The organism is Pantoea folii (genome assembly GCF_056678875.1).
Map to the genome: position 1 here is coordinate 1 of NZ_JBWXON010000020.1, position 57,671 is coordinate 57,671.

Annotated in this window: 53 protein-coding genes and 1 riboswitch (1 of these 54 running past the window's edge); of the genes, 23 read left to right on the plus strand and 30 right to left on the minus strand. The window is 52.9% G+C overall.

The annotated features are described in order from the left end of the window. Positions 1-364 precede the first annotated feature (364 nt). Positions 365-1,216 carry a glutamate racemase gene (murI, locus tag AC1MDE_RS20440; protein WP_480345054.1) on the minus strand — a complete coding sequence of 284 codons (852 nt, stop codon included), beginning with the start codon at positions 1,214-1,216 and terminating at the stop codon, positions 365-367. Beyond that, positions 1,161-3,032 (minus strand): TonB-dependent vitamin B12 receptor BtuB, encoded by a 1,872-nt coding sequence (gene btuB, locus AC1MDE_RS20445; protein WP_479401358.1) that lies wholly within the window; start codon positions 3,030-3,032, stop codon positions 1,161-1,163. The genes murI and btuB overlap by 56 nt, the downstream gene beginning before the upstream one ends. A gap of 70 nt (positions 3,033-3,102) precedes the next feature. After that, positions 3,103-3,283: riboswitch (cobalamin riboswitch) on the minus strand. A gap of 112 nt (positions 3,284-3,395) precedes the next feature. Here btuB and trmA point away from each other — a divergent pair. After that, positions 3,396-4,499, plus strand: a complete 1,104-nt coding sequence (trmA, locus tag AC1MDE_RS20450) for a tRNA (uridine(54)-C5)-methyltransferase TrmA (RefSeq protein WP_058960103.1) — start codon at positions 3,396-3,398, stop codon at positions 4,497-4,499. Between the two features lie 36 nt (positions 4,500-4,535). Here the strand turns inward: trmA and AC1MDE_RS20455 are convergent, their stop codons facing one another. Together AC1MDE_RS20455 and fabR are read right to left on the minus strand one after the other, a co-directional pair. Further along, positions 4,536-4,892 carry a YijD family membrane protein gene (locus tag AC1MDE_RS20455; RefSeq protein WP_034823705.1) on the minus strand — a complete coding sequence of 119 codons (357 nt, stop codon included), beginning with the start codon at positions 4,890-4,892 and terminating at the stop codon, positions 4,536-4,538. 18 nt (positions 4,893-4,910) lie between these two features. After that, the gene (gene fabR / locus AC1MDE_RS20460) at positions 4,911-5,555 is read right to left on the minus strand and encodes an HTH-type transcriptional repressor FabR (RefSeq protein ID WP_034823706.1); all 645 of its coding nucleotides are present in this window, start codon (positions 5,553-5,555) and stop codon (positions 4,911-4,913) included. Between the two features lie 194 nt (positions 5,556-5,749). Between fabR and sthA the strand changes: the two genes are divergently transcribed. Continuing rightward, positions 5,750-7,150, plus strand: coding sequence for a Si-specific NAD(P)(+) transhydrogenase (sthA, locus tag AC1MDE_RS20465; RefSeq protein ID WP_021506825.1), 1,401 nt, complete (start codon positions 5,750-5,752; stop codon positions 7,148-7,150). Here the strand turns inward: sthA and oxyR are convergent. The 5 genes from oxyR to argC all read right to left on the minus strand — a co-directional run bounded on the left by oxyR (position 7,133) and on the right by argC (position 12,790). Next, positions 7,133-8,050 carry a DNA-binding transcriptional regulator OxyR gene (gene oxyR, locus AC1MDE_RS20470; RefSeq protein ID WP_034823715.1) on the minus strand — a complete coding sequence of 306 codons (918 nt, stop codon included), beginning with the start codon at positions 8,048-8,050 and terminating at the stop codon, positions 7,133-7,135. The genes sthA and oxyR overlap by 18 nt on opposite strands. 263 nt (positions 8,051-8,313) lie before the next feature. Further along, positions 8,314-9,687, minus strand: coding sequence for an argininosuccinate lyase (gene argH, locus AC1MDE_RS20475; protein WP_058960104.1), 1,374 nt, complete (start codon positions 9,685-9,687; stop codon positions 8,314-8,316). A gap of 76 nt (positions 9,688-9,763) precedes the next feature. Beyond that, on the minus strand, positions 9,764-10,981 hold the full coding sequence (locus tag AC1MDE_RS20480) for an argininosuccinate synthase (protein ID WP_038644110.1): 1,218 nt from the start codon (positions 10,979-10,981) through the stop codon (positions 9,764-9,766). Positions 10,982-10,996: 15 nt separating this feature from the next. Continuing rightward, the gene (argB, locus tag AC1MDE_RS20485) at positions 10,997-11,770 is read right to left on the minus strand and encodes an acetylglutamate kinase (protein ID WP_058960105.1); all 774 of its coding nucleotides are present in this window, start codon (positions 11,768-11,770) and stop codon (positions 10,997-10,999) included. A gap of 15 nt (positions 11,771-11,785) precedes the next feature. Further along, positions 11,786-12,790 carry an N-acetyl-gamma-glutamyl-phosphate reductase gene (argC, locus tag AC1MDE_RS20490; RefSeq protein ID WP_034823925.1) on the minus strand — a complete coding sequence of 335 codons (1,005 nt, stop codon included), beginning with the start codon at positions 12,788-12,790 and terminating at the stop codon, positions 11,786-11,788. A 169-nt stretch (positions 12,791-12,959) separates the two neighbouring features. Here argC and argE point away from each other — a divergent pair, with 169 nt between their 5' ends. Together argE and ppc are read left to right on the plus strand one after the other, a co-directional pair. After that, the gene (gene argE, locus AC1MDE_RS20495; RefSeq protein ID WP_045815696.1) at positions 12,960-14,108 is read left to right on the plus strand and encodes an acetylornithine deacetylase; all 1,149 of its coding nucleotides are present in this window, start codon (positions 12,960-12,962) and stop codon (positions 14,106-14,108) included. A gap of 246 nt (positions 14,109-14,354) precedes the next feature. Further along, complete coding sequence (gene ppc / locus AC1MDE_RS20500) at positions 14,355-17,006, plus strand: phosphoenolpyruvate carboxylase (RefSeq protein ID WP_045833619.1); 2,652 nt, start codon at positions 14,355-14,357, stop codon at positions 17,004-17,006. A gap of 231 nt (positions 17,007-17,237) precedes the next feature. On the opposite strand, the gene metF is transcribed toward ppc, so the two are convergent. From metF to metB, 3 genes are all read right to left on the minus strand, one after another. Beyond that, positions 17,238-18,134, minus strand: coding sequence for a methylenetetrahydrofolate reductase (gene metF, locus AC1MDE_RS20505; RefSeq protein ID WP_479401355.1), 897 nt, complete (start codon positions 18,132-18,134; stop codon positions 17,238-17,240). A gap of 216 nt (positions 18,135-18,350) precedes the next feature. Further along, positions 18,351-20,783, minus strand: a complete 2,433-nt coding sequence (locus AC1MDE_RS20510; RefSeq protein ID WP_058960107.1) for a bifunctional aspartate kinase/homoserine dehydrogenase II — start codon at positions 20,781-20,783, stop codon at positions 18,351-18,353. 2 nt (positions 20,784-20,785) lie between these two features. Then, positions 20,786-21,946 carry a cystathionine gamma-synthase gene (gene metB, locus AC1MDE_RS20515; protein WP_058960108.1) on the minus strand — a complete coding sequence of 387 codons (1,161 nt, stop codon included), beginning with the start codon at positions 21,944-21,946 and terminating at the stop codon, positions 20,786-20,788. A gap of 277 nt (positions 21,947-22,223) precedes the next feature. Between metB and metJ the strand changes: the two genes are divergently transcribed. Next, complete coding sequence (gene metJ / locus AC1MDE_RS20520; RefSeq protein WP_034823729.1) at positions 22,224-22,541, plus strand: met regulon transcriptional regulator MetJ; 318 nt, start codon at positions 22,224-22,226, stop codon at positions 22,539-22,541. A gap of 76 nt (positions 22,542-22,617) precedes the next feature. On the opposite strand, the gene rpmE is transcribed toward metJ, so the two are convergent. Further along, positions 22,618-22,833, minus strand: coding sequence for a 50S ribosomal protein L31 (gene rpmE / locus AC1MDE_RS20525; protein ID WP_021506837.1), 216 nt, complete (start codon positions 22,831-22,833; stop codon positions 22,618-22,620). A 355-nt stretch (positions 22,834-23,188) separates the two neighbouring features. Here rpmE and priA point away from each other — a divergent pair, with 355 nt between their 5' ends. From priA to rraA, 6 genes are all read left to right on the plus strand, one after another. Beyond that, positions 23,189-25,387: a primosomal protein N' gene (gene priA / locus AC1MDE_RS20530; protein WP_480345055.1), complete on the plus strand. Its 2,199-nt coding sequence runs from the start codon at positions 23,189-23,191 to the stop codon at positions 25,385-25,387. Positions 25,388-25,553: 166 nt separating this feature from the next. After that, complete coding sequence (cytR, locus tag AC1MDE_RS20535; RefSeq protein WP_058960110.1) at positions 25,554-26,597, plus strand: DNA-binding transcriptional regulator CytR; 1,044 nt, start codon at positions 25,554-25,556, stop codon at positions 26,595-26,597. Between the two features lie 166 nt (positions 26,598-26,763). Beyond that, positions 26,764-27,651, plus strand: a complete 888-nt coding sequence (gene ftsN / locus AC1MDE_RS20540) for a cell division protein FtsN (protein WP_479402955.1) — start codon at positions 26,764-26,766, stop codon at positions 27,649-27,651. A 205-nt stretch (positions 27,652-27,856) separates the two neighbouring features. Beyond that, the gene (gene hslV / locus AC1MDE_RS20545) at positions 27,857-28,393 is read left to right on the plus strand and encodes an ATP-dependent protease subunit HslV (protein ID WP_071845580.1); all 537 of its coding nucleotides are present in this window, start codon (positions 27,857-27,859) and stop codon (positions 28,391-28,393) included. Positions 28,394-28,398: 5 nt separating this feature from the next. Then, a complete protein-coding gene (hslU, locus tag AC1MDE_RS20550) occupies positions 28,399-29,736 on the plus strand; it encodes an HslU--HslV peptidase ATPase subunit (protein WP_038644089.1) in 1,338 nt (445 codons plus the stop codon). Positions 29,737-29,889: 153 nt separating this feature from the next. Then, entirely contained in the window at positions 29,890-30,375 is a 486-nt protein-coding gene (gene rraA, locus AC1MDE_RS20555; RefSeq protein WP_034823742.1) for a ribonuclease E activity regulator RraA, read from the plus strand. Between the two features lie 53 nt (positions 30,376-30,428). On the opposite strand, the gene zapB is transcribed toward rraA, so the two are convergent. Beyond that, positions 30,429-30,668, minus strand: a complete 240-nt coding sequence (gene zapB, locus AC1MDE_RS20560) for a cell division protein ZapB (protein ID WP_034823745.1) — start codon at positions 30,666-30,668, stop codon at positions 30,429-30,431. Between the two features lie 421 nt (positions 30,669-31,089). On the opposite strand from zapB, the gene AC1MDE_RS20565 reads away from it, so the two are divergent. The 3 genes from AC1MDE_RS20565 to glpX all read left to right on the plus strand — a co-directional run bounded on the left by AC1MDE_RS20565 (position 31,090) and on the right by glpX (position 34,586). Further along, positions 31,090-31,938 (plus strand): MIP/aquaporin family protein, encoded by an 849-nt coding sequence (locus tag AC1MDE_RS20565; RefSeq protein ID WP_034823747.1) that lies wholly within the window; start codon positions 31,090-31,092, stop codon positions 31,936-31,938. Between the two features lie 29 nt (positions 31,939-31,967). Further along, positions 31,968-33,479: a glycerol kinase GlpK gene (gene glpK / locus AC1MDE_RS20570; protein ID WP_058960112.1), complete on the plus strand. Its 1,512-nt coding sequence runs from the start codon at positions 31,968-31,970 to the stop codon at positions 33,477-33,479. Between the two features lie 96 nt (positions 33,480-33,575). Continuing rightward, on the plus strand, positions 33,576-34,586 hold the full coding sequence (gene glpX, locus AC1MDE_RS20575; protein WP_479414894.1) for a class II fructose-bisphosphatase: 1,011 nt from the start codon (positions 33,576-33,578) through the stop codon (positions 34,584-34,586). Here the strand turns inward: glpX and emrD are convergent. Next, complete coding sequence (emrD, locus tag AC1MDE_RS20580; protein ID WP_058960114.1) at positions 34,576-35,772, minus strand: multidrug efflux MFS transporter EmrD; 1,197 nt, start codon at positions 35,770-35,772, stop codon at positions 34,576-34,578. The two genes, glpX and emrD, sit on opposite strands and share 11 nt — an antisense overlap. A gap of 290 nt (positions 35,773-36,062) precedes the next feature. Between emrD and fpr the strand changes: the two genes are divergently transcribed. The 3 genes from fpr to tpiA all read left to right on the plus strand — a co-directional run bounded on the left by fpr (position 36,063) and on the right by tpiA (position 38,394). After that, on the plus strand, positions 36,063-36,809 hold the full coding sequence (fpr, locus tag AC1MDE_RS20585) for a ferredoxin--NADP(+) reductase (protein ID WP_480345056.1): 747 nt from the start codon (positions 36,063-36,065) through the stop codon (positions 36,807-36,809). A gap of 106 nt (positions 36,810-36,915) precedes the next feature. Continuing rightward, the gene (locus AC1MDE_RS20590; RefSeq protein WP_034823757.1) at positions 36,916-37,506 is read left to right on the plus strand and encodes a YiiQ family protein; all 591 of its coding nucleotides are present in this window, start codon (positions 36,916-36,918) and stop codon (positions 37,504-37,506) included. Between the two features lie 120 nt (positions 37,507-37,626). Next, a complete protein-coding gene (tpiA, locus tag AC1MDE_RS20595) occupies positions 37,627-38,394 on the plus strand; it encodes a triose-phosphate isomerase (RefSeq protein WP_034823759.1) in 768 nt (255 codons plus the stop codon). A 163-nt stretch (positions 38,395-38,557) separates the two neighbouring features. Here the strand turns inward: tpiA and AC1MDE_RS20600 are convergent, their stop codons facing one another. The 5 genes from AC1MDE_RS20600 to cpxP form a co-directional block, all read right to left on the minus strand. Next, positions 38,558-39,316 (minus strand): CDP-diacylglycerol diphosphatase, encoded by a 759-nt coding sequence (locus tag AC1MDE_RS20600; protein ID WP_058960116.1) that lies wholly within the window; start codon positions 39,314-39,316, stop codon positions 38,558-38,560. Positions 39,317-39,446: 130 nt separating this feature from the next. Beyond that, the gene (locus AC1MDE_RS20605; RefSeq protein WP_058960117.1) at positions 39,447-40,436 is read right to left on the minus strand and encodes a sulfate ABC transporter substrate-binding protein; all 990 of its coding nucleotides are present in this window, start codon (positions 40,434-40,436) and stop codon (positions 39,447-39,449) included. Between the two features lie 147 nt (positions 40,437-40,583). Then, entirely contained in the window at positions 40,584-41,546 is a 963-nt protein-coding gene (gene pfkA / locus AC1MDE_RS20610; RefSeq protein ID WP_034823768.1) for a 6-phosphofructokinase, read from the minus strand. Positions 41,547-41,753: 207 nt separating this feature from the next. After that, positions 41,754-42,656: a CDF family cation-efflux transporter FieF gene (gene fieF / locus AC1MDE_RS20615; protein ID WP_480345057.1), complete on the minus strand. Its 903-nt coding sequence runs from the start codon at positions 42,654-42,656 to the stop codon at positions 41,754-41,756. Positions 42,657-42,856: 200 nt separating this feature from the next. Next, entirely contained in the window at positions 42,857-43,369 is a 513-nt protein-coding gene (gene cpxP, locus AC1MDE_RS20620) for a cell-envelope stress modulator CpxP (RefSeq protein WP_034823772.1), read from the minus strand. Positions 43,370-43,519: 150 nt separating this feature from the next. Between cpxP and cpxR the strand changes: the two genes are divergently transcribed. The 3 genes from cpxR to trmL are packed head-to-tail and all read left to right on the plus strand — an operon-like array spanning position 43,520 to position 46,100. Then, on the plus strand, positions 43,520-44,218 hold the full coding sequence (cpxR, locus tag AC1MDE_RS20625; protein WP_034823774.1) for an envelope stress response regulator transcription factor CpxR: 699 nt from the start codon (positions 43,520-43,522) through the stop codon (positions 44,216-44,218). Beyond that, positions 44,215-45,591, plus strand: coding sequence for an envelope stress sensor histidine kinase CpxA (gene cpxA / locus AC1MDE_RS20630; RefSeq protein ID WP_034823776.1), 1,377 nt, complete (start codon positions 44,215-44,217; stop codon positions 45,589-45,591). The genes cpxR and cpxA overlap by 4 nt, the downstream gene beginning before the upstream one ends. Before the next feature lie 35 nt (positions 45,592-45,626). Next, a complete protein-coding gene (trmL, locus tag AC1MDE_RS20635) occupies positions 45,627-46,100 on the plus strand; it encodes a tRNA (uridine(34)/cytosine(34)/5-carboxymethylaminomethyluridine(34)-2'-O)-methyltransferase TrmL (protein WP_058960119.1) in 474 nt (157 codons plus the stop codon). Here the strand turns inward: trmL and cysE are convergent. The 5 genes from cysE to AC1MDE_RS20660 form a co-directional block, all read right to left on the minus strand. Then, on the minus strand, positions 46,097-46,912 hold the full coding sequence (cysE, locus tag AC1MDE_RS20640) for a serine O-acetyltransferase (RefSeq protein WP_034823780.1): 816 nt from the start codon (positions 46,910-46,912) through the stop codon (positions 46,097-46,099). The two genes, trmL and cysE, sit on opposite strands and share 4 nt — an antisense overlap. A 67-nt stretch (positions 46,913-46,979) precedes the next feature. After that, positions 46,980-47,999, minus strand: a complete 1,020-nt coding sequence (gene gpsA, locus AC1MDE_RS20645) for an NAD(P)H-dependent glycerol-3-phosphate dehydrogenase (RefSeq protein WP_034823782.1) — start codon at positions 47,997-47,999, stop codon at positions 46,980-46,982. Next, positions 47,999-48,463: a protein-export chaperone SecB gene (secB, locus tag AC1MDE_RS20650; RefSeq protein ID WP_034823785.1), complete on the minus strand. Its 465-nt coding sequence runs from the start codon at positions 48,461-48,463 to the stop codon at positions 47,999-48,001. Before secB ends, gpsA begins: the two co-directional genes overlap by 1 nt. A gap of 39 nt (positions 48,464-48,502) precedes the next feature. Next, on the minus strand, positions 48,503-48,757 hold the full coding sequence (grxC, locus tag AC1MDE_RS20655; protein WP_007885328.1) for a glutaredoxin 3: 255 nt from the start codon (positions 48,755-48,757) through the stop codon (positions 48,503-48,505). 17 nt (positions 48,758-48,774) lie between these two features. Next, entirely contained in the window at positions 48,775-49,206 is a 432-nt protein-coding gene (locus AC1MDE_RS20660; protein ID WP_045833631.1) for a rhodanese-like domain-containing protein, read from the minus strand. 249 nt (positions 49,207-49,455) lie between these two features. Here AC1MDE_RS20660 and envC point away from each other — a divergent pair, with 249 nt between their 5' ends. The 3 genes from envC (at position 49,456) to AC1MDE_RS20675 (ending at position 52,869) form a co-directional block, all read left to right on the plus strand. Then, positions 49,456-50,757: a murein hydrolase activator EnvC gene (gene envC / locus AC1MDE_RS20665; protein ID WP_045815707.1), complete on the plus strand. Its 1,302-nt coding sequence runs from the start codon at positions 49,456-49,458 to the stop codon at positions 50,755-50,757. A 3-nt stretch (positions 50,758-50,760) separates the two neighbouring features. Then, positions 50,761-51,660, plus strand: coding sequence for a divergent polysaccharide deacetylase family protein (locus AC1MDE_RS20670; RefSeq protein ID WP_058960153.1), 900 nt, complete (start codon positions 50,761-50,763; stop codon positions 51,658-51,660). A gap of 129 nt (positions 51,661-51,789) precedes the next feature. Beyond that, positions 51,790-52,869 (plus strand): glycosyltransferase family 9 protein, encoded by a 1,080-nt coding sequence (locus AC1MDE_RS20675; protein WP_058960120.1) that lies wholly within the window; start codon positions 51,790-51,792, stop codon positions 52,867-52,869. Positions 52,870-52,912: 43 nt separating this feature from the next. Here the strand turns inward: AC1MDE_RS20675 and AC1MDE_RS20680 are convergent, their stop codons facing one another. The 5 genes in view from AC1MDE_RS20680 to rfaD are tightly spaced (at most 17 nt apart) and all read right to left on the minus strand, a layout consistent with a single transcriptional unit that may run on beyond the window. Beyond that, positions 52,913-54,070, minus strand: a complete 1,158-nt coding sequence (locus AC1MDE_RS20680) for an O-antigen ligase family protein (RefSeq protein WP_211729391.1) — start codon at positions 54,068-54,070, stop codon at positions 52,913-52,915. Further along, the gene (locus AC1MDE_RS20685) at positions 54,048-54,956 is read right to left on the minus strand and encodes a sugar glycosyltransferase (RefSeq protein ID WP_097119667.1); all 909 of its coding nucleotides are present in this window, start codon (positions 54,954-54,956) and stop codon (positions 54,048-54,050) included. The genes AC1MDE_RS20680 and AC1MDE_RS20685 overlap by 23 nt, the downstream gene beginning before the upstream one ends. After that, positions 54,957-55,919, minus strand: a complete 963-nt coding sequence (rfaC, locus tag AC1MDE_RS20690) for a lipopolysaccharide heptosyltransferase RfaC (RefSeq protein ID WP_283216540.1) — start codon at positions 55,917-55,919, stop codon at positions 54,957-54,959. It abuts the gene before it with no gap. A 2-nt stretch (positions 55,920-55,921) separates the two neighbouring features. Then, complete coding sequence (rfaF, locus tag AC1MDE_RS20695; protein ID WP_479397866.1) at positions 55,922-56,965, minus strand: ADP-heptose--LPS heptosyltransferase RfaF; 1,044 nt, start codon at positions 56,963-56,965, stop codon at positions 55,922-55,924. A 17-nt stretch (positions 56,966-56,982) separates the two neighbouring features. After that, positions 56,983-57,671, minus strand: partial view of an ADP-glyceromanno-heptose 6-epimerase gene (rfaD, locus tag AC1MDE_RS20700; protein WP_045815712.1) — the 3' portion only. Its footprint extends 244 nt past the window's final position; only the last 689 of its 933 coding nucleotides appear in the window; its start codon lies beyond the right edge, outside the window; its stop codon occupies positions 56,983-56,985.

Below are 57,671 nucleotides of genomic sequence, written 5' to 3' on the forward strand. Positions count from 1 at the left end.
GCTCATCTGTAAAACGTCATAATGAATTTCATTATGTGTTCACTCGTGAGACTTGATATTTTTTACGTCCGGAGACGTTGATATCAATCCTGCGAGTGCCCACACAGATTGTCTGATAAATTGTTAAAGAGCAGCGCCGCGATTTCTCAAGCGGCGCGGGATGCGTATATTACGCTTTCCGCATTCTCAGTCAAGCATTTATTTTTGCTTTTCTGAAGGTTGCCTTGAAGACCACCTCCTGAACACTTCGCTTCGTAAGCCGTTGTTCCGTGTCAGTGGAGGCGCAGTATAGGGATTTCTTTTTGGCTGACAAGCGCTAAATGCAAATTAAATTCTGAGTGCTGTTTTTTTCGTCGAAACCCCACTAAATCGCCAGTTTTTCCAGCAATGGAAAGCCATAACGCCGTAAAACCGGTGATAATTGCACCGCCTCCTCATCCATAAGCGTGCAGAACGCCATATTTTGACCAGAAGAAACGGCGTGCGGCGCTTCATGTTCTAATAACCATACTGTGCGGCGTGCAATGGCTGCACCGGAATCCACTAACCGCGTGCCTTCAGGCAGTACCATTTGCAGCTCGTCACGCAATAGAGGAAAGTGCGTACATCCCAGGACGACAGTGTCAGGTGGCTCTTTCATGCTAAGCCAGGGTTGCACAGCATGGCGCACATCAGAGAGTTCCACCCCTTCACCATGCAGTTTCGCTTCCGCCAGCTCTACCAGTTCAGCAGAACCCAGCATTTCGATTTTGCACTCGCGCGCAAACTGCGCCACCAGCTCATGAGTATAAGGACGTTTTACCGTGCCGCGCGTTGCCAGTAACCCCACGACACCATTACGCGTGAGACGCGCAGCAGGTTTAATCGCCGGCACAACACCGACAACAGGAAACTCGAATCGCTCACGCAGTGCAGGTAAAGAAACGGTGCTAGCCGAGTTACAGGCAATGATGACTAATGCCAGCGGGAAGCGTTTTGTAATCGCCTCAACCACAGCAACCACACGCTCGACAATAAAGTCTTCGGTTTTTTCACCGTAAGGGAAACCTTCATTATCGAAGGCATATAAATAGTGAAGATCCGGCAATAACTGCCGGACCTCATCATAGACGGAGAGCCCACCGACGCCGGAGTCAAACACCAGCACGGTGGGACGCAGATCAGAAGCTGTAGCTGGCGCTGAGGTAATACTCCGTTCCTGGAGTTGGATAGCCATACACTGTCTCGTAGTCTTTATCGAACAGGTTGGCAATTCTACCACGAACGGTGAGCTGTGATGTGACCGGATACGACACTGCGAGATCCCATAAGCTCACACCGCCCAATTTCACGCGCTGCGGCGTGTAAGAGTGGTTGTAATCGTTATCGTAACGATCGCCAAGATAGTGATAGGTCACAGACCAGTCAAAATCGTAGATTGTCCAGTCGAGTTGGTATTTCACCTGCTGCTTAGCACGGCGTACTAGCTGCTGATTAGTCTCTGCATCACGCGCATCAACATAATCGTATGAGATTTGATGGCTGAGCGGGCCAGTATCGAAGGATGCTGTTGCTTCCACCCCTTTGATGCGTGCTTTATCGATGTTGTAATAAACGTACGTGCTTGGGTCGCTATCAATCAGATTGTCGATATCATTGCGGTAGCCGGATACACGCCAGTTTACCGGGCCCGTCAGCCCCTCAAAGCCCCCTTCCCACTGCTTGCTCTTTTCAGGCTTCAGATCCGGGTTACCATACGTCTGGCTGTAAAGCTGTCCTAAATTCGGCGATTTGAATGCCGTACCGTAAGAAGCGAAAACACGGTAGCCGTCAACAAACTCCCACGCAGCACTGCTCTGCCAGGTGTTATGCCAGCCAAACGCATCATTGTCGTCGCCACGTACTGCCCCTTCCAGCGTTACGCTACCGAATTGCTGCTGCGCAGTAGCATAAATCCCAGTATTACGTTGTTCCTGACCTTCAATAGTGGAGTTAGTACCCGGTTCTGAAGTCTGTTTCTGCCAGTCCACGCCACCACTAATGGCACCGTGCCCGACCTGAACAGTATTGCCCCACTGTAGGTTGTACTGCTGCACATCATTTAATGAGGCGGTCGCATCGTATTTACCGAGTTGCGGGCTGTAGTTGTAATCTTTGGTATGGCTGTAGCTGGCGATTAACTGGGATGAGTAGATATCCTGATTGAAGCGCAGACCGGTATCCCAGGTTTGGCTGTAAAGCTGGCGAGTATCGACAAAGGTGTTCGGCTCTACATAAGTAGGGTAACCATCGTAAGCCGTTCGGTTGTCGAAACCATAGCCACGCACGAAACCGCTGAATTCATCGTTAAATTGATGCTCCAACGATCCATACAAGGTTTTGCTCATAAAGCCGTCACGGTCTTTCTGCGCGGGATCTCCGTAAACGTCAGGCAAGTTGGCCACCACGTCGTAACCCTTGGTATAGGTATAATTACCCGCCATGGTGAGTTTGGTGGCATCCCCCAGCATTTGCTGCGTGGAACCATCATAACTTTGGTAGCCATTGGAACCGACACCCGCCGTCAACGTGGTACCTGCTTTATCGCGGCCGGTAATAATGTTCACCACCCCACCAATCGCATCCGAACCATAAACCGCTGAACGCGCGCCACGGATATATTCGATGCGCTGCACCAGTGACAACGGAATTTGGCTTAAATCAGACGAACCAGAAATACCCGCCTGATTGAGGCGAACGCCGTCAATTAATATCAGCACATGGCTGGAGTTAGTACCACGGATAAACATCGAGCTGGATTGACCAAGGCCACCATTCTGCGCGATATCCACGCCAGGTAAACGGCGCATCACATCCGTCAGGCTTTTCGCTTGCCAGCGATCGATCTCTTCACGGGTGACTACCGTTGTTGGTGCCAGCACCGATGAAACCGGTTGAGCGAAGCGGTTGGCGGTAACGATTTGCGTATCATCATCCTGAGCGTAGCCATATGCAGCCCAGAGTGAAAGCGCCGTTGCACTAAAGGCACACAGCGTAATGTTGCTTTTATTCATTGTTGTAAGCATCCAAAAGACGAAGCAGGATGCCGCAGGCCTGCAACCGATAGCACGCGATGGTTGCAGTGATTGCGACGACACACCGGCAGGTCTTCGGGCTGAGAATCATAAATGGTGAAAAACTTCCCATCCCGCAGGACAGTGTTGATAGGTGCACTCACCACGACATTCTTTTACCGCTGCGCGTCAGCTCCAGATTCACACTGGATTCCCTTTTAACTCAAGGAGGCCGGCAGTCGCAGTCTACGGTTAAGAAGGTCGGGAATCCAGACTGCCAGCCATCATCTTCTCACAGAACTGGACATCAGCAGGTGAATGCCTACAATCGCCCGGCAAGCTAGCTTATTACCAGGATTAAAGATGACACCCGAACAGCTCCCGATTGAACAATACGACGCGCAACTGGCGGAAAAAGCCAGCCGTTTACAGGCGATGATGTCTCCCTTTGCGGCGCCTGACGTGGAGGTGTTCCGTTCACCGGTCAGCCACTATCGCATGCGCGCCGAATTCCGCATCTGGCATGATGGCGACGATCTGTACCACATCATCTTTGATCAAGAGACCAAGCAGCGTATCCGGGTGGATCAATTCCCTGCGGCGAGCGAATTGATCAATCAGTTGATGCCAAAACTGATCGACGCGATCCGTGATAACCAGGTGCTGCGTTTCAAGCTGTTCCAGATCGACTACCTGTCGACCATGAGCAATCAGATTGTGATTTCGCTGTTGTATCACCGTAAGCTGGAAGCGGACTGGACGGAAGCCGCCACCGCACTGCGCGACACCCTGCGCGCTGAAGGCATTGATGTGCAGTTGATTGGCCGTGCGACCAAAACCAAAATCTGTCTTGACCGCGATTACGTCGATGAATGCCTGCCGGTAGCTGGCAAAGAGATGATTTATCGCCAGGTGGAGAACAGCTTCACCCAGCCGAATGCGGCGATGAACATTCAGATGCTGGAATGGGCGCTGGATGTCACTCAGGGCTCACGTGGTGATCTACTGGAACTTTACTGTGGCAACGGCAACTTCTCACTGGCGCTGGCGCGTAACTTCCATCGCGTACTGGCGACGGAAATTGCGAAACCTTCGGTAGCATCAGCGCAGTACAATATTGCCGCCAACCATATCGATAATGTGCAGATCATTCGCATGGCGGCGGAAGAGTTTACCCAAGCGATGAATGGCGTGCGCAGCTTCAACCGCTTAGAAGGTATCGACCTGAAGAGCTATCAATGCGAGACGATCTTTGTCGATCCACCACGCAGTGGCCTGGATGAGGAAACCGTGAAGATGGTGCAGGCGTATCAACGCATCCTGTATATCTCCTGCAACCCGCAAACCCTGTGCGACAATCTTGCCACGCTGGGTGAAACCCATGACGTGTCGCGGCTGGCGCTGTTCGACCAGTTCCCGTACACCCATCATATGGAATGCGGCGTCTGGCTCACGCGTAAAGCGTAAAACAAAACGGGAACCCTGCGGTTCCCGTTGTTGTATTTAGCTTTTGTTCCTGGCGCGGCGGAAGCGAGTGGCAATCCAGAACACCAGCGCCACCATCAAAATGGTCGGGATAAAGTTGGAACCGATATCCGGATATTCAGCCCGCACCAGCGCGCTATACACCAGAATACCCAACAGGAAAAACGCCGCGGCCAGTGAAGGCATGCCATCGGGCATATTGCGGTTAAGATAACGCTGATGCAGACACCAGGCTGCGAGGCCAAGGGCGATCAGCGGGAATATCGAAAAAGGCACAAACGTACTGAACAGCACCGAAAAGGAGCCGTTGATTGCTAAACCGGTGATAAAAGCCAGTAACAGGGTTCCTTTATCGCGTGGGTTTTGCTCAATCATTTCATTATCCTTATCACATTACTCTTCGGGTTTTTCCAGGGTCACCGCCAGACGTTCCTGCTCCCGGCGATACCAGTAATAAGCGCCTTTGGCGATCATGCGCAATTGCAGCACCAGGCGATCTTCCAGCTTGCGACGCTGTTCGATATCCACATCCAGCGCTTCCGCACCGGCACTGAACACGATGGTCACCATGGCTTCGGCTTGCGCTTCGGTAAAGCTGCGCGGCATCCGATTTTCCAGCTCAAGGTAATCCGCGAGCTCAGCAATAAAGTGCTGAATTTCTCGCGCAACTGCGGCACGGAACGCGGCCGATGTTCCGGAGCGCTCGCGTAGTAAGAGACGAAAAGCGTTGGGATTGTTCCCGATAAATTCCATAAATGTGGAAACGGAAGTTTTGATAATGCTGCCGCCCTTGGCAATGCGCTGGCGTGCCTGGCGCATCAACTGGCGTAACATCAGGCCGCTTTCATCGACCATGGTCAAACCCAGTTCATCCACATCTTTAAAGTGACGATAAAACGAGGTAGGTGCAATCCCGGCTTCACGTGCAACTTCACGCAAACTCAGGCTGGCAAAACTCCTTTCTGCACTTAACTGACTGAAGGCTGCTTCAATCAGCGTACGTCTTGTACGTTCTTTCTGTTGCGCCCTGACGCCCATTTTCCCGGCCTTTTGAGTGATCTGGAAGGCACTATAACAAACTTTTCAGCGTACAGTGGCGCAAAGTTTGTGACCGCCTGTGTACCTCACGCTTTGTCAAAACTGGGGATTTTTCGCTGTTAGAATTCAGAAGTGCGCGGTGAGATGTTAGAATCTCGTTGTAAAAATGTGATAGAAAAATAGGACGTACTGGTATGCAAAAGTCTTACGATTACGATGCCATTGTGATTGGCTCAGGTCCAGGCGGCGAAGGTGCGGCAATGGGCCTGGTGAAGCAGGGAGCGCGCATTGCAGTGATCGAACGCTACCATAATATCGGCGGCGGTTGTACTCACTGGGGGACCATCCCCTCCAAAGCTTTACGTCACGCTGTCAGCCGTATTATCGAGTTCAATCAAAACCCTCTTTATAGCGATCACACCCGACTCCTGCGCTCCTCATTTGCTGACATTTTGAATCACACCGAAAACGTTATCAGTCAGCAAACGGCAATGCGTCAGGGATTTTATGAGCGCAACCGTTGTGAGCTTTATCAGGGCGATGCCCATTTTGTTGATGCCAACACCATCGAAGTTGAACAGCCCGATGGCACCCGCGAACGCTTAACCGCAGAAAAATTCGTGATTGCGTGCGGTTCACGTCCTTACCATCCTGCAGACGTCGACTTTACGCACCCACGCATTTACGACTCCGACTCCATCCTCAATCTGCATCATGAACCTGGCCATGTGATCATCTACGGTGCCGGTGTGATTGGTTGCGAATACGCATCGATTTTCCGTGGCCTGAACGTCAAGGTGGATTTGATCAACACGCGCGATCGTTTGCTGGCGTTCCTCGATCAGGAAATGTCAGATTCGCTCTCCTATCACTTCTGGAACAGCGGCGTGGTGATTCGTCACAACGAAGAGTTCGAGAAGATTGAAGGTGTGAGTGATGGCGTGATCATGCACCTGAAGTCGGGCAAGAAAGTGAAAGCGGATTGCCTGCTGTATGCCAACGGCCGTACCGGTAACACCGATTCACTGGCGCTGGAAAATGTCGGGCTGGAAGCCGATGGTCGTGGCCTGTTGAAAGTGAACAGCATGTATCAGACTGCGCAGCCGCACATCTATGCAGTGGGCGATGTGATTGGTTATCCGAGTCTGGCTTCAGCCGCCTACGATCAGGGCCGTATTGCGGCACAGGCGATCATTAAAGGTGAAGCCACTGCTCATTTGATCGAAGATATTCCCACCGGGATTTATACCATTCCGGAGATCAGCTCAGTGGGTAAAACCGAACAGCAGCTGACTGCGATGAAAGTGCCTTACGAAGTGGGTCGTGCGCAGTTCAAACATCTGGCGCGTGCGCAGATTGTGGGGATGCACGTGGGTAGCCTGAAGATTCTGTTCCATCGTGAAACCAAAGAGATTTTAGGTATTCACTGCTTTGGCGAACGTGCGGCAGAAATTATTCACATCGGGCAAGCCATTATGGAGCAGAAGAACGGCGGCAACACGATCGAGTACTTCGTGAATACCACCTTCAACTATCCGACCATGGCCGAGGCCTATCGCGTCGCGGCGCTCAACGGCTTAAACCGCCTGTTTTAACGACGTGTCCAGATAACCCTGCATGTGGGTTTTGATTGCTTCTGCCAGCTGCTCATAGCGGCTGCGCAGAGGTGATCCTGGGCGATAAACCAAAGCAATCGTGCGCTGCGGAACCGGCTTATAGCAAGGCAGATAGCACACGCCATCACGCACTCGCTCATTCGGCACCGCCAGCGAAGGCAGCAAAGTAATGCCGCTTCCTGCCGCGACCATGTTGCGTAGCGTTTCCAGGCTGGTTGCGCGGAAATGGGTATCTTCATCCGCACCGGCTTCGAAGCAGAAGCCCATGGCTTGATCGCGCAAGCAGTGGCCATCTTCCAGCATCAGCAGCTTTTCGCCGGCCAGATCAGACATCGGCACACGATCGCGATCGTGCCACGGATGATCCTTGTAGATCGCCAGCTTCATCGGCTCGTCAAACAGCGGCACCTCAATAAAGGCTTCGCTCTCTTTCACCAGCGCCAGAATCGCGCAATCCAGTTTGCCACTGTCGAGTTGTGCCAGCAGTTGCTGCGTTTGCGCTTCGTGCAGGTACATTTCGAGTTTAGGGAAGGTTTGATGCAGCATGGGAATGATCTGCGGCAGCAAATACGGGCCAGTGGTTGGAATCAGACCAATATGCAGCGGTCCGGACATCGCTTCACCCTGTTGGCTCGCCATCTCCTTCAGCACTTTGACTTCGCGCAGCACAGTTCGCGCCTGATCCACCAGCAACAGTCCAGCCTGGGTAAATAACACCTTACGGCTGGTACGCTCCAGCAGCATCACACCGAGCTCATCTTCAAGCTTTCGAATTTGACCGCTCAAGGTAGGTTGGCTGACATGACACGCATCAGCTGCACGCCGGAAATGGCGATGCTCCGCAAGCGAAACCAGATACTCCAGATCACGAATGTTCATTGATTTCCTCCAAACCACGATAGCCCGTGGCGATAGATAGAATAGCAATGAACGATTAGCCCTATCAAGCGATGAACAGGAATAATACCGGCCATAGCAAGCAATGTTGAAAAAGACGCTGAGATGACGTCGAGCATCACCTGCAATCAGCGGTAAAAATCAAAGTGTTGGCCGGGAGTGCCAGCCCTTGATGATGTCCCTATAACAATATGTATTTCTGAAGCTAGAGGTTGGCGGGCTACCGAAAAGGAGCCCGCTTTTTTTTAGCCTAAGCGCTTTTTCGCTTCAGCGATGGCAAATGCGACTTGCTGAGGCGACACCCCGCCCTGTGCATTACGCTTGTCGAGGCAGGATTGCAGCGACAGAATCGGATAAACGTCATCCTCAATCACCGCACTGAACTGCTTCAATTGCGCCAGGCTTAATGCTTCCAGCGCCACGCCCTGCTTGATCGCTTCAACCACGGTTTCACCAACAATGTGGTGCGCTTCACGGAACGGTACACCTTTGGCCACCAGATAATCCGCCAGTTCGGTGGAGTTGGCGTAACCCTGCTCGGCCGCTTCCTGGCAGCGTGGGCGTTTTACCTGAATGCCGTCCAGCACCAGTACCGACATATGCAGACAATCAACCCAGGTATCGAGCGCATCGAACAGGCCTTCTTTGTCTTCCTGCATGTCTTTGTTGTAGGCGAGCGGCAAGCCTTTCAGTGTCATCATCATGCCGGTCAGTGCGCCTTGTACACGGCCACATTTGCCGCGAATCAGTTCCAGTGCATCCGGGTTTTTCTTCTGTGGCATCAATGAAGAACCCGACGTTACTTTGTCAGACAGTTCAAGGAAGCCCGCTTCGCCAGTGTTGAAGAAAATCAGGTCCTCTGCGAAACGTGAAAGGTGAATCATGCCGATTGAGGCATCCGACAGCAGCTCCAGCACGTGGTCACGATCAGACACGGTATCAAGGCTGTTACGGGTAGCAGAGGCAAAGCCTAACCAGCCCGCCAGCTGCTGGCGATCAATTTCATATGCGGTACCGGCCAGTGCGCCACAGCCCAGCGGGCTCACGTCTAAACGCTTCAGCGTATCCTGCAGACGGCTTTCATCACGCGCCAGCATTTCTACATAGGCGAGGCACCAGTGCGCAAAGGTCACCGGCTGCGCACGCTGCAGGTGCGTATAGCCTGGCATCACCGCGTCCTGATTAGCTTCAGCGGTGGCAACGAGGGCAGATTGTAATTCGCGCGTGGCGTCCAGCAACACCGCGACCTGCTCTTTGCACCACAGTTTCAGATCGGTAGCGACCTGATCGTTACGGCTACGGCCAGTGTGCAGTTTTTTGCCCAGTGCGCCGACTTTGTCGATTAGCTTGCCTTCTACCCAGCTATGGATATCTTCGGCATCGCTTTGCAGAATCTGCTCTGGATTGGCGCGCACTTCTGCCAGCAGTTCATTCAGTGCGCCTTCCAGCTGCTGCTGCTCATCGCTGCTCAGCACATTCACGGTAACCAGCGCTTTAGACCACGCTACCGAACCGGTGATGTCCTGCTCCGCCAGACGATAGTCAAAACGCAGTGAATCGTTGAACTGTTTAAACCGTTGGTCTGCTGCCTGCGAAAAACGTCCGCCCCAAAGTGCCATCTGCTTTACTCCTGAATGCTGTTATAGAAAGGGCGGCCCGAAGCCGCCCTTGCAAAATGTGTTATCTGCCGCGGTATTACTTCTTCTGCTCGTTCAGTGCACGAATGCGTGAAGAGAGAGAGAACAGACGGATGAAGCCGCCCGCGTGGCTGTGGTCGTAAACTTCGTCTTCGCCGAAGGTCGCGAACTCTTCCGAGTACAGGCTGTTCGCCGAGGTTTTCTGAATCGCAGTAGCGTGACCTTTGTACAGCTGCAGTACCACTTCGCCGTTCACTTCTTCTGCCAGTGATTCGGCAGCGGCCTGGATGGATTTACGCAGCGGCGCAAACCAGCGACCGTCGTAAACCACATATGACATTTCGTGGCCCAGCTGCTCACGCCATTTGAAGCTGTCACGATCCAGTACCAGCTGCTCAACCGCACGCAGTGCGTTGACCATAATGGTGCCGCCAGGGGTTTCATAGCAGCCGCGAGATTTGATACCGACCAGACGGTTTTCCACGATGTCGATACGACCCACGCCGTGTTTCGCGCCCAGCACGTTCAGTTTCTCCAGGCACTGGAACGGGCTCAGCTTCTCGCCGTTTACCGCAACGACACGACCTTTCTCAACGGTCACAGTGACGTTCTCTGGCTGATCTGGCGCTTCCAGTGGATCTACGGTCCACACCCAGCAATCTTTGTTCGGTGCATTCGCTGGGCTTTCCAGCACGCCACCTTCAGTAGAGATGTGCCACGCGTTCTCATCACGGCTGTAGATTTTTTCCAGTGATGCCGTCGTTGGGATGTTACGCACTTTCAGGTAATCCAGCAGTGCTTCACGTGAACGCAGATCCCACTCACGCCATGGCGCAACCACTTTCAGCTGTGGTGCCAGTGCGGTGTAGGTGGTTTCGAAACGCACCTGATCGTTGCCTTTACCGGTCGCACCGTGGCACAGCGCGTCTGCACCGACTTTCAGCGCCAGCTCAACCTGCGCTTTGGCGATGATTGGACGTGCCATTGAGGTGCCCAGCAGGTAAGTGCCTTCGTACAAAGCACCGGTTTGCAGCACGGGATACACGTATTCGCTGATGAACTCTTCACGCAGGTCAGCAACGTGACACTCAGATGCACCAGACTGCAGCGCCTTCTTCTCAACGCCTTCCAGATCGGCTGGGTCCTGGCCAATGTTGGCCACGAATGCCACCACTTCACAACCGCCGTAATTCTCTTTCAACCATGGAATGATGGCCGAAGTATCCAGACCGCCAGAATAGGCCAGAACGATTTTTTTGATGTTTTGCGTGCTCATGTCTTAAATCCTTGATTATGCGAGAATCCGGGTGCCAATCGACACGCCGTTGAAAAGGGTTGGCAGCTGTTCAGCATGGCGCCAGCTGGCGATATCAACCGGACGACCTAAAGTACGTGCGGCATCGAGTGCCGCGTTCACTTTAACGATCATGCCATCAGTAATAATGCCCTGATCGATCAGCTGCTGTGCTTTATCGGCCGTCATCTCTTCGATACGTTGACCTTTGCCATCGAGAATACCGCTGACATCTGAAAGCAGGACTAAATCAGCACCAATGGTCGCTGCCAGCGCGGTCGCTGCCTGGTCAGCGTTGACGTTCATCAGATCGCCGCCGTCAGTAATACCGATGGAGCTGATCACCGGCATATAGCCCGCGCTCAACAAGGTATTCACCAGCGCTGGATTACCTGGCGTCGCGTTGCCCACATGGCCAAGTTCCTCGTCGAACTGCGCCACGTTTACCAGGCCCGCATCACCGAGGCATAAGCCAACGGCACCAATGCCATATTTCTTCGCCCAGGCCAGCAAGGTCTTGTTCGCTGTACCCGCCAGGGCACCAGTAATAATGTCAATCTGATCGGCTGGCGTCACGCGCAAACCGTTCTTCTTTTTCACTGGCAGAGCGAGCTTCTTCATCAGCTCGTCAACCAGGCAGCCGCCGCCGTGCACAATGATCAGCGGACGCTGATGTTCATTGCGGTAGGCCAGCAGCGCATCAAACAAGCGGGCCAGCGCTTCTTCGCTATCCAGCAGTACGCCACCCAGCTTAATAATCAATGGATTCATTGCAGTTTCCGTCCGTTAAATCAGAGACAATGTTTCAGGGTAGCCGAAACGAATGTTTAAGCATTGAACCGCCTGCGAAGAGGCACCTTTCAGCAGGTTATCTTCGGCCGCCACCACAATCAGGTGCTCGCCCTGCATGGCAAAGCCAATATCGCAGAACGGCAAGCCGACCACGGCTTTCAATGCCGGGACACCTTTGTCATACACACGCACCAGCGGTTTGTCGTGGTAAGCCTTGTGGAAGGCATCCGCCACGTCTTGCTGCGTCACGCCCGCTTTCAGGCGACAGGTGGTGGTCGAAAGAATACCGCGCGGGAAGCTACCCAGATGCGGGGTAAAAATCACAGGCGTACCGAGATGCGCCACGATTTCAGGATGATGACGATGATTGAACAAGCCATACGGCTGCAGGCTCACTTCACAGAAGCTGGTGCCGACGTTGGCTTTACGCCCTGCGCCGCTCACACCACTGGTGGCATTGATTACCGGCCATTGTGCATCGTTAAGCAAACCGGCTTCGACCAGCGGCTTCAATGACAATTGTGCAGCCGTTGGGTAGCAACCCGGCACAGCAACCAGCTGTGCATCTTTGATTTTGTCGTGCTGCCATTCGGCCAGGCCGTAAACGGCTTTATCCAGCCAATCCTGATGTTGATGGCTGAAACCATAATATTGAGTATAGAAAGCATCATCGTTGACACGGAACGCACCGGAAAGGTCGAACACCACGCAGCCTGCTTTGAGGAATTCGGGTGCCAGATCGTGGCTGACTTCATGCGCGGTCGCGAGGAATACCACATCGACTTTGTCTGCCCACTCGGAAGCCTCACTCAGCGGCTGCAGCGGCAAATCGACAATGCCTTTCAGCTGCGGATGCAGATCGGAGAGTAATTTTCCGGCGTCCGGGCTTTGCGCTGAAACCGCCAAAGCGGTTATGTTCATATGCGGATGGCGATTCAGGTAAGTGGCAAGCTCTACGCCAGCATAACCACTGGCACCAACGATCAGCGTATTCAACATCAGGCTGTAACCCTTTTTACAGTCACTCATTCCGGGTCGCGGCTTTGCCCCGTTGCCCACGATGCCGTTTGCAGATGATTTTACGCTTCACTTGCAAACGACGTTATTGTATTTTTATTCACTATTAATGCATGAATATTGATACATCCTAACCCAAGGACCGTCAACAGTGAAGACAAAATTACCACCTTTTATCGAACTCTACCGCCAGCTGATTGCCACACCATCGATCAGCGCCACTGACAGCGCGCTGGATCAGAGCAATGAAACTTTAATCAATTTGCTGGCGGGCTGGTTCCGCGATTTAGGCTTCAGTGTTGAAGTCCAGCCAGTCCCGGGTACGCGTCATAAATTCAATATGCTGGCACGCAGCGGTTTGGGTGCTGGCGGCCTGCTGCTGGCAGGCCATACCGATACCGTTCCCTATGATGATGGCCGCTGGACGCGCGATCCCTTCACCCTGACCGAGCACGACAACAAGCTATATGGTTTAGGTACGGCGGATATGAAAGGCTTCTTTGCTTTTATTCTGGATGCGCTGCGTGACGTTGACGTGACCAAACTCAGCAAGCCACTGTACATCCTCGCCACCGCCGATGAAGAGACCACCATGGCCGGTGCAAAGTACTTTTCCGAATCCACCCAGCTGCGTCCGGATTGCGCCATCATTGGTGAGCCGACCTCACTGAAGCCGGTGCGCGCGCACAAAGGCCATTTGTCGAATGTGATTCGTATTCAGGGTCAGTCCGGTCACTCCAGCGATCCTTCACGCGGTGTGAATGCGATTGAGCTGATGCATGAATCCATTACCCAGCTGATGCAACTGCGCAATACCCTGAAAAATCGCTATAACCACGATGGATTTGCGATTCCTTACCCGACCATGAACTTTGGTCACATTCACGGTGGCGATGCCGCAAACCGTATCTGCGCCTGCTGCGAATTACACATGGATATTCGTCCGCTGCCGGGCTTAACTCTGAGCGATTTGGATGGCTTGCTGAATGAAGCATTGGCGCCAGTGAGCGAACGCTGGCCGGGGCGTTTAACGGTAGGTGAACTGCACCCGCCGATTCCTGGCTACGAATGTCCGGCCGATCATGAGCTGGTGAAAGTGGTAGAGAAACTGCTGGGTGTGCCGACTGAAGTGGTGAACTATTGCACCGAAGCGCCTTTTATCCAGCAATTGTGTCCAACGCTGGTTTTAGGTCCAGGATCAATCAATCAGGCGCACCAGCCAGATGAATTTATCGATACCGCATTTATTAAGCCAACTCATGCGCTTATCACGCAGGTTGTTCAGCATTTCTGTCACTGATTAACAATAGATGGGGCAATTCACTGTTAAAACAGTAAATTGCCCGGTCATTGTTCGGGATTTGATAATAAGAATAACTTATCTCGCTTCCCCCCAAGTTAATTCTATGAATTTCCGGTAGTTAGCAGCGAATTATCGTCAATTTAAGTCAATTGACGAACAGGAAGAACCGTGGCTAGATAAAAGACGATGTTATGCCCGTTGGGTGTAAGGGTACTTTCAAGACGATAAGGGTGTCAGGGTCAAATGAACGAACAATATTCCGCAATGCGAAGTAATGTCAGTATGCTCGGCAAACTGCTCGGGGATACGATAAAGGATGCACTGGGAGAGAACATCCTCGATCGGGTGGAAACCATCCGCAAACTCTCTAAGTCCTCCCGCGCAGGCAATGACACCGATCGTAAGGAACTGCTGAACACGCTGCAAAACCTGTCTAATGACGAGTTACTACCTGTTGCACGCGCGTTTAGCCAGTTCCTCAACCTGACCAACGTGGCAGAGCAGTATCAGACCATCTCCCGCAGCGGCGATGGCGCGAATAATCCGGAAATCCTGAAGAAGACCTTTGAGCGTCTGAAGCAGCAAAACGACATCAGCGAAAGTTCGATTCGCCAGGCGATCGAAGAACTGTCGCTGGAGCTGGTGCTGACCGCTCACCCAACGGAGATCACCCGACGTACGCTGATCCACATGCTGGGCGAAGTGAATAGCTGCCTGCAGCAACTCGACCACAGCGATCTCTCCGATTACGAGCGCACGCAAGTCATGCGTCGCCTGCGTCAGTTGGTCGCACAAGCCTGGCATACCGATGAAATCCGTAAGTATCGTCCAACACCGATTGATGAAGCCAAATGGGGCTTTGCCGTGGTCGAAAATAGCCTGTGGCAAGGCGTACCGGCATTCCTGCGCGAGCTGAACGAGCAGGTTGAAGAGACCTTTGGTATTAAGTTGCCCGTCGATTTCGTGCCGATTAAATTCACCTCGTGGATGGGCGGCGATCGCGACGGTAACCCGAACGTCACCGCACCTATCACACGCCATGCGATGCAGTTGAGCCGCTGGAAAGCCGCCGATCTGTTCCTGCGCGACGTGGGCGTGCTGATTTCTGAACTGTCGATGTCCGAATGCAGCGATGAAGTACGCGAGTTGTGCGGCGATCCAGAAGCGCTGGAACCGTACCGCATGATTCTGAAGCGCATCCGTGGCCAGCTGATGACCACGCAAGCTTATTTAGGCCGTCGTTTGAAAGGCGAGCGCCTGCCGCGCCCTGCCGATCTACTGGTCTCGAACGATCAACTGTGGCAACCGCTGTTCGCCATCTATCAATCTCTGCAACAGTGCGGCATGGGCATCATCGCCAATGGCCAGTTGCTGGATACGCTGCGCCGCGTGAAGTGCTTTGGCGTGCCGCTGGTGCGTATTGATATCCGTCAGGAGAGCACCCGCCACACCGAAGCGATTGCCGAAGTGACGCGCTATCTGGGGCTGGGTGACTACGAAAGCTGGTCAGAAGCCGACAAACAGGCGTTCCTGATCCGTGAACTGAACTCCAAACGTCCGCTGCTGCCGCATCAATGGGAGCCGGGCGACAACACGCGCGAAGTGCTGGATACCTGTAAAGTGGTGGCTGAAGCGCCGCAAGGTTCCATCGCCTCCTACGTGATTTCAATGGCGAAAACGCCGTCGGACGTGCTGGCTGTGCACTTGCTGTTAAAAGAAGCCGGTATTCCTTACGCGATGCCAGTAGCGCCACTGTTCGAAACCCTCGACGATTTGAACAACGCCAATGACGTCATGACGCAGTTGCTGAATATCGATTGGTACCGCGGTTTCATCAACGGCAAACAGATGGTGATGATTGGTTATTCCGATTCGGCGAAAGATGCCGGCGTGATGGCCGCCAGCTGGGCGCAGTACGAAGCACAGGATGCGTTGATCAAGACCTGTGAGAAAGCCGGCATCACGCTGACGCTGTTCCACGGACGCGGCGGTTCCATCGGCCGTGGCGGCGCACCGGCACACGCAGCACTGCTGTCGCAACCGCCGGGCAGCCTGAAAGGCGGCCTACGTGTGACCGAACAAGGCGAGATGATTCGCTTCAAATACGGTTTGCCAGAAGTCACCATCGCCAGCCTTTCGCTGTATACCGGTGCGATTCTCGAAGCCAACCTGATGCCACCGCCAGAACCTAAGCGCGAGTGGAAAGAGATCATGAACGGTTTGTCTGCCCATTCCTGCGCCATGTATCGCGGCTATGTGCGTGAAAACCCGGACTTCGTACCGTATTTCCGTTCGGCCACGCCAGAGCAAGAGCTGGGTAAACTGCCACTCGGTTCACGTCCGGCGAAGCGTCGTCCTACCGGCGGCGTGGAATCACTGCGTGCGATTCCGTGGATCTTCGCCTGGACGCAGAACCGCTTGATGCTGCCAGCCTGGCTCGGTGCCGGTGCGGCGCTGCAGAAGGCGATGGACGAAGGGCATCAGGACCAGCTGGAAGCGATGTGTAGCCAATGGCCGTTCTTCGCCACCCGTCTGGGCATGCTGGAGATGGTGTTCTCGAAAGCTGACCTGTGGCTGGCGGAGTATTACGATCAGCGTCTGGTAGATAAATCACTGTGGCCGCTGGGTCTGCAGTTGCGCGATCAGCTGGCTGCGGATATCAAAGCCGTGTTGACCATCGCCAACGATGCGCATTTGATGGCTGACCAGCCATGGATCGCCGAGTCTATCGCGCTGCGTAACGTTTACACCGATCCGCTCAACGTGTTGCAGGCTGAACTGCTGCATCGTGCACGTGCGCAGGAAGAGCGTGGTGACGAGCCAGATGCGCGTGTTGAACAAGCGCTGATGGTGACGATTGCGGGTGTGGCAGCGGGTATGCGTAATACGGGCTAGTGGCGTAAAACGCTAATCACGAAGGGGCCAATGTGCCCCTTTTTTAATGGGTGTTGCGCGTCGCGGGAAGAGGCGGCAATTACGTAAAGCCGCTGTCTCGTCCCTGATCGCTCGGCGTGCGCCATCCATGGCGCCCAACGCTTTACTCCATTTGCCGCCTCTTCCCGCTGGGTAACATGGTGCCAATGAAAAGAGGGCACATTGGCCCCCTCATAATTCTATTTAATAAAATCAGGTCGTTAAGGTCGGACGCACACCCAGCGTGTGACAGATGGCGTAACTCAATTCTGCGCGGTTCAGCGTATAGAAGTGGAAATCCTTCACCCCTTCGCGTGACAGGATTTTCACCATGTCCATGGCGATGTTAGCGCCGACCATTTTGCGCGTTTCTGGATCGTCATCCAGTCCGGCAAACATCGCATTCATCCAGCCCGGCACGCGCACGTTAGTCATGGTGGCGAAACGCTGTAACTGCTTAAAGTTCGATACCGGCAAAATGCCCGGCACGATTTCGACATCAATGCCTGCCGCAACACAGCGATCGCGGAAGCGCAGGTAACTCTCAACATCAAAGAAGAATTGCGTGATGGCGCGATTGGCACCGTTATCGACTTTACGCTTCAGGTTGATCAAATCCGCCTGGGCACTTTTCGCTTCGGGATGCACTTCTGGATAAGCCGCCACGGAGATATCAAAATCGCCCACTTCTTTTAGTAATGCGACCAAATCAGCGCCGTACATCTCAGGCTTGCCGCTGCCCGGTGGCAAATCACCGCGTAGCGCCACAATATGGCGAATGCCATTCTCCCAGTAGTCACGGGCGATGCCACGCAGCTCATCACGCGTGGCATCGATGCAGGTCAAGTGCGGGGCCGCTTCCAGACCGGTGCGCTCTTTAATGCCTTTGATGATGCTGTGCGTGCGGTCACGTTCGCCAGAGTTCGCACCGTAGGTGACAGAGAGGAATTTCGGTTTCAGGATGCTTAGTCGATCGATTGAGCTCCACAGGGTTTCTTCCATTTCACTGGTGCGAGGCGGGAAAAATTCAAAAGAGACATTAATTTGCCCGTTCAGCTCAGCCAGGCTTTGGTTCAACGCTTCGCGCTGATTGGCGTGAAAGAAACTCATCCAGATTACCTCGTCGTCACATATCGATTAACTTGCGGCCTGCGAACATCTATACGTTTAGACGTCCAGATGCACAAAATGAACCATTAGCGCGTTAGCGTCAACTTAAAATTAATGTACAGGCGTGACAAATATTCAATCAAGTTGAAAGAGTTTCATGTTCGCGCAGAGGGTGAAAAGCGCAGACGGCGGGCACCGTCTGCGTTGCAAGGCAGACTACAGCAGTTGTGCGAGGCGATTGATATCCGATTGTAACGCACCGGCTGTCACATCACGGCCGGCGCCCGGCCCGCGGATCACCAGCGGATTATCACGATACCAGCGGCTTTCGATAGCAAACACGTTATCGCACGGCAGCAGTGAAGCCAGCGGGTGTTCCGGACGCACCGCTTCCACCCCCACACGGGCCTTTCCGTTGGCATCGAAACGTGCCACATAGCGCAGCACCAGGCCCATCTCCTGCGCCGCTTCAAAGCGTTGCAGCATTTGGTCATTCAACTCGTCGGCATTCTCGAAGAAGTGGTCAATCGATTCTTCTTCGCAATCCGACGGCACCAGCGATTCAACACGCACCTGATCCGGCTCGATGTCATAACCGGCTTCACGCGCCAGGATGACCAGCTTGCGCATCACATCCTGCCCCGACAGGTCTACACGCGGATCGGGTTCGGTGAGACCTTGCTGCCAGGCCTGATCTACCAGCTCACTGAACGGCACGGTGCCATCAAATTGCAGGAACAGCCAGGACAGCGTGCCGGAGAAAATACCACTGATGGCCAGAATGCTGTCGCCGCTTTCGCGCAGATCGCGCACCGTATGGTTCACCGGTAATCCTGCGCCTACCGTGGCGTTATATAGCCAGTGACGGCCGGTTTTGGCGAATGCATCACGAATCTGCCGCCAACTCTGGCTGCTGGATGCGCCTGCGACTTTGTTCGCGCTAATGACATGGAAACCGTGGCTGGCAAAATCAAGATATTGCTGTGCCAGCGGTGCGCTGGCGGTGACGTCCAGCACCACTAAATCATCGAACGGATGGGCGCGCATCCACAGGAATAGCGACTCTTCATCGCGTTCTTCGGCTTCGTCATCAAAAAAGGCGAGCGCACGGCTGGCTTCCAGACCTTCGTAGCTCAGCAAACTACGACTGCTATCCGCCACGCCTGCCAGCACATACTCAAAGCCGGTACGCGCCGATAAGCCTTCCTGCTCGCGGGCAAACAACTCCAGCCAGCGTGAGCCGATATTGCCTTTACCAAACAGCATCAGACCGATGCGCTTTTCCGCGCGGAACAATGACTGGTGCAGCCCCTGAATCAGGTGCTGCGTCGGTCCTACGCGCAGTACGGCAACAATACTGATGTGATCTTCTGACTGCCAGACAAACTCAACCGGCTGGTCTTTGATCTGTTGCCAGAAACGATGGCTATGGAGCGGGTTACGCGTCACGCCTGCGCCGACCAACGCCACCAACGCTAAGCCATCGCGCAGTTGCAGATGACCCGGCAGCGCAGCGTCCTGCAACAAATTGAATGCGCTGTTCACCACTTCGGAGGTGTAGCAGAGTTGCAGCAAACGGCGATCGGGATGGACACCCATCGCCAGCGGACGCAGTTGCGCACGCTTAAGCAGCAGATCGATCTCTTTCTGCTGCGTTTTGAAATCGTGGTTTTCTGGGATGTGAATCTCTACCAGGCACACATCGTCGTGGCTGGTGACAATACGCGCGCCGGTACCGGAAGCCAGTACGCGCTCAATGCGCGTTGAGCCCTGCTCAGGTTGATAGCTGCAACGCAACTGCAGATCGATATCGCTATTCGACACGGGCTGCAGCGTACGTGTATGCAATACCGGTGCGGCCAGACGCGCCAGCTCGCTGGCCTCATCTAAGCGCAGTAAAGGCAGCAAGCAGGCGTCGGACACTTTACGCGGATCGGCGCTATAGACACCAGCCACATCGCTCCATATGGTGACACGGTTTACGCCTGCCAGCGCACCGATCTGCGTGGCTGAGTAGTCCGAACCATTGCGACCCAGTAACACCGTTTCGCCGGCGTCGCTGCGGCTGATAAAGCCGGTTACCACCAAACGCTTATGAGGATGCTGAGCCAGCAGGGCCTGTAGCAATGGCCAGGACTTGCCTTCATCGACCTGTGGCTGCGCAGCACGTTCGGCACGCAGAAAGTCACGCGCGTCCAGCCATGCAGACTCGATATCACGCTGGCTCAGCACTGCCGCCATCAGGCGTGCCGACCAGATTTCACCGTGCCCCACCACTTCGGCATACACCGCATCGGTGATAGCGCCGTCAAGCAGTGCCGCCAGACGTTCTAAATCGCGAATAAAGGCAGCGGTCAGCGTTTCAGCAAATTCAACAGGCAACAGCGCAGCGATCAGTTCGCTGTGAAAACGGCGTAAAGCTTGTTGCACCTGATGGGCAGATAAGCGATCGCTCTGGCTCAGTTTAAGCCAGCTAATCAGCTGGTTGGTGGTGCTGCCTGCGGCAGAGACCACCATTAAATCGCCCGGCTGGCTGTAATCCGCCATGATGCTGGCGACACGTTGATAACAACGTGCATCCGCCAGGCTACTGCCACCAAATTTATGCAACTGCTTGTTCGGCGTTCCCGCGCCTGCTGAACTTGTCATGCTTACTCCTCGGCTGCGATCCGGAATGCATTATCCAGATCGGCGATTAAATCTTCGTGATCTTCAATTCCGACAGAAATACGCAGTAGCGTTTCTGAAATACCCGCTGCCGCGCGCGCTTCCGCAGACATGCCGGCATGCGTCATGGTCGCGGTGTGCGAAATCAGGCTCTCCACGCCACCCAGGGATTCCGCCAGCGTGAACAACTGCAGCGCTTTCAGGAAGCGGCGCAGACGCGCTTCATCAGCGTCAAGTTCAAAGCTGAGCATCGCACCAAAGCCACGTTGTTGACGCGCCGCGTACTCATGTCCGGCATTTTCCGGCAGAGACGGATGATACAGTTTTTTCACCAGCGGTTGTTGCTTCAGGTAATCAACAATCGCCAGCGCATTACGCTGCGCTGCCGCCATACGCGGCGCCAGCGTGCGCAGACCGCGCAGCAGCAGGTAGCTATCAAATGCTGCGCCGGTTACACCAATATTATTCGCCCACCAGGCAAGATCCGTGGCCATCGTCGGATCTTTAGAAATCACCGCTCCGGCCACCACATCCGAGTGACCATTCAGGTATTTGGTGCAAGAGTGGATAACCAGATCGGCTCCCAGCGCCAGCGGATTTTGCAATGCCGGACTCAGGAAGGTGTTGTCCACTACACTGATCGCACCCGCTGCACGCGCCGCCTGGCAAATGCCGGCGATATCTACCACGCGCAGCAGCGGATTGCTTGGGCTCTCCACCAACACGAGTTTGGGTTTCTCGGCCAGCGCGGCTGCCAGCGCGGCTTTGTCACCCTGATCGACAAATTTCACGCGATAAGCACCGCGTTTGCTCAGGCTGTCGAACAGGCGATAGCTGCCGCCGTAGCAGTCATGTGGGGCAACCAGCAGATCGCCCGGCTTCAGGAACACGGTGGTCACCAGATGAATCGCTGACATCCCGGTATTGGTTAATACCGCGCCCGCACCGCCTTCCAGTTCTGCCAGCGCGCGTTGTACCACATCACGCGTGGGGTTACCGCGACGTGAGTAGTCATGTGCACGCGGTTCATTAAAGTCGAGGAAGTTGTAGGTGCTGGAGAGGTGAATCGGTGGGACAACGCAGCCATATTGCTCGTCATCATTCAAACCGCTGCGTACTGCGATGGTTGCCTGTTTACGCGTCATGGTGCTTACTGTTCCTGAAGTGTAATAAGAAGTGGCAACAGGATAACATTCAGCGCATAGACGTCAATACATCTGGACATCTAAATGTCTTTGCGTATAGATTGAGCAAATCATCAATACCCGCTAAAATTACGCGTCATCGCCTGGTGTTCAGCGCGCTTTCCTGTGAAAAGCGATGCGTAAGCATAAAACCGGCAGTTTAAGCGGTCAGGCATCGAAAAATCGGGCATAATCAACGGATTTCCCCATATTCAACTTTTATTGATTAAGGTAACCCATGGCTGAATGGAACGGCGAATATATCAGCCCTTACGCTGAACACGGCAAGAAGAGCGAGCAGGTTAAGAAGATTACAGTTTCTATCCCGCTGAAAGTGCTGAAAATTTTAACGGATGAACGCACGCGCCGTCAGGTGAACAACCTGCGTCATGCCACAAATAGCGAATTGCTGTGCGAAGCCTTTTTGCATGCTTTCACCGGGCAGCCGCTGCCAAATGATGTCGATTTGCGCAAAGAACGTAGCGATGAGATTCCGGAAGAAGCTAAGCAGATTATGCGTGAGATGGGCATCGATCCCGACACCTGGGAATACTGAGTCCAGAAACAAAAAAACCCAGCCAAGGCTGGGTTTTTTCTTGCTGCCGAATCCGAAGATTCGATGGCAAATAATCTTATTTCTTGCTGCCTGGGATGCTGAAACGCTTGTTGAAGCGATCAACACGACCACCAGAATCAACAACACGCTGCTTACCAGTGTAGAACGGGTGGCATTTGCCGCACACGTCCAGGTTCAGGGTACCAGTCATGGTTGAACGGGTGTTGATCACGTTGCCGCAAGAGCAGGTGATGGTCACAGCTTCGTATTTCGGGTGGATACCTTGTTTCATGGGAGAACCTCATAAAAGGCCGTGTCGCTCTCCGTGCCAGGCGAACCTGCACAGCACCACACGCGGTTAATAATTAAGTGTATCTTTGACAAGTGATCTCATCAAAGGCGGCATAGTATACAGAAATTGACCGCACCAGGCAAATATCAGCTGTTTATTCTCTGAGCCACTGGGAGGCAGTGAACGTCCTCATCCCAGTCCATCTGATGGAAAGAGCGTGCGCAGCCAATGTGTCTATGCGCTGTGGCGGTGGCGGTGGCGGTGGCGGTGGCGGTGGCGGTGGCGTGAAGTATGACGAGGGTTGCATCAGCGTGTACACTACTTCTCCTTATTACAGTACCGGATAGAGATCGACATGCCCGTTGTTCAGGTTGCCCTGCCCGTTCCGCTGCCTCGCCTGTTTGACTACCTTCTGCCCGCCGATGCGGCGCAGCCGGTGGTGGGCGCGCGCGTCAGCGTGCCGTTTGGCAATCGTAAAATGATCGGCATCGTGGTGGCTGTAAAGGAAACCAGCGACCTGCCTCTGGCTCAGCTCAAACCGCTGGAGAGCGTGCTGGACGATCAAAGCCTGTTCTCTCCAGCGCTGTGGCGCATCCTTAACTGGGCCGCCAGCTATTACCATTCGCCGCTCGGCGAGGTGCTCAACCATGCTCTACCTGTGCTGCTGCGTCAGGGCAAACCGGCGCAGGAAACGCCGTTGTGGCAGTGGGTGGTCAACGACGCCGGACGCGAAGTGGCCATGGAAAGCCTGAAGCGTGCACCCAAGCAGCAGCAAGCTTTAGCGGCACTGCGCCAGCAACCTCTCTATCGCCATCAGGTCAGTGAACAGGATCTGACTGACGCCGCGCTGCAATCATTGCGTGCCAAAGGTCTGTGCGATCTGCGTGAACACGCACCGCAGATGCACGACTGGCGCACCACCTTTGCGGTGAAGGGCGATCGCCTGCGTCTCAATACCGATCAGGCGATGGCCGTCGGCGCGATGCGCAGCGAAGATGATCATTATGCAGCGTGGTTGCTGGCAGGCATTACCGGTTCGGGCAAAACCGAAGTCTATCTCAGCGTGCTAGAGAATGTGCTGGCGCGCGGCAAACAAGCGCTGGTACTGGTGCCGGAAATCGGCCTGACACCGCAAACTATTACACGCTTCCGTGAACGCTTCGATGCGCCGATCGATGTGCTGCACTCGGCACTCAATGACAGTGAGCGTCTTGCGGTATGGCTGCGTGCGCGCAGTGGCGAAACCGCGATTATCATCGGTACGCGTTCCGCGCTGTTCACACCGCTGGCGCGTCCGGGGGTAATCATTATTGATGAAGAACACGACAGTTCGTACAAGCAGCAGGAAGGCTGGCGCTATCAGGCGCGCGATCTGGCGGTGTTTCGCGCTCACGAAGAAGATATCCCGATTGTGATGGGTTCTGCCACACCGGCGCTGGAAACGCTGCACAATGTGCGCGTCGGCAAGTATCGACAGCTCAATCTGACCAAACGCGCGGGCAACGCCAAACCGGCACTGCAACAGCTAATCGACCTTAAAGGCCAGCAGCTTAAGGGTGGGCTCGCGCCCGCATTGCTGGGCAAAATGCGCCAGCACCTGCAGGCCGATAATCAGGTATTGCTGTTCCTCAACCGCCGCGGATTCTCGCCTGCATTGATGTGCCACGACTGCGGGTGGCTGGCGGAGTGTCAACGCTGCGACAGCTATTACACGCTGCATCAGCATCATCGTCAGCTGCGCTGCCACCACTGCGACAGCCAGCGCCCGCTGCCCAATCAATGTCCGGGTTGCGGTTCCACACACCTGATGCCGGTCGGCGTCGGTACAGAGCAGCTTGAGCAGCAGCTCAGCACACTCTTTCCCGGCGTACCGGTGTCGCGCATTGATCGCGATACCACCAGCCGCAAAGGTGCACTGGAGCAGCATCTGGCGGATGTGCATCGCGGCGGTGCCCGCATTCTGGTTGGCACACAGATGCTGGCAAAAGGGCACCATTTCCCCGACGTGACGCTGGTTTCCCTGCTGGATGTCGATGGCGCCTTATTCTCCGCCGATTTCCGCGCCGCCGAACGCTTTGCTCAACTCTATACCCAAGTGGCCGGGCGCGCCGGGCGCGCCGGTAAACAGGGTGAAGTACTGCTGCAGACGCACCATCCCGAGCATCCGCTGTTGCAAACGTTGCTGCATCGTGGCTATTTCGCCTTTGCCGAGGAAACCTTGCTGGAGCGCCAATCGGTGCAGCTGCCGCCGTGGACCAGCCACGCGCTGTTCCGCGCGGAAGACATGGACAATGCGCAGGCCGCTGAATTCCTCACACAGCTGCGCAATTTACTCGAAGCCAGCTCGCTGAAAGATGAGGCTATGTGGCTGATGGGTCCGGTTCCGGCATTGGCACCAAAGCGCAGTGGGCGCTGGCGCTGGCAACTGTTGCTACAGCATCCTTCGCGTAAACGCCTGCAACAGCTGCTAAGCAGTTCGCTGCCGCTGATCTCCACCCTGCCCGCCGCGCGCAAAACCAAATGGACACTGGATATCGACCCCACCGAGAGTTAACCGCATCACATCTGCGAGCCAGATCGAAAAAAGTCGCACAAGTCACAATTTTTATGCAAATTAAGTAACAACCTCACCCGACGTTGGGTTATCAATAGTGCCCATCCCGGCTGAAGCCCGGCAATGTCTGAAAATCAATGCGCTGTACCGCGTCAGGAGTTATACGTTGGACCAGAAGCAACCTTCATCTGCTGCCACCATGAGAGATGTGGCCGAGAAAGCCGGCGTCTCTACCGCCACGGTTTCTCGCGCGCTGATGAACCCGGAAAAAGTCTCGGCTGCCACCCGGCAGAAAGTAGAACAAGCGGTGATTGATGTCGGCTATGCGCCACACGGGCTGGCGCGCAATGCCAAACGCGGCGAAACGCAAACCATATTGGTAATAGTGCCGGACATCTGCGATCCGTTCTTTAGTGAAATCATCCGTGGCGTCGAAGTCACCGCGGCGCAGGAAGGCTATCTGGTGTTGATTGGCGACTGCGCACATCAGGATCAGCAGGAAAAAACCTTCCTCAACCTGATGTTGACGCGCCAAATCGACGGCATGGTGCTGCTGGGCTCACAACTGCCGTTCGATGCAGGAATTGAAGATCAGCGTAACCTGCCGCCGATGGTGATGGGCAACGAATTCGCCCCGGAAATGGCTCTGCCTACCGTGCACATTGATAACCTGACGGCGGCATTTGAAGCTGTCAATCATCTGCTGCAACTCGGTCATCGCCAGATTGCCTGCATTACCGGGCCGGAACATATCCCGCTCAGCCAGTATCGTTTACAAGGCTACATTCAGGCTCTGCGCCGCAGCAGTATCGCCATTGATCCCACGATGATTGTGCACGGTGATTTCACCTTCGAAGCTGGTGCCAGTGCGCTGAAACAGTTGATGAGCTTACCGCAGCCGCCGAAAGCCATTTTCTGCCACAGCGACTTGATGGCATTAGGTGCAATGAATCAGGCACGAAAGCTGGGCATGTGCATTCCGCAGGATCTTTCCGTGGTGGGATTTGACGATATCGAACTGGCGCAGTATTACGATCCCCCACTCACCACCGTGGCACAGCCGCGATTTGCCATTGGTCGTGAGGCGATGCTGCTGTTGCTGGATGAACTGCAGGGCAAACGCGTCAACAACGGCTCACGTTTACTCGACGCGGAATTACGCGTGCGCGGAAGCACCGCACCCGCCACAAAAACGGGAAAAATGGTCTAGGCTTCACTGCATTTTCAGCGGATTCTGAAGGCAGACTCTGCTGGTCAAAGTTCCAGCCCTTGAGTAACATGACGCATTCGTTGCCGGGCAATTAACAGAACTTTTACACCCGTCTTAATTTAGGGTTTCGCCCATTGGCATTTTTTTGAAGGGTATCAGAACGAAAGTGGCACAGAGAGATTATGTAGGCCGCGGGCGTTCAACAGGGACGCGTCGCAAAAAACCCGCTGCAGGCCGCAGTAAGAAAAGCAAAGGCGGCTCCGGCACGTCAAAGTTGATGATCGTACTGGCCGTGGCCGTGCTGGTCACCTTTGCCGGTGGTTTATGGTTCATCTCTCATCATAAAAAAGAAGAGACTGAGGTCATTCCGAATCATAAAGCCAACGGCAACGGCCTTCCGCCTAAGCCGGAAGAGCGCTGGAAATACATCAAAGAGCTGGAAAATCGCCAAATCACCGTGCCGACGCCGACTGAACCGTCTGCTGGTGGTGGTGTGCAATCACAAACACAGCTGACGGATGAGCAGCGCCAATTGCTGGAACAGATGCAGGCTGATATGCGCCAGCAACCGACGCAGCTCAACGAAGTGCCGTGGAACGAACAAACTCCGGCACAGCGTCAGCAAACTCTGCAACGCCAGCAGCAGGTTCAACAACAGCAACAGATGCAGCGCCAGCAGCAACAGTTACAGCAGCAACAACGTCAACAGCAGTTGCAGCAACAGCAGGCGACGCGTCAACAACAACAGCCAGCGCCGATAACGCGTGAACCAGTGCAACAGCCGAAACCGCAGGAAACGGCAAAAGCGAAACCGGAAGAGAAAGCCGCTTCGCAGCGCTGGATGGTGCAGTGTGGATCGTTCAAAGGCACTGACCAGGCAGAGTCTGTGCGCGCAGGTCTGGCTTTTGAAGGTTTCGAGAGTCGTATCACCACCAGCGGTGGCTGGAATCGTGTGGTAATCGGGCCGTTTAAAGATCGCAGCAGCGCTGACAGCACGGTCAAACGCTTACACAGCTCCGGACACGGAAGCTGCATTCCTCTCGCTTTACCTTAAGTCATTCGCCTCGCGGCAAGTGCGTGAATCCCCTGAGCTTGCATCAGTAAGTTACAGGGGTGAACGCACCTCGCCAACGTACCGGCCATTTCAAGTAAGACAAATCTCGGGGTTGAAACCCTTCAAACCTACCCCATATCTGGTTGCATGATACTCCGCGCTCTGTGCGCGAAGTTACTTATCCACTGCAACAAGGGGTCTGCCCGTGACAACAATAGTAAGTGTACGACGCAACGGCCGAGTCGTGATTGGCGGTGATGGCCAGGCTACGCTCGGCAATACCGTGATGAAAGGCAACGTGAAGAAAGTGCGTCGTCTCTACAATGACAAAGTGATCGCTGGTTTTGCTGGCGGCACCGCAGATGCCTTCACCCTGTTTGAACTGTTCGAGCGCAAGCTGGAAATGCATCAAGGTCACCTGGTGAAAGCCGCGGTCGAGTTGGCAAAAGACTGGCGTACCGATCGCATGCTGCGCCGTCTTGAAGCGCTGCTGGCGGTAGCTGATGAGAACTCCTCACTGATCATCAGCGGTAATGGTGACGTCATTCAGCCGGAAAATGATCTGATTGCTATCGGTTCTGGTGGGCCTTACGCCCAGGCAGCGGCTCGAGCCCTGCTGGAGAACACCGACATTGGTGCGCACGATATCGTTGAGAAGGCGCTGAACATCGCTGGCGATATCTGCATTTACACCAACCACAACATCAACTTCGAAGAATTACCGTCTAAGGCTAAGGACTAAACATCATGTCTGAGATGACTCCCCGCGAGATTGTCAGCGAGCTTAACCGCTTTATCATCGGCCAGGACGGCGCCAAGAAGGCCGTGGCGATTGCACTGCGTAACCGCTGGCGCCGCATGCAGCTCGACGAAGAGCTGCGCCATGAAGTGACGCCAAAAAATATTCTGATGATTGGCCCGACCGGTGTCGGTAAAACCGAAATCGCGCGTCGTCTGGCAAAACTCGCCAATGCGCCTTTCATCAAAGTCGAAGCCACGAAATTCACCGAAGTGGGTTACGTGGGTAAAGAAGTCGACTCGATTATTCGCGATCTGACCGACTCTGCCATCAAAATGGTGCGCAGCCAGGCCATCGAGAAAAACAAATACCGCGCCGAAGAGATGGCGGAAGAGCGCATTCTTGATGTGCTGATCCCACCGGCGAAAAATAACTGGGGCCAGGCTGAGCACGCTGCCGAACCTTCTGCGGCCCGTCAGTCATTCCGCAAGAAACTGCGTGAAGGCCAGCTGGATGATAAAGAGATTGAGATCGATCTGGCCGCATCCGCAGCCGGTGTTGAAATCATGGCGCCTCCAGGCATGGAAGAGATGACCAGCCAACTGCAGTCGATGTTCCAGAACCTCGGCGGCCAGAAGCAGAAAGCGCGCAAGCTGAAGATCAAAGAAGCCATGAAGCTGCTGATTGAAGAAGAAGCGGCAAAACTGGTGAATCCAGAAGAACTGAAGCAAGACGCCATCGAAGCCGTTGAGCAGCACGGTATCGTGTTCATTGATGAAATCGATAAGATCTGTAAGCGCGGCGGCCAGAATGCGGGCGGCCCGGATGTATCACGCGAAGGTGTACAGCGCGACCTGCTGCCACTGGTGGAAGGCTGCACCGTGTCCACTAAGCACGGCATGGTGAAAACTGATCACATTCTGTTTATCGCTTCAGGCGCGTTCCAGGTCGCCAGCCCGTCAGATCTGATTCCAGAACTGCAGGGTCGCTTGCCGATTCGTGTAGAGCTGCAGGCGCTGACCGTGAATGATTTCGAACGTATTCTGACGGAGCCAAACGCGTCTGTAACCGTACAGTACAAAGCGCTGATGGGCACTGAAGGCGTGAACGTTGATTTCACCGAAGACGGCATCCGTCGCATCGCCGAAGCCGCATGGCAGGTGAACGAAACGACTGAAAACATCGGTGCGCGTCGTCTGCACACCGTGCTTGAGCGTCTGATGGAAGACATTTCCTATGACGCCAGCGATCGCAACGGCGAATCCATCACCATCGATGCTGATTACGTTGGCAAACACCTGGACGAACTGGTGGCCGACGAAGATCTCAGCCGCTTTATTCTGTAAGGGTTACATCGTTATCCGCTGCCCGGCCACTGTGCCGGGCATTTTTTTACGCAGGATATTGATGCAGCGCTTTTTTTAGCGGGTGATGATTTTGCCAACAATCGTCAGATAGCGATATACTTACCGCTCCTGTGGCAAACAGACGATACCCTCATGAAATACGATACTTCCGAACTCTGTGACATCTACCATGAAGAAGTGAACGTGGTTGAACCGCTCTTTTCCAATTTTGGCGGACGCACCTCATTCGGTGGGCAAATCACCACAGTGAAATGTTTCGAAGACAACGGCCTGCTTTACGATCTGCTGGAAGAGAATGGCCGGGGTCGCGTGTTAGTGATTGATGGCGGCGGCTCGGTACGTCGTGCTCTGGTTGATGCGCAACTGGCGCGTCTGGCAGCGCAAAACGAGTGGGAAGGCCTGGTGATCTACGGCTCAGTGCGTCAGGTGGACGATTTGGAAGAGCTGGAAATTGGTATTCAGGCGATTGCCGCGATTCCGGTCGGTGCGGCGGGCGAAGGGATTGGCGAAAGTGATGTGCGCGTTAACTTTGGCGGCGTAACCTTCTTCTCTGGAGACCATCTTTATGCTGATAACACCGGCATCATTCTGTCGGAAGACGCCCTCGATATCGAGTAAGCCTCAACAAAAACGGGTGCCGCAGCACCCGTCATGGGTTTAAGCATAGACGCTTAAACCTCTTCCATTTTTCCCAACAGTGCACGCAGACGCTCCTGCCACACATGCTGTTCTTCTTTCAGATGCTGGTTTTCACGCACCAGTGCATCCTGGTTGCCGGAAGCCTGGCTGGCTTCGTTACGCAGCGTATTATTCTGATCTTTCAGCTCTTCAATTTCCATCTGCAACAGGGTGATGGTATCAATCGCCTGCTGTACTTTCGCTTCCAGTTTCTCGAACACTTCAAATGACATCTTTATGACCTCTCCTAAATCTCTTGCAAGGCGTTGATGGTGCTGGGACTGCCTTGTTATGGTGCGTCCAGCCACGATGTCTCGATTGTATGTAGCCACACCCCGCAAGTCCAGCGACACAAGGCCTGCACGGGCAGTCTGTAACACTTTTCAGTTAATGCTTAAAAAAACGCTCACGATCGCGCATTTTTGCGCGCGGTCACGATATTGGACTTAAGTAAAGCAGGGTTAATGGCCCTTAAAGAAAGGTAAAAGACGCGAAAACGCGCATTTTTATGACGGAGTACACATATTTCGATTTCGCTATTTCTCGTTTATGCTCGTTAACGATAAATTCACATCAGCCCTACATAAGAGCTGGGTGACTCATGGATTGAGAACAAAAACTGATAAAATTTAACCTCGCTTCAGGAATGCCATTATGAGTCAGACAACGAACACACTAAAAGGTCAATGCATCGCCGAGTTTCTCGGTACCGGTTTGATCATCTTTTTTGGTGCAGGCTGTGTTGCTGCATTAAAACTGGCTGGTGCCGCATTCGGTCAGTGGGAAATCTGTATTATCTGGGGTCTTGCTGTCTCCATGGCCGTGTATCTCAGTGCGGGCGTATCCGGCGCGCATTTAAATCCAGCGGTAACGGTCGCGCTGTGCCTGTTTGCTAACTTTGAAGGCCGCAAAGTGCTGCCTTACATCCTGGCGCAGGTTGCCGGTGCCTTCTGTGCGGCGGCGCTGGTTTATGGCCTCTACTACAATTTGTTCTTTGATTATGAAGCCAGCCATCAAATGGTGCGAGGCAGCGTGCAGAGCCTCGATCTGGCCGGTATCTTCTCAACCTACCCTAACCCGCACATCAGTGTCGGTCAGGCGTTCCTGGTTGAGATGGTGATTACGGCGGTACTGATGGCGGTGATCATGGCGCTGACCGATGACGGCAATGGCGTACCACGTGGTCCACTGGCTCCGCTGTTAATTGGTCTGCTGGTTGCCGTGATTGGTGGTTCAATGGGCCCGCTCACCGGCTTCGCACTCAACCCGGCGCGTGACTTCGGTCCTAAGCTGTTCGCCTTCATCGCAGGTTGGGGTGATGTGGCCTTCACCGGCGGCAAAGATATTCCTTACTTCCTGGTTCCGATTTTTGGCCCACTGGTGGGTGCTTGCCTCGGAGCCTTCGGTTACCGTTCACTGATTGGCCGTAACCTGCCGGTCAACGTGGCGGAAGCCAGCAAAACAGAAAAACCGGTCGCACGCGCTGAGCAGCGTAAAGCGTAAGTTTCATCGTTAATCATCAGGAAAATAAAATGACTACGACTGATAAAAAATACATTCTCGCGCTCGATCAGGGCACGACCAGCTCGCGTGCCGTGGTACTCGATCATGACGCGAACATCGTCGCCGTCTCGCAGCGCGAATTCACCCAGATTTACCCGAAAGCGGGCTGGGTAGAACACGACCCAATGGACATCTGGGCGTCACAAAGCTCAACGCTGGTCGAAGTGCTGGCCCATGCCGACATCCGTTCTGATGAGATTGCCGCGATTGGTATCACCAACCAACGTGAAACTGCCATCGTGTGGGATAAAGAGACCGGTAAGCCGATCTATAACGCCATCGTCTGGCAGGATCCACGTACAGCGGACTATTGTAACAAGCTGAAGAAAGAGGGTCTGGAAGAGTACATCCAGCACACCACCGGTCTGGTGATTAACCCTTACTTCTCAGGCACCAAAGTGAAGTGGATCCTCGACAACGTTGAAGGTGCGCGCGAGCGTGCAAAACGTGGCGAGCTGCTGTTTGGTACCGTTGATACCTGGCTGGTATGGAAAATGACCCAGGGGCGTGTGCACATCACCGACCACACCAACGCCTCTCGTACCATGATGTACAACATCCACAAGCTGGAGTGGGATGAGCGTATGCTGGAGATCCTCGATATTCCGCGCGAAATGCTGCCGGAAGTGAAAGGCTCTTCTGAAATCTACGGCCAGACCAACATCGGGGGTAAAGGCGGTACGCGTATTCCAATCGCGGGTATTGCAGGTGACCAACAGGCAGCCCTGTACGGCCAGCTGTGCGTACAACCGGGTATGGCGAAAAACACCTACGGTACCGGCTGCTTCATGTTGATGAACACCGGCACCGAAGCCGTGACTTCAACGCACGGTCTGCTGACCACCATTGCTTGCGGCCCGCGTGGCGAAGTGAACTACGCACTGGAAGGTGCGGTGTTCATCGGCGGAGCCTCCATTCAGTGGCTGCGTGATGAGATGAAGCTGATCAGCGATTCAACCGACTCTGAATACTTCGCGCTGAAAGTGAAGGACACCAACGGCGTCTACATGGTGCCTGCGTTTACCGGTCTGGGTGCGCCTTACTGGGATCCGTATGCCCGTGGCGCCATCTTCGGTCTGACCCGTGGTGCCAACGCAAATCACATCATCCGTGCAACCCTGGAATCGATTGCTTACCAGACGCGTGACGTGCTGGAAGCGATGCAGAACGATGCAGGCACCCGTCTGCAATCTCTGCGCGTGGACGGTGGTGCGGTCGCCAACAACTTCCTGATGCAGTTCCAGTCAGACATTCTCGGTACGCGCGTTGAGCGTCCGGAAGTACGTGAAGTGACCGCGCTGGGTGCAGCTTACCTTGCTGGCCTGGCGGTGGGCTTCTGGAGCGATCTGGAGGAAGTACGTGCGAAAGCGGTCGTTGAACGTGAGTTCCGCCCAAGCATCGAAACCACCGAACGCAACGTGCGCTATGCAGGCTGGAAGAAAGCCGTGGCGCGTGCGCAAGCGTGGGAAGACGCTGAGTAATACCTTTGACCCGCGGCACCTTGCCGCGGGTTTTTCTCCCCGCCCTGCTTTCTCCTCCGTGTTACACTACATGCCTGTTTTTTATCAGGTGCAACCATGAAACGAGAACTCGCGATTGAATTTTCCCGTGTGACCGAAGCCGCTGCATTAGCGGGCTATCACTGGTTAGGACGCGGCGATAAAAATGCGGCCGACGGTGCAGCCGTCCACGCTATGCGCATTATGCTCAATACCATTGATATCGACGGTCAGATTGTGATTGGCGAAGGTGAAATTGACGAAGCGCCGATGCTCTTTATCGGTGAAAAAGTCGGTACCGGCCGTGGGGATGCGGTGGATATCGCTGTCGATCCTATCGAAGGCACACGCATGACGGCGATGGGTCAGGCCAACGCACTGGCAGTATTAGCCGTGGGCGATAAAGGTAGCTTCCTGCACGCACCTGATATGTACATGGAAAAACTGATTGTCGGGCCCGGCGCGCGCGGTGCTATCGATCTCAACCTGCCGCTCGAAGCCAATCTGAAGAACATCGCCATCGCTCTGGATAAACCCCTCAGCCAGCTGACCGTGTCGATTCTGGCTAAGCCGCGCCATGACGCGGTGATCGCTCAGCTCCAGCAGCTCGGCGTGCGTGTTTTTGCCTTCCCGGATGGTGATGTTGCGGCCTCGATTTTGACCTGCATGCCTGACAGCGAAGTGGATGTACTTTACGGTATCGGCGGTGCGCCAGAAGGTGTGGTGTCCGCTGCAGTGATCCGTGCAATGGATGGCGACATGCAGGCTCGCCTATTGGCGCGCCACGACGTCAAAGGCGACAGTGAAGAGAACCGTCGTTTGGGCGAGCAGGAGCTGCAACGTTGTGCTGAAATGGGCATTAAAGCCGGAGAAGTGCTGAAGCTGGAAGAGATGGCGCGTAACGATAATGTGATTTTCGCCGCCACCGGTATCACCACCGGTGACCTGCTGAAAGGCATTACACGTAAAGGCAACATCGCTACCAGCGAAACCCTGCTGGTGCGCGGTAAATCACGCACCATCCGCCGCATCCAGTCGATTCATTATCTGGATCGCAAAGACGCGGCGCTGCATCAGTTTATCCTGTAATCGCCTGTTTGCCGCTCTCCGGATGACGTGAGAGCGGCCACCAGCACAGTAGCATCACCAGCGACGTGACAAACATCAGCATCCCGAGGCTCGACTGATCGTGCTGCGGCAGTAGCGCCGACAGCCAGGCAATTACGCCAGAGCCCAAATTCTGTATGCCACCAATCAGCGCGCCCGCACTCCCTGCTAACCATGCATACGGCTCCATCGCACCGGATGTTGCCAATGGGAACAGCATCCCGGCACCAAAGAAGAACAGTGCGGCAGGCACCAGCAGTGTCCAGATATTCATGATGCCGAACCATGCCGGAATCCACATCAGCAGCCCCGCCAGCAAGCAACTGTTCACGCCGTACCACATCAGCGTATGCCAGGACTTCTGCTCGCGTCCGGCAAACCACGCACCAAAAAAGGCGGCCGGGATCGGCAGGATAAACAGAATGCTGACGGTGATGCCATCCAGACCGAGCACGCCCCCCATCAACACACCACAGCTGGCTTCAAACACTGCGATGCCTGCCAGGGCGCCTACCAGCAGCAGCAGATAGCGGATAAAATTCCCGTCGCTAAGTAAGGTGGCATAACGGCGCAGAAACGGTGTGGCAGGCGTATCCACGGGACGCGTTTCGGGTAGCCAGCGCGCCATGGAAGCTGTGACGCCGACGCACAGCAATAGCAGAAAGGCAAAACAAGCGTGCCAGCCAAACAGGTGCGTCAGTAGCGCGCCAATCACCGGTGCCAGCAGCGGGCTCACCAGAATTCCCATATTCAGCAGACTATTGGCCTGGCGCAGGGCGATACCGGAATAGAGATCGCGCGGCATAGTGCGCGCCATCACCCCCGCGACGCCAGTACCCAAACCCTGCACCGCGCTGCCCAGCACCAAAATCTGCAGTGATGGCGCAAACATGGCGATCAATGCCCCCACGGCAAAGATCGTCATACCGATAAGGATCACCGGACGACGGCCAAAGCTATCTGACAACGGACCATAGATCAGTTGTGATCCACCATAGGTCATCAAATAAGCGGCCATGACCTGCTGCATGCTGCCACTGCGTACGTTCAGGGCTTCGGCCATGTTCGCCATCGCCGGCACATAGATGGTTTGCGCCATCTGTCCGACCGCCACCAGCACGATCAGCATGAATAACAGGAAGCGGTTTTGTGTTTTATTCTTCAACATGGAACAAAATGTCTGCCTGAGAAACAAAATAAAAGCAGCACTAAAAAAGGCTGCTGGCGATTAATGGCGGCAAAAATATCAGGATTGCGTGACAAATCGAGAGGTGAGTGCAAAGCGACTGGCGCAGTGGTGTCAAGATTACTTACCGGGTCGTAACCCGACCGCTACAGTTGATGTGGAGTGCGCATGATTTGTCGCTGAGAGCCCTTTACTCTCCGCTGGGCTGGAAATCTGTGAGAGGGCTGACGATGATAGTGATACGCCTGAATAATCAATAATAAGGAGCGATCATGGCAGAGTGGATCAATGCGGAAGTGAAAGAAGTGAAAAACTGGACCGATGCACTGTTCAGCCTGCGCGTTACCGCGCCGATTGATACCTTTACCGCCGGGCAGTTTGCCAAGCTGGCGCTGGAAATTGATGGTGAACGCGTGCAACGCGCCTATTCATATGTGAATGCACCGCGCGATCGCTTACTGGAGTTCTATCTGGTAACCGTGCCAGAGGGTAAGCTCAGTCCACGTTTGCAGGCATTGCAGCCTGGCGATCAGGTGATGGTGACCAAAGAAGCTGCCGGATTCTTTGTACTCAATGAAATTCCCGATTGCAGTACGCTATGGATGCTGGCCACTGGCACGGCGATCGGTCCTTATTTATCGATTCTGCAACAGGGTGAAGACCTGGAACGGTTTGATAACATTGTGCTGGTACATGCGGCACGTTTCGCCAATGACCTGAGCTTCCTGCCGTTGATGCAGCAGCTGCAACAGCGTTATCAGGGCAAATTGCATATTCAGACGGTGGTGAGTCGCGAAGAGATCGCCGGTTCGCTGCACGGTCGTGTTCCGCAGCTCATTGAGAGCGGTGAACTTGAACGTGCGGTGGGTTTGCCGATGACCGCTGACACCAGCCACGTGATGCTGTGTGGTAACCCGCAAATGGTGCGCGATACCCAGCAATTGCTGAAAGATACGCGTGAGATGCGTAAACATTTCAAACGCAAACCCGGCCATATGACCAGCGAGCATTACTGGTAATCCGTGTGGTGTGAAGAATGTCAGACTTTTCCCTGTGCGGGTTTTGACTTTGGTCGGTAAAAACCGTTCTAATCGTGGGCTAAGTGAATGATTTAGGGCCGAAGCAATGAAGAACCTGCCAGTCGCGCTGCTCTTAAGCGTCGCGCTGACATTTCCCGCCTGGGCGGAGGATGCGACACCGCAGGATCGAAGCGATCACCTGCCTGCCGCCCCTTATCTATTGGCAGGTGCCCCCACCTTCGATATGACCATCGCGCAGTTCCGCGAGAAGTACAACGCAACGAATCCGGACCTGCCGTTGCAGGAATATCGTGCGATTGATAATCGAGACGATAAAAGCAACCTGACGCGCGCCGCCAGCAAGATCAATGAAACACTCTATGCTTCTACCGCGCTGGAGCAGGGCACCGGAAAAATCAAAACGCTGCAAATTACCTGGCTACCGGTTCCCGGCCCGGATATGAAAGCCGCGCAGGCACGTGCGATGGATTACATGACAGCATTATTGCGATTTTTTGTCCCAGGTTTATCGCCTGCAGATGGACGCAAAAAGCTTGATGCACTGCTCAGCGCAGGCAAAGGCGCACGCTATTTTGCCAGTACTGAAGGCGCATTGCGTTTTGTGGTCGCGGATAACGGTGACAAAGGATTAACCTTCGCGGTTGAGCCAATAAAACTGGCGCTCGCGACCCCTTGATCACCGCGGCAAAAATGACGAAAAGCAAAGCCAGCGACACGTTTGATCTCTATACTGTCTGGCAGACATCGCTGCCCGATGGCAGCGCTATTTCATGAATCGCGTTATGCGGAGGAAAGAATGCGACATCCACTGGTTATGGGTAACTGGAAACTGAATGGCAGCAAGCACATGGCAGGCGAGCTGATTGAAGGTCTGCGCAAAGAGCTGTCTGGTGTTGAAGGTTGTGGCGTAGCAATTGCTCCACCCACTCTCTATCTTGACCTGGCAAAACACGCCGTCTCCGGCAGCCACATTGCCCTGGGTGCACAGAACGTTGACGTTAACCTGTCTGGCGCATTCACCGGTGAAACCTCCGCAGAAATGCTGAAAGATGTCGGCGCGAAATACATCATCATCGGCCACTCTGAGCGTCGTACTTACCACAAAGAAAGCGACGAGTTCATCGCGAAGAAATTTGCTGTTCTGAAAGCAGCCGGCCTGGTGCCAGTCCTGTGCATCGGTGAAACTGAAGCAGAGAACGAAGCGGGCAAGACTGAAGAAGTGTGCGCACGTCAGATCGACGCCGTGCTGGAAACTCAGGGTGCGGCTGCGTTCGAAGGCGTGGTTATCGCTTATGAGCCAGTCTGGGCGATCGGTACCGGCAAATCCGCTACACCTGCGCAGGCCCAGGCCGTGCACAAATTCATTCGTGACCATATCGCGAAGAAAGATGCGGCGATTGCTCAGCAGGTTATCATTCAGTACGGCGGTTCTGTTAACGACAAAAATGCCGCAGAACTGTTCACCCAGCCAGATATCGATGGCGCGCTGGTTGGCGGTGCTTCACTGAAAGCCGATGCGTTCGCAGTGATCGTGAAAGCAGCTGCAGCAGCGAAAAACGCGTAAGTTTTTTCGGTGTGGAACAAGGCGGCTGATGAGCCGCCTTTTTTGTTGCCAGAGATGCGTACTGAGACATGTAACTCATACACTGTGGAAGATGTGATGAACAGTTCTGGACCCCCCCAGCGTGCTTATACGCTTCATTGAAGCTTTAGATTGGAAGCCATGGCTAATGGTTCAAAATCTGGCATTGGTGGTCCTGCAACTCCTCCGCAGAACCGCTGTTTAGCATTAACCAGTTACGTTCCAGCGCCAGCAACGCTAAGCGCCCATCCGGTAATTCCGCCAGTGCCATCCCATATTTTCCCATCTCGCTGCGCGCATTAGGCACTTCAGTCGCCAGACGAATAAAGACACTTTGCTGCGCCAGTTCAGCCGTCGACAGTGTGCGAATCAAATAGCGATGTTTGCGCAGCGTGGCTGGTTGCCACTGTTCATTGAGCTTAGGGCTTAACGCATCAAGCCGCTGGCGCACATCAGGACGCAGACAGGAGATGTGGATGTGCAGTTGATTCTGCGTACGGCCATATTGCGCATTAATCGCCAGTGACAGCACGCTATCATCAATCGGTGCACCGCGTTTTTTGGCCAACAGACTGCGCTGCAGCCAGGCGGCGGCAAACAGATTGGGCGTGGTGGGTTCGAGAATAATCGGGCTTTCCATGCCAGTGATTTTTTCAATCGGCATCAGTAAATACTGCAGTGGACCGTTGAGGTCTTTCAGCGTGACATAACCCTGTGCCGTATTCACTTGCTGACAAGGGGAGGGATTGCCACCTTTCGCTAGATTGGGCACGCACTTTTCACTGATGATCTGCCAGAGGGCATTGGAGTTTTTCTGGAAATGGAAGGCGCTGACGATCAGTCCGACAATCAGCACCAGCAGTAAAACGGTTAGCAACTTCAGGGTGCGACGACTTCCCTGCATGGCCGAATTCCTCTGTTCATCACCTGCCAGCATCCTCGCCTGCCGTCTGGGCAATGTCACGGACTTTTACTGCTGTGTAATGCAAAACGGTCAGCATCAGGCTGACCGTTTCAGTTTGATGTGATGACGATTACGGTTTCATGACCTGATCGTAACTACCACCATCGGCGAAGTGCGCTTTCTGCGCTTGCGTCCAGCCACCGAACTTGCTGTCGATAGTGAACAGTTTCACCGGCGCAAAGGTGCTGGCAAACTTTTTCGCGACTTCAGGATCGCGTGGACGATAAAAGTTTTCCGCTGCGATGGTCTGGCCTTCTGGTGAGTAGAGATACTTCAGGTAATCTTCGGCCACTTTACGCGTGCCCTGCTCATCCACCACCTTATCGACCACCGAAACGGTTGGTTCTGCCAGGATCGATTCGCTTGGCGTGACGATTTCGAACTTGTCTTTACCCAGCTTGTTCACCGCCAGATACGCTTCGTTTTCCCAGGCAATCAGCACATCGCCTATGCCACGTTCAACGAAGGTGTTGGTGGCGCCACGTGCACCGGAGTCCTGCACTTCTACGTTCTTGAAAAGCGCCTTCACATACGCCAGTGCTTTGGTCTGGTCACCGTTGTTTTGATCCAGCGCCCAGCCCCACGCGGCCAAATAGTTCCAGCGTGCGCCACCTGAAGTTTTCGGGTTCGGGGTGATCACCGATACGCCAGGTTTAATTAAATCGTTCCAGTCATGAATGCCCTTCGGGTTGCCCTTACGGACCAGGAACACGATGGTGGAAGTATAAGGGGCGGAGTTGTCTGGCAGGCGCTTAATCCAGTTTTTATCGATCCGTCCACGGTCAGCAATAGCATCCACGTCAGACTGCAGCGCCAGGGTCACGACATCAGCACGAATGCCGTTGATCACAGAGGTCGCCTGCTTCCCTGAACCGCCATGAGACTGACGGATCACCACATTGTCGCCCGTTTCCTGCTTGTAATGTGCGCTAAACGCTTTGTTGTACTGCTCATACAGCTCTCGCGTCGGATCGTAAGAAACGTTTAACAGCTGGATATCCTTTGCCAAAACACTGGTGGAAGCCAGTAACAGGGTGACACCAATACTCCACTTGTTCATTGCTTGCTCTCCCGAGGTCGTTATAGAACAAGACTGACATAAACCAATTCAATGATTAAAGAATTAAAAATAAGTGGTTATAACCGGAGGGAATATAAGGGGGAATATAAAAAGGCACGGTGGAGGCCGCGCCCTGATTTAGTTTGATTAGTAGAGTTTTTTCGCCGTATCCAGCCAGTCGCGCTTGAATGGGCGCTTCATGTTTTCAATCGCGTCAATGATGTCGTGATGCACCATCTTCTCATTCTGAATACCGACACAACGTCCGCCGTAGCCCTGCAACAGCAGTTCGATGGAGTAAGCACCCATACGTGACGCCAGGATACGGTCGTAAGCACATGGCGCACCGCCACGCTGAATATGCCCAAGCACAGTTGCACGTGTTTCGCGTTTGGTTTCTGCTTCGATGTAATGCGCCAAATCGTCGATATCACAGATGTGTTCGGTAATGGCCACAATGGCATGTTTTTTACCTTTGGCGATACCCGCTTTGATCTCTTCGACCAGTTCTTCACGGGTATAAGGAATTTCCGGCAGCACGATAAATTCACAACCACCGGCGATGGAAGCAGCCAGAGTCAGATCGCCGCAGTAACGACCCATCACTTCCACGATGGAAATGCGCTGATGCGAAGAGGAGGTGTCGCGCAGACGGTCAATCGCTTCAACAACGGTTTCCAGCGCCGTGAAGTAACCGATGGTGTAATCGGTACCGGCAACGTCATTATCGATGGTGCCTGGCAGACCAATGCACGGGAAACCCATTTCCGTCAGACGTTTGGCACCCATGTAGGAACCGTCACCGCCGATGACAACCAGCGCGTCAATGCCGCGCTTCTTCATGTTCTCAATGGCAACCTGACGAACTTCCTCATTACGGAAATCCGGGAAGCGTGCAGAACCGAGGAAAGTGCCGCCACGGTTGATCATGTCGGACACGCTGTAACGGTCGAGGTTGATCATACGGTCTTCATACAATCCCAGATAGCCGTCGTAGATACCAAAAACTTCAAGGCCTTCACTCAGCGCGGAACGGACAACTCCGCGGATGGCTGCGTTCATGCCTGGGGCGTCACCGCCGCTGGTCAGTACTCCGATTTTTTTGATCATGACAACCTCTGGATTGTTCAAAACTAAGGATTATTCCTGCCTGCCGACCGGTGTAAACCCGCTCACGATCGTGCGGCTTAATAGTTGCAGATAGTATATCAAAGGCTTGATGCTGAATTGATTCAGGTCAGACAAGTTTTCGCTATTTTTTTACAGAGTTGTTAGCGTTACGTCATTTTTATAACGCAACGCCATGATATTTAAACGCTAAAACTGGAAAAAGCCTTGCTGATTTTCAGGCACCACCGAACAGGGATCCTGATGGATGATAACATCCGAACCGGGAAACTTAAGCCGGAGTGCTTGCTCGATCTGATCCGCTACCTGATGCGCCTGCACCAGCGGCAGGTGGTCATCCATTTCCAGATGAAGCTGGATAAAACGGGTTGGCCCGGATTGACGCGTACGCAGTGCATGGGCACCGCGCACACCTGGCCAGTCGCTAACCAAATCGATAATCGCCTGCTTCTCTTCTTCCGGCAATGCGCGGTCCAGCAAAGATTGCACCGCTTCATAACCCATGCGCAAAGCGTTATAGAGGATGTACACCCCAATCCCCAGCGCAAAGAGCGCATCTGCCCGGACAAAACCATAGCTGCTTAACACCAAAGCCACCAGGATCGCGCCGTTCATCACCACGTCAGATTGATAGTGCAGCATATCCGCACGTATCGCCTGACTGCGTGTCCGACGCACCATCCAGCGCTGGAAAGTCACCAGTAACAGGGTGGATAAAAGGGCGATCACAGTGACGACGATACCGACCAGCGGCGCACGTAATATATTGGGTGAGGCCAGATGCTGAATACCCGTGAGAAATAAAAACAGTGCCGAGCCGGAAATAAACATGCTTTGTGCCAGTGCGGCAAGCGACTCCGCTTTACCGTGGCCGAAGGTGTGATCAGCGTCCGCAGGCTGGAGTGAATAGCGCACCACCAGTAAATTGGTGAGCGATGCAGCGATATCCACCAGTGAATCGACCAGGGCGGCCAACATACTGACTGAGCCGGTCAGCCACCAGGCAAAAATTTTCACGATCAACAGTAATGTCGCCAGCGTCGTTGCCGCCAGCGCCGCGCGGTTGACGAGTTTCGCGTAGGAGGGATCCATGCCATGCCTCATAGAAGCGTCTGCTCAGCGCAACGCCTTTAGTCACATAATGGCTCAAGTTTATCATCGGCAAGCGTAAGCTGCGTGAATTGAATATTAAGGTGATGATACAGCACAGGATTGGCAGATAAAAAAAACCCCCGCATCATGCGGGGGAAGACAGGGATGGTGTCTATGGCAAGGAAAACAGGGATACTATGTTACTGGTTACTGCTGGTACTACTCACTGCATGCAGCGGTGATGATGGCTGCAATCCTGAGAGCTGACGCATATCGTTAAGTCGCCGCTCATAATTCTTCTGCAATGTCGCTTGCTGTGCAGGCGTTAGCAGGTGATACATCTGGTTGCGAACCCGAGCCATCTCAACTTGCAGTTCTATCTGCGCGCGGGCTTGTTTCTCTGCCTGCTGTCGGATAGCCGATTCGTTAAATTTGTCTGCAATGACAAGGTCATGCATAGTTTCAATATCCTGAACGCTCATAGCCGGGCGCTCATGTCGTGCTTGCTGCATCAGGTCTCGCATCTGTTGCCGCTGTTGTTCAGTCAGCTCAATGCCATCGAACATGTGGCTTTGCGGATTTTGCGTCATACTGCCTGTCGTCAATCCGCCGTTATGATGCATCTCGTCAATCGTCGTCGTGTCTGCTGCTTCTGCGCTGGCGTGACTGAGAACCATCGCTGAGGCAATGACGACGGCGGTTAAGTAGCGCATCGTTTACTCCCAGTTCGTTCCGTTTTGCGATTCAACGAGAGCTAGTGTACGGCGATAGCTGCAAACATCCGTCAGGGGGTGTAAAACTACGTAAAGCGTTGGATTGCAAGTCAAGGAACACGGTATTTTGCCTGCGGAGGGCAACAAAAAATGAATAAAATCCTGTTGGTTGATGACGACCGCGAATTAACTTCGCTGCTTAAAGAACTGCTTGAGATGGAAGGTTTTGAGGTGATTGTCGCCAGCGATGGTGAGCAGGCGCTTAACCTGCTGGATAACAGCGTTGACTTGTTATTACTCGACGTCATGATGCCGAAGAAGAACGGTATTGATACGTTGAAAGAATTACGACAACAGCACCAAACTCCGGTCATTATGCTGACCGCTCGTGGTAGTGAGTTGGATCGTGTTCTTGGCCTTGAGCTGGGCGCGGATGACTATCTACCAAAACCGTTTAATGACCGTGAACTGGTGGCGCGTATTCGGGCTATTTTGCGCCGTTCAAACTGGAGCGAACAACAACAGCAGCATGATAATAGTTCACCCACGCTGGAAGTGGATTGCCTGCGCCTCAACCCAGGCCGCCAGGAAGCCAGCTTCGATAGTGAAACGCTGGATCTGACGGGCACGGAATTCACTCTGCTCTATTTGCTGGCACAGCACTTAGGTCAGGTCGTGTCGCGTGAGCACCTCAGTCAGGAAGTGCTGGGTAAACGCCTGACGCCGTTTGACCGCGCGATTGATATGCACATTTCAAACCTGCGTCGTAAATTGCCGGAACGTCGTGATGGTCATCCGTGGTTTAAAACGCTACGCGGACGCGGCTATCTGATGGTTTCGGCATCATGATTGGAAGTTTGACCACCCGCATCTTCGCCATTTTCTGGCTCACCCTGGCGCTGGTGTTGATGCTGGTTTTGATGGTGCCCAAACTCGACTCACGCCAGATGACTGCACTGCTGGAAAGTGAGCAACGACAGGGCACCATGATTGAACAGCATGTTGAAGCTGAGTTATCGCAAGATCCCCCTAACGACCTGATGTGGTGGCGCAGGCTCTTTCGCGCCATCGACAAATGGGCCCCACCCGGCCAACGCTTGTTATTGGTGACCAGCGAAGGCCGGGTGATCGGAGCGCAGCATAATGAAATGCAGGTGATTCGTAACTTTATCGGCCAGTCTGATAATGCCGATCATCCGCAGAAGAAAAAGTATGGTCGTGTGGAGATGGTGGGCCCGTTCGCCGTGCAGGATGGTGAAGATAACTATCAGCTCTACCTGATCCGACCCGCCACCAGTTCTCAACTGGACTTCGTCAATCTACTGTTTGACCGTCCGTTATTGCTGCTGATTGTCACCATGCTGATTAGCTCGCCACTGCTGTTATGGCTGGCGTGGAGCCTGGCGCGTCCAGCGCGCAAACTGAAACATGCTGCCGATGAAGTGGCGAGCGGAAACTTACGCCAGCATCCTGAACTGGAATCCGGTCCACAGGAATTCCTGGCAGCAGGTTCAAGTTTCAACCAAATGGTGAGCGCACTTGAACGCATGATGACCGCACAGCAGCGTTTGTTATCCGATATCAGTCATGAATTACGCACGCCACTGACACGTTTGCAGTTGGCTACCGCCCTACTGCGCCGTCGAAATGGTGAAGGTAAAGAACTTCAGCGTATCGAAACGGAAGCCCAGCGGCTTGATGGCATGATTAACGATTTGCTGGTGCTCTCACGCACTCAGCATAAAAATGCCTTAGTCAGTGAAGCGATGAAGGCGAACCAGCTGTGGAACGGTGTACTGGAAGATGCCAAATTTGAAGCCGAGCAGATGGGTAAAACCATGGATGTGCCGTATCCGCCTGGTCCGTGGCCACTGTACGGCAACCCGCATGCCCTGGAGAGCGCACTGGAAAACATCGTGCGTAATGCGCTGCGTTATTCCCACACGCATATCAGCGTGAGTTTCTCGGTGGATATTCAGGGTATTACCGTTCACGTTGATGACGATGGCCCAGGCGTCAGCGCTGAAGATCGCGAGCAGATTTTCCGCCCCTTCTATCGCACTGATGAAGCACGCGACCGTGAATCTGGTGGCACCGGTCTCGGACTGGCGATTGTGGAAACAGCCGTGCAACAGCATCGCGGTTGGGTGAAAGCCGATGACAGCCCATTAGGGGGGCTGCGCCTTACACTCTGGTTGCCGCTGTACTCCGCTCGTCAATAATTTGCTATGCTTCGGCCCTCGTTTCCGGGGGCCTTATGCTGAACATCGTTTTATTTGAACCAGAAATTCCGCCAAATACGGGCAATATCATCCGCTTGTGTGCCAATACAGGCTTCCAATTGCATCTTATTGAGCCACTGGGCTTTGCCTGGGATGACAAGCGTCTGCGCCGCGCCGGGCTCGATTATCACGAATACACCTCACTCAAAAAACACGCCAATTACACTGCGTTTATCGAGTCTGAAGCACCACAGCGTCTGTTTGCACTCACCACCAAAGGCACACCTGCCCACAGCGCTGTGAGCTATCAGAAAGGGGATTATTTATTGTTTGGACCTGAGAGCCGTGGTTTGCCGGCAGAGATACTGAACGCGCTGCCAGCAGAGCAGAAGATCCGCATCCCAATGATGGCTGAAAGTCGCAGTATGAATCTGTCGAATGCGGTATCAGTGGTGGTGTATGAAGCGTGGCGCCAGCTTGATTATGCTGGCGCACTGATCAAGAGCTAAATTCCGTCGCCGTACTCGAAGCCCGCGCCGTTGAAGAGTTGGTCCATATCCATCGAAGGTTTATCACTGGTGGGTTTGCCAACGATACGCGCAGGCACACCGGCTGCCGTGGTATGCGGCGGCACTGGTTGTAGTACCACCGAACCTGCACCAATTTTCGCGCCGCGCCCCACTTCAATGTTACCGAGAATCTTGGCACCTGCGCCAATCATCACACCTTCACGGATTTTCGGATGGCGATCGCCGCTGGTTTTTCCGGTACCGCCTAGCGTGACCGACTGCAAAATCGACACGTCATTTTCCACTACGGCGGTTTCACCAATCACGATACCGGTAGCATGATCGAGCATGATGCCGCGACCAATACGGGCTGCCGGGTGGATATCCACTGCAAAGGAGACGGAGATTTCGTTCTGCAAATAGACGGCTAACGCGCGGCGGCCCTCTTTCCAGAGCCAGTGGCCGATGCGATAAGCCTGTAATGCATGGAAGCCTTTCAGATACAGCAATGGCGTTGAATACTTATCAACGGCAGGATCGCGCTGGCGCACGGCTTGAATATCGTAAGCTGCAGAGACAATCATCTCTGGATCTTCGCGATACGCTTCCTCAACGATTTCGCGTACCGCAATGGCTGGCATGATCGGGTTGGCAAGTTTGTTCGCCAGCATGTAGCTTAGTGCGCTGCCAAGATTTTCGTGCTTGAGCAAAGTCGCGTGATAAAAGCTGGCCAGCATGGGTTCACAATCAGCCAGCGCTCTGGCTTCAGCTTTGATGTTGTTCCAGACCAGTTCTAACTCTTCTGACGACATTGCTCTGTGCTCCCGATAAAAAAAGCGCCTGAGAGGCGCTGCAGGTGATTTAGCTGAGCGTCCTGCTTCAGCTTTGGCTGTTTTCGTCCTTCCTTGCACGGCCAAGTAAACTCAATGCTGCCTCTCGCGCCGATTTTTCGCAATACAGTACCTGATAAATCTGCTCGGTTATCGGCATTTCAACACCCATTCTCGCCGCCAATGCTTTGACTTCTTTGGTGTTTCGGTACCCTTCTACAACTTGTCCGATAATGCGCTGCGCCTCATCAACGCTCTCGCCTTGTCCCAGCATCATGCCAAAACGACGATTGCGGGATTGATTATCGGTACAGGTCAGCACTAAATCGCCCAGCCCCGCCATGCCCATAAAGGTGGTGGGATCGGCTCCAAGAGCGGCGCCAAGGCGACTCATCTCCGTCAGCCCACGGGTAATCAGCGCGGTTCGTGCGTTAGCACCAAAACCAATTCCATCGGAAATGCCGGCACCAATCGCAATCACGTTTTTCACCGCGCCACCCAATTGCACGCCGATGAAGTCCGGATTGTTATAAACGCGGAAACTTTTACCGCAGTGCAGTTTTTGCTGCAGATCTTCAGCGAACTGCGCATCAGTGGCCGCCAGCGCTATCGCTGTAGGCATGCCCGCTGCAAGTTCTTTCGCGAAAGTTGGGCCGGAAACCACGGCCAGCGGTATTTGATCGCCAAGGATTTCACGCGCAACATCCTGCAAAAGACGGCCAGTCTCTTTTTCGAGACCTTTGGTTGCCCAGACAATACGTGAGTCTGCACGGAGATGCGGCTTCAACTGGGTGAGAACGTCGCCAAATACGTGGCTAGGCACAACCACCAATAGATCGCGGCTGGCATTCACCACCGTTGCCAAATCGGCTTCGGGAACAAGATTGTCAGGGAAAGGTACATCAGGCAGGAAAGCGGCATTACATCGGTCAGCCTGGAGCTGCGCCACGCTTTGCGGATTGTGGCCCCAGAGCAGAACCGGATGGCCGTTACGGGCCAGCGTAATGGCCAAAGCGGTGCCGTACGAGCCGGCACCGATGACGCTAATCGAAGCGTTGAGTGTAGTCATCAGGCATCCTGACGTGGCGCTTCGCCTTCACCTTGCTGCTGCAGATAGTTCATGAACAGGGCATCAAAGTTAACTGGCGCCAGATTGAGCTGCGGGAAAGTACCACGAGACACAAGGCTGGTGATGCATTCACGTGCATACGGGAACAGAATGTTCGGGCAGTATGCACCGAGGCAATGAGCCATCTGAGTGCCTTCGATACCGCCGATAGTGAAGATACCTGCCTGCTGAACTTCGCACAGGAATGCGGTGTCTTCGCCAACGGTTGCTGTCACGGTAACGCGCAGAACAACTTCATAGACTTCATCAGCCAGCTGAGATGAAGCGGTGTCCAGATCCAGTTTCACTTCCGGTTCCCACTCTTTCTGGAAAACCTGAGGCGCGTTTGGCGCTTCGTAAGAAACGTCTTTGGTATAAACACGTTGAATCTGGAACTGCATTTCGTTTGTGCTATGTTCTGACATGTTACTAAATCCTGTGAGTTAAATTGTCTGACCGAAAAATTATGCCTGGAGTAAGGGATCCAGTCCCTGACGCCCATCCAGCGCGTAAAGATCGTCACAGCCACCAATGTGCTGCGCATCAATAAAAATCTGTGGAACTGTCGTACGCCCGCTTCGCTGAATCATCTCTTCACGCTTCGCCGCGTTCCCATCAATAGGAATCTCCTGGAACGAAACGCCTTTCTGATCCAACAATGCTTTTGCCCGGTGGCAATAAGGGCATGTGACTTTGGTGTAAATCTCAACATTAGCCATGCGGTTACCTCTGGGAATTATTTACCGCGTACCAGCGGCAGATTCTCACCACTCCAGCCGCTCACGCCATCTTTCAGCACGGAGACTTTTTCAAAACCTTCAGCGCTCAATTTAGCGGCTGACTCACTCGCGCTCTGACCAGTGGCACATACCACAATTATGGGCTGGGACTTGTGCTTTTCCAGTTCGGCAAAGCTCCCTTTTTTGATGTCAGCCGCTGCAATATTCACCGCACCTGAAATGTGCCCTTTGCGATAATCATCGCGCGAACGCACGTCTACAACCACCGCATCCTCTTTGTTGATCAGGTGGGTTGCTTCACCACGGCTGATGGTTTTTACCTTAGAGAACATTCCTTTAACGGTGGTCACAATCACCAGAACGAGTAAAACAACCCATGCCAGACTAAGGATGGTGTGATTGCTTGCAAACTGCATAATTTCTTGCATGAGGGGTAACGACTCCAGACCGGGCTAATAAGCTAAAACAAGGGTTCTGAGTATACCTGCGCCACTTAGCATGTACAGTCGCGAAGCGGGCAGAGTTACGATTTGTGCGTCATTTTCCAAAAAAAGTGTTCTAATCGCAAAATTGAGTCAAGGTTTATGCCGCTAAGCTCGGCACCGACATCTTTCGTAAAGCAAAACCCGCCCGGGATAACTGGTAAGCGGCTGTTCATCGTGGAATAATTATCGACTATGAAGGGAAAAGCGACCGTTACACACACAAGGACCTGTCACAACGGCCCAGCGCATCCGTTGTTATTTCGCTGGTCCGAAATCTCCCTGAGCTTGCTCTGCGCGGGCGCACTGTTATTGCCCGTTTACGCGCACAGTGCGGATGACAGTAAAACCCAGCTCAAGTCCATTCAGCAGGATATTGCTGACAAAGAGAAAAGCGTTAAAGCGCAGAAATTACAGCGCAGCAAACTTCTCGATCAACTGCAAAGTCAGGAAAAAGTGATTGCGCAAGCCAGCCGGCAGCTTCGGGAAACGCGCAATAGTTTGACCGCGCTTGACGGCGAAATCACGCAAATTACCACCTCCATTTCTCGTCTGGAAAAACAGCAGGCTCAGCAGGAAAAACTGCTGGCTCAGCAATTGGATGCGGCTTTCCGACAAGGCCAGCACAATGGGTTACAGCTGCTGCTGGGCGGTGAAGAAGCACAGCGCAGTGAACGCATTCTTGCCTATTTCGGCTACCTTAATGCTGCACGCCAGAAAAACATCGACGATCTCAAACAAACTCAGCAACAGTTGGCCGAGCAGCGTCAGGCATTGCAAGGTAAGCAGGAACAACAAAAATCCCTGTTAGCCCAACAGCAGTCGCAGCAGGCCAAATTGGAAACTGCCAGTGCGGCACGTAAGAAAACCCTGACGGTACTGGAAAGCTCGCTGGAAAAAGATCAGGCCGATTTGGTTGAGATGCGAGAAAACGAAAGCCGTCTGCAGGATAAAATTGCCAAAGCCGAACGCGAAGCGCGCGAGCGTGCCGAACGTGAAGCACGCGAGGCAGAAAAAGTACGTCAGCGTCAGGCACAGGCAAAAGCCAAGGGATCAAGTTATCAGCCCACACAAAGCGAACGTGAGTTGATGGCACGCACCGGTGGCCTCGGTAAGCCTGGTGGGCAGGCGGTGTGGCCCGTGAATGGACGTATTGAACACCGCTTCGGTGAATCCATGCAGGGTGAACTGCGCTGGAAAGGTCTGGTGATTGATGCACCAGAAGGCACCGAAGTGAAAGCCATCGCCGATGGACGCGTACTGATGGCCGACTGGCTGCAAGGCTACGGTCTGGTCGTGGTATTGGAACATGGTAAAGGCGACATGAGTCTTTATGGCTACAACCAAAGTGCGCTGGTGAGCGTGGGTACTCAGGTGAAGGCAGGACAGCCTATCGCCCTTGTGGGTACCAGTGGCGGCCGCGGCACGCCTTCGCTCTACTTTGAAATCCGACGTCAGGGACAGGCCGTCAATCCACTACCGTGGTTAGGAAGATAAGTGTTGTTTCAGCCTCAAAAGCTCTCAATTGCGTTCTGCGCACTGTTTTTCACACTATCAGCTCAGGCAGGTAAACTCTCAATTGTGATTGATGACTTCGGTTATCGTCCGGTTGAAGAGAATAAAGTGCTGCAAATGCCCGCTGCGATTTCGGTCGCTGTACTGCCGAATGCACCTCATGCTCGTGAGATGGCGACAAAAGCACATCAGGGTGGTCATGAGGTGTTGATTCACTTGCCAATGGCACCGCTCAGTAAGCAGCCGCTGGAAAAAGATACCTTAACCCCAGAGATGAGCAGCGAAGAGATCGCACGCATTGTTCGGGATGCCTCGGGTAAAGTGCCCTTCGCTGTGGGGCTGAACAACCATATGGGCAGCAAAATGACCTCCAGCCTGCCCGGCATGCAGAAAGTGATGCAGGTGCTAAATCAGTACAATTACTACTTTCTCGATAGCATGACGATTGGCAATAGCCAGTCTATTCCAGCGGCACAAGGTACGCATGTTAAGGTGCTGAAACGCCGGGTATTCCTTGACGATAGTCAGAATGAGGCATTGATTCGCGAACAGTTTACCCGTGCCGTAAAACTGGCACAGCGCGATGGCTATGCCATTGCGATTGGTCATCCGCATCCTACCACCGTTCGTGTGCTGCAACAGATGCTGCCATCACTGCCACCCGATATTACGTTGGTACGCCCGAGTCAGTTGCTGAATGAGCCTCTGCATCAGGGTAAAACACCGCAGACAACCGATAAATCGCCGGGACCGAAATTCCGTGCTCCAGGCGTGTGTAAGGTTAGTAAACCACTGCCGCCAGTGCCGCAAAGTCGAGCCGTTGAAATAGTGATTGAAAATGTGGCAGGTAGTAAGTTAATCAATCAGTTAGGTTTACTTTTTTAACGCAATCATCAACGTTTTTGAAAATTAGCGTTAGCCCCATTCGGGGCTAGCGTTTTTTTCTTTATCATTACGAAATTAATTCCCGCGACTGATGTCAAATTTGCCAGGTTCTTAGGGTGAATTGGAATAATGAAAAAGCTTTGGAAAATAAACGTAATCAATAACGTACTCAGTTTACATGCCAGACTGAGCCAGATTGACAAAAACAAGACACCGCTAAGCTCAAATCATGAGTTTAAGCGCATTGTTATTTTCTCAACGACCGCATTAGGAGATCTCCTTTTTAATACTCCTGCGATCAAAGCCATAAAGCATCGCTATCCAGAGGCCAGGCTCATGCTGGTATCCAGTGATAAAAACCGTGATCTCGTTGAAAAAAGTCAATGGTTTGATGAAATAGTCATCTGGGATAATAAAATAGTTCATTCCCATCGCGTAATCAGGAGAATGAGAAAATTCAAACCTGATATGACTGTGCTACTGCATTCAACATTGGGCTATGACATTCTCTGCGCACGCCTGTCTGGCTCAAAATATATTATTAGAGATAATTTCAGAAGTGACAATACTGTCTTTAATCACTGGATAGATCATTATTCATCGGCAACAGATGTTCATATTATTCAGCGTAAACTCGACCTGATTAGTATTCTTGGATGCAATACAACAGATATCAGAATGCAATTTCCCATTGCAATTCACTCTGTAGAACGTGAAAACTATCGACCTGTAATTGGCTTTCAAATGGGGGCGTCCGGGAAAAACCGTTGCTGGCCAGTTGAACATTTTTCTGAACTAGCAGAGCGTATTTTAGAAAATAACAAAGATGCAAAAATAGTATTGACTGGTGCCACCCAGGATAAAAACATTGAAAAATCATTCTTTGATTTATTAAAAAATAAATACCATTCAAGGGTTCACTCTTATATTGGTAAGACTCGCCTACCTGAACTCTTACAGATAATTAAAAACCTTGATGTGTTGATCACAGGTGACACTGGACCACTACATATTGCTATCACGGCAGAAACGCCGACAGTGAGTCTTTATGTCAGTGCTAATCCCAGACATACAGGACCTTATCAGGATTTACACATTCATCAGACTATCAGAATTGAACCTGAATCTAATGATGATCCGCATTACCCATTAAGAAAAATAAGCGTTGATCAGGTTTATAACGTGATGATGAAAAATATTTCAGTCTAAAATTACACTACCAGATAGCAAGCGATCTGGTAGTGGTTTTTATCTAGGCCTTACGGGATGACAAAACTATCGCTAATGGCAACCAGAATAATACCCATGTTTCTCCTGGTCCACCAATCACAAACATCCCCTGAGTAACAAAAAACATCAAAGAGAAGAGATAAATTGAGGCTTCTAACCCCATGCCTTGATGATACTTTCTATACGCATGATACAAGCCAACCAGGATGAGTGATGCCATAAATAGCACACCCACCACACCGCCTTTTAAGAAAGCCGATACATAAATACTGTGTGTGGTTATAACATGTTGGCCAATACTGTTTACAAATGTCAGCTGCTTATCAAACCCCCAACCGAAATAGGGATGAATCATTGCATCTGAAATGGCATGATTCCAGATTCCAAATCTGATAAAACTCTGCGCATAAGAGGAAACAATGCGCGCATAAAAATCACTGCCATAATCGGTAAAGTAGAAGAATAATAAAATAGTAGCGATTGAAATCATGATATACAAAACATGTTTAAGGTGAACATGTTTATATTTAGCAAGTAAAACAGCTAAAGAAACCATTAAAGCCAATAATGGACCTCGACTTTGCGTCAAGATCAAGCCAATAAAGAGCAACGATGCAGGTATGTAAATCCAGTGTCGGCCTGACTCACGGGCAATAATCAGTGCACTTAAAATACCAAGAGCAAAATATCCACCGAGATCAATGACATTTTTTGGCGCGGCAAAAAAACCGTTTTCAAGTCTATTAGTCAGTAGCGTGCTTTTGTCTACCAACATAAATGTCAAAACAAGGACAATAAAACACCCGGAAAAAATGCATCCATAAACCTTCAGCAAACCATAACGCTTAATACAGTAATCAAACATACAAACGAAAAAAAGAAGATAAACGGTATGCTTCAGAGTTGAAATTATATTCTCTGGAACACTTGTCCATAAGTTCGTAATACTGTAATAAATGAGGAATAGTGCAATAACGCCTATTGACCTCCAGGGATATGGCTCGGGAAGACTAAGCTTTTTTCGCTGGAAAAACAAAAATATCATCATCGTTGTAATCGACAGATGAAATAAATTATTTACTTTTCCAACACCTGTAAATATGGTCATTAAAAATAAAAATGCCATAAAAGAAATAGATGCAATAAATTCTAAACTTTCAGTTTTTTTTAAAAATGACATCTGGCGTCGCCTTCTCGAAAATTTCCTCTGTCAGTCCACTATTCATAGACAAATTGTAAACCTTTATCCCTGCATGATTAAGCTCGATGCTGGCATTCAAGAATGCGGGCTTTATAACTTGAGTAAAGTTTTCCCCTAAAAAGCTTTTCTGCTTATTATTTTCATTTTCATAAAATCGTGGGGATGAAAAATTATTCATATCAACCCCTGCTAACAGTATACGATTTGAACTGAGCCATACGGCTATTTGCAACGCCCAATAGGCCACTGTACCCGCATCAAAAATACCTTGTCGGATATCCCATGAAAAACCTGATAATGGATCAGTTGGATAGACTGATAATCCTTTATTATCATTGAAATTCAAAGCATACTCAGCAGGTACTACTGATTTTCGAAATATCTTATAACTCAGATCTTCAATAATAGCCAAACGACACTTTATCTTATCGACTCCAATGCAATTCAACATATCATTGAGGCAATGAACTGTTGTAAAGAGCGTCAACTCAGGGTCGCCCAGTACTTTTCCGACAATATCAAAACGATTCTCAACAAAACCGCGATCGACAATAACATAATATGAAAATACGACTTTATCTCGTAGGTGATAAGCGCCATTAACACCAATAAATGTCGTTTCTGAAAGTAATTCAAAATCAAGATCATTCACTGACGGGCCAGTTGCCAGTATCGTCATATCATTGGTAACGGTTTTACGTAATGAATCTAATGCTTCAATTTTTATTTCATTTTTTCGCCAGACTAGCCGTTCAATATGGTCTTCTGCTCCACGTTGAATTCTGATATGAGGCCAAAAATTTTCATTGTGTCGATAAGCTCGTTCATGGGTATAACGATAGATTTGTTTAAATATTGATCCCATTCAAAGCAATTCCCGCAATTTTTCCATTACGCTCACGGCGGATATAGCCTGCATTCTGCCACCTGCACCGCGTAGCTCATGCTGATTCTTCCCATATCCCCCAATCAGCCCCGGATCGGTTGGACCAAACAGCGTGATGTTCGGGCGGTCCAGCGCGGCGGTCAGGTGACTCAAACCCGTGTCGACCGAAACGACAGCGCGTGCCCCCGCCAATTGCTGTGCCACTTGCTCCAGCGCTAATTTTGGCAGCACCTCAACATGGTCAAAACCTTCCGCCATTCTTAATGCACGTTGATGCTCATGTTCAGCACCCCACGGCAGTTTCACCCGCAGACCCGTCGGCTGTACCAATTCAATCAGTTCGCGCCAGTGTGATTCAGGCCAATGCTTGTTATCACGGGTGGTGGCGTGTAGAAACACTAAATATTGATGCGCATCCTCGGGCAACGCGGAGAGGAAATGACCGGCAATCGCATAATCCCCCTGAGTGTCCGGTTTCGCATAACCCAGGCTTTTAGCAAACAGTTCGCGCGTGCGTTCTACCGCATGCTGCTGTTTATTAATTTCATGGCGTTTGTCATACCACCAGCTGGCAAAGGGTTCCCGCGCACTGCGGCTGTCTTGTCCATGCTTTACGCCTTTAGCCAGGCGCGTCACCAGCGCGGCGCTTTTGATCAACCCTTGCGCATCGATCACCACATCATACTGGCGCGATTGCAGGTCTCGCTTAAACAGAACGCGCTCTTCACGCTGCTGGCTACCAAACCAATGTTTACGCCAGCGACGAATCGCCACCGGCAGCACTTTATCTACTGCCGGATGCCAGCTGGGGATCTGTGCAAAATTTTCTTCGACGACCCAGTCAAAACGGATGCCAGGAATGGCCTGCATCGCATCAGTGAGCGCCGGTAACGTGTGCAGCACGTCCCCCATTGAGGAGGTTTTTACAATCAAAACGTGCATGGCTACTCCTGCACCGGATGCAGCAGCGCACTCAGTTCCTGATGAACCCGAGCAGGCTGAATATCTATGAGACTCTGGTGATAACCCTCTTCGGCATCACCTTTACGTATTTTGTGATAGCCGGAGATCAAACGAATAACACGTGCCTGATGAGACAGCGGCGGCGTGAAATCCGGGCTACTCGGGCCATACAAGGCGACTAACGGGCGGTTCAGTGCGGCGGCAATATGCATCAACCCGGAGTCATTACTGACAACGGCCGCGCAATGTGCGATCAAAATAACCGCCTGCTCTAATTGCGTATCGCCCGCCAGATTCTTGCAGTGCGCTCGTGCTGATTCCGATAACGTCTGAACAATAGTGTCACCGGTTTCGCGATCTTTTGCTGAACCGAACAACACCACCTGGTAGCCTTCGCCAATCAGTTGGTCAGCAAGTGCCGCGTAGTGGTAGTGCGGCCAGCGCTTGGCTGGTCCAAATTCAGCGCCAGGGCAGAACCCAATCACTGGACGATCGGCCGACAGAGCAAACTGCGCCGCCGTCATGCGCTTCTCGTCTTCATCGACACGCAACTGCGGCCACAGTAAGGGCTGCGGCAACTGTTGTGCGGAGGCGATGGGTTTGTCGTAGCCCAGTGCAACATAGCGCTCCACCATCAGCGGAAACGCGGCTTTATCCAGCACACGCACATCGTTCAACACGCCATAGCGCATCTCACCACGCCAGCCGACACGGCGCTTAATACCTGCAAAGAACGGCACCAGCGCTGATTTGAACGAATTTGGCAGCACATAAGCACGGTCATAATTGCTGACCTGAAGGGATTTGCCCAAACGCCGCCTTTCACCCAGTGCCAAAGCGCCATGGCCCAATGGCATCGCCAGCGCCTGATTGACTTCCGGCATCCGTGACAGCAGTGGCCGGCACCAGGCCGGCGCCATCACATCAATGACCGCATCCGGGTGCTCAGCCTTGAGCGTGCGATAGAGACTTTGCGACATCATCATATCGCCGACCCAGGAAGGGCCAATGACCAGAATTTTCATCGCTGGTGCCGGTTTCCTTATGCTTTACGATTGAGCCAGGTCATGTATTCACCCACGCCCTGAGCAACGGTTTTAAATGGCTTGTCATAACCCGCTGCGCGCAGATTGGTCAGGTCCGCCTGAGTGAATGCCTGATAGCGGCCTTTCAGTTTCTCAGGGAACGGGATGTATTCAATCTGGCCTTGCTGATGGAACTTCAGTACTGCATCGGCGACTTCCTGGAAGGACTCCGCACGGCCAGTACCACAGTTGTAGATGCCAGATACACCGTTTTCCCAGCACCACAGGTTTACCGCAACAACATCGTCAACATGGATGAAATCGCGGCGGAAGTCGTCGCTGCCTTCAAACAGCTTTGGATTTTCACCATTGCTGATCTGAGTATTGAGGTGGAAAGCCACACTCGCCATACCGCCTTTGTGACCTTCGCGTGGGCCGTAAACGTTGAAATAGCGGAAGCCACATACTGGAGAATCGGCTTCCGGCAGAATCTGACGCACGTAGTGGTCGAAGAGCATTTTTGAGTAGCCATAGACGTTCAGCGGCTGCTCGTACTGGCGCTCTTCAATGAAGTTTTCATTGCGGCCACCGTAAGTGGCCGCTGAAGAGGCGTAAAGGAAAGGAATTTCGCGTTCCAGGCAGAAATGCAGCAAGTCTTTCGAGTACTGATAGTTGTTATCCATCATGTACTTGCCATCCCACTCTG

Excerpts from the sequence above, each read along its gene's own strand:
- murI (WP_480345054.1), bottom strand. The coding sequence starts at position 1,216 with ATGGCTATCCAACTCCAGGAACGGAGTATTACCTCAGCGCCAGCTACA.
- btuB (WP_479401358.1), bottom strand. The coding sequence starts at position 3,032 with ATGAATAAAAGCAACATTACGCTGTGTGCCTTTAGTGCAACGGCGCTT.
- trmA (WP_058960103.1), top strand. The coding sequence starts at position 3,396 with ATGACACCCGAACAGCTCCCGATTGAACAATACGACGCGCAACTGGCG.
- AC1MDE_RS20455 (WP_034823705.1), bottom strand. The coding sequence starts at position 4,892 with ATGATTGAGCAAAACCCACGCGATAAAGGAACCCTGTTACTGGCTTTT.
- fabR (WP_034823706.1), bottom strand. The coding sequence starts at position 5,555 with ATGGGCGTCAGGGCGCAACAGAAAGAACGTACAAGACGTACGCTGATT.
- sthA (WP_021506825.1), top strand. The coding sequence starts at position 5,750 with ATGCAAAAGTCTTACGATTACGATGCCATTGTGATTGGCTCAGGTCCA.
- oxyR (WP_034823715.1), bottom strand. The coding sequence starts at position 8,050 with ATGAACATTCGTGATCTGGAGTATCTGGTTTCGCTTGCGGAGCATCGC.
- argH (WP_058960104.1), bottom strand. The coding sequence starts at position 9,687 with ATGGCACTTTGGGGCGGACGTTTTTCGCAGGCAGCAGACCAACGGTTT.
- AC1MDE_RS20480 (WP_038644110.1), bottom strand. The coding sequence starts at position 10,981 with ATGAGCACGCAAAACATCAAAAAAATCGTTCTGGCCTATTCTGGCGGT.
- argB (WP_058960105.1), bottom strand. The coding sequence starts at position 11,770 with ATGAATCCATTGATTATTAAGCTGGGTGGCGTACTGCTGGATAGCGAA.
- argC (WP_034823925.1), bottom strand. The coding sequence starts at position 12,790 with ATGTTGAATACGCTGATCGTTGGTGCCAGTGGTTATGCTGGCGTAGAG.
- ppc (WP_045833619.1), top strand. The coding sequence starts at position 14,355 with ATGAACGAACAATATTCCGCAATGCGAAGTAATGTCAGTATGCTCGGC.
- metF (WP_479401355.1), bottom strand. The coding sequence starts at position 18,134 with ATGAGTTTCTTTCACGCCAATCAGCGCGAAGCGTTGAACCAAAGCCTG.
- AC1MDE_RS20510 (WP_058960107.1), bottom strand. The coding sequence starts at position 20,783 with ATGACAAGTTCAGCAGGCGCGGGAACGCCGAACAAGCAGTTGCATAAA.
- metB (WP_058960108.1), bottom strand. The coding sequence starts at position 21,946 with ATGACGCGTAAACAGGCAACCATCGCAGTACGCAGCGGTTTGAATGAT.
- metJ (WP_034823729.1), top strand. The coding sequence starts at position 22,224 with ATGGCTGAATGGAACGGCGAATATATCAGCCCTTACGCTGAACACGGC.
- rpmE (WP_021506837.1), bottom strand. The coding sequence starts at position 22,833 with ATGAAACAAGGTATCCACCCGAAATACGAAGCTGTGACCATCACCTGC.
- priA (WP_480345055.1), top strand. The coding sequence starts at position 23,189 with ATGCCCGTTGTTCAGGTTGCCCTGCCCGTTCCGCTGCCTCGCCTGTTT.
- hslU (WP_038644089.1), top strand. The coding sequence starts at position 28,399 with ATGTCTGAGATGACTCCCCGCGAGATTGTCAGCGAGCTTAACCGCTTT.
- rraA (WP_034823742.1), top strand. The coding sequence starts at position 29,890 with ATGAAATACGATACTTCCGAACTCTGTGACATCTACCATGAAGAAGTG.
- zapB (WP_034823745.1), bottom strand. The coding sequence starts at position 30,668 with ATGTCATTTGAAGTGTTCGAGAAACTGGAAGCGAAAGTACAGCAGGCG.
- AC1MDE_RS20565 (WP_034823747.1), top strand. The coding sequence starts at position 31,090 with ATGAGTCAGACAACGAACACACTAAAAGGTCAATGCATCGCCGAGTTT.
- glpK (WP_058960112.1), top strand. The coding sequence starts at position 31,968 with ATGACTACGACTGATAAAAAATACATTCTCGCGCTCGATCAGGGCACG.
- glpX (WP_479414894.1), top strand. The coding sequence starts at position 33,576 with ATGAAACGAGAACTCGCGATTGAATTTTCCCGTGTGACCGAAGCCGCT.
- emrD (WP_058960114.1), bottom strand. The coding sequence starts at position 35,772 with ATGTTGAAGAATAAAACACAAAACCGCTTCCTGTTATTCATGCTGATC.
- fpr (WP_480345056.1), top strand. The coding sequence starts at position 36,063 with ATGGCAGAGTGGATCAATGCGGAAGTGAAAGAAGTGAAAAACTGGACC.
- AC1MDE_RS20590 (WP_034823757.1), top strand. The coding sequence starts at position 36,916 with ATGAAGAACCTGCCAGTCGCGCTGCTCTTAAGCGTCGCGCTGACATTT.
- tpiA (WP_034823759.1), top strand. The coding sequence starts at position 37,627 with ATGCGACATCCACTGGTTATGGGTAACTGGAAACTGAATGGCAGCAAG.
- AC1MDE_RS20600 (WP_058960116.1), bottom strand. The coding sequence starts at position 39,316 with ATGCAGGGAAGTCGTCGCACCCTGAAGTTGCTAACCGTTTTACTGCTG.
- AC1MDE_RS20605 (WP_058960117.1), bottom strand. The coding sequence starts at position 40,436 with ATGAACAAGTGGAGTATTGGTGTCACCCTGTTACTGGCTTCCACCAGT.
- pfkA (WP_034823768.1), bottom strand. The coding sequence starts at position 41,546 with ATGATCAAAAAAATCGGAGTACTGACCAGCGGCGGTGACGCCCCAGGC.
- fieF (WP_480345057.1), bottom strand. The coding sequence starts at position 42,656 with ATGGATCCCTCCTACGCGAAACTCGTCAACCGCGCGGCGCTGGCGGCA.
- cpxP (WP_034823772.1), bottom strand. The coding sequence starts at position 43,369 with ATGCGCTACTTAACCGCCGTCGTCATTGCCTCAGCGATGGTTCTCAGT.
- cpxR (WP_034823774.1), top strand. The coding sequence starts at position 43,520 with ATGAATAAAATCCTGTTGGTTGATGACGACCGCGAATTAACTTCGCTG.
- cpxA (WP_034823776.1), top strand. The coding sequence starts at position 44,215 with ATGATTGGAAGTTTGACCACCCGCATCTTCGCCATTTTCTGGCTCACC.
- trmL (WP_058960119.1), top strand. The coding sequence starts at position 45,627 with ATGCTGAACATCGTTTTATTTGAACCAGAAATTCCGCCAAATACGGGC.
- cysE (WP_034823780.1), bottom strand. The coding sequence starts at position 46,912 with ATGTCGTCAGAAGAGTTAGAACTGGTCTGGAACAACATCAAAGCTGAA.
- gpsA (WP_034823782.1), bottom strand. The coding sequence starts at position 47,999 with ATGACTACACTCAACGCTTCGATTAGCGTCATCGGTGCCGGCTCGTAC.
- secB (WP_034823785.1), bottom strand. The coding sequence starts at position 48,463 with ATGTCAGAACATAGCACAAACGAAATGCAGTTCCAGATTCAACGTGTT.
- grxC (WP_007885328.1), bottom strand. The coding sequence starts at position 48,757 with ATGGCTAATGTTGAGATTTACACCAAAGTCACATGCCCTTATTGCCAC.
- AC1MDE_RS20660 (WP_045833631.1), bottom strand. The coding sequence starts at position 49,206 with ATGCAAGAAATTATGCAGTTTGCAAGCAATCACACCATCCTTAGTCTG.
- envC (WP_045815707.1), top strand. The coding sequence starts at position 49,456 with ATGAAGGGAAAAGCGACCGTTACACACACAAGGACCTGTCACAACGGC.
- AC1MDE_RS20675 (WP_058960120.1), top strand. The coding sequence starts at position 51,790 with ATGAAAAAGCTTTGGAAAATAAACGTAATCAATAACGTACTCAGTTTA.
- AC1MDE_RS20680 (WP_211729391.1), bottom strand. The coding sequence starts at position 54,070 with ATGTCATTTTTAAAAAAAACTGAAAGTTTAGAATTTATTGCATCTATT.
- AC1MDE_RS20685 (WP_097119667.1), bottom strand. The coding sequence starts at position 54,956 with ATGGGATCAATATTTAAACAAATCTATCGTTATACCCATGAACGAGCT.
- rfaC (WP_283216540.1), bottom strand. The coding sequence starts at position 55,919 with ATGCACGTTTTGATTGTAAAAACCTCCTCAATGGGGGACGTGCTGCAC.
- rfaF (WP_479397866.1), bottom strand. The coding sequence starts at position 56,965 with ATGAAAATTCTGGTCATTGGCCCTTCCTGGGTCGGCGATATGATGATG.